Source organism: Kocuria sp. HSID16901, from assembly GCF_003989425.1.
In the GTDB taxonomy this organism is placed as follows: Bacteria; Actinomycetota; Actinomycetes; order Actinomycetales; family Micrococcaceae; genus Rothia; species Rothia massiliensis.
In genome coordinates, this window is record NZ_RBLM01000003.1 from 285641 (window position 1) to 332879 (window position 47239).

The following is a 47239-nucleotide window of genomic DNA, read 5'->3' on the forward strand; positions in this document are numbered from 1 at the left end:
TGCTCATCGGTGAGCCGGGCGTCGGTAAGACCGCCGTCGTCGAAGGTTTGGCTCAGGCGATTGTGCGCGGCGATGTTCCGGAAACGCTCAAGGACAAGCACCTCTACACGCTGGACCTCGGATCCCTCGTCGCAGGGTCCCGGTACCGCGGTGATTTTGAGGAACGCCTCAAGAAAGTCCTCAAGGAGATCCGCACCCGCGGTGACATCATTCTGTTCATCGACGAGATCCACACGCTCGTCGGCGCGGGTGCCGCGGAAGGCGCCATCGACGCCGCCTCGATCCTCAAGCCCATGCTGGCTCGTGGTGAATTGCAGACCATCGGCGCCACCACGCTCGATGAGTACCGCAAGCACATTGAGAAGGACGCCGCGCTGGAACGTCGTTTCCAGCCCATCCAGGTGGACGAACCCTCTCAAGCGCACTCCGTCCAGATCCTCAAGGGATTGCGCGACAAGTACGAGGCGCATCACCGCGTGACCATTTCGGACGAAGCTCTGGAAGCCGCCGTGAGCCTTTCCGCTCGGTACATTTCGGATCGTTTCTTGCCGGATAAGGCCATCGACATGATCGACGAGGCGGGCGCTCGACTGCGCATCAAGCGCCTCACCGCCCCGCCCGAGATCCGCGATCTCGAGGAACGCATTGCCAAATTGCGTTCCCAAAAGGAGGCCGCGATCGACGGGCAGGACTTCGAAAAGGCCGCCTCCCTGCGTGACAAGGAGCAGAAGCTCATCGCGGAGAAGGACGAGCAGGAAGAGAAGTGGAAGGAGAGCGACTCCGCCATGGGCGAGGTCACTCCCGACGTCATTTCCGAGGTGCTCGCCGCGGCCACAGGTGTTCCGGTGTACAAGCTCACGGACGAAGAATCCGGCCGCCTCCTCAACATGGAGTCGGAGCTTCACCGCCGCGTCATCGGCCAGGACAACGCCATCAAGGCTCTGTCCCGCTCGATCCGCCGTACCCGAGCCGGGCTCAAGGATCCCCGCCGTCCCGGTGGTTCGTTCATCTTTGCCGGCCCCACCGGCGTCGGCAAGACCGAGCTCGCCAAGGCCCTCGCGGAATTCTTGTTCGGTGACGACGACGCCCTGATCACCTTGGACATGTCCGAGTACCAGGAGAAGCACACGGTGTCGCGACTCTTCGGTGCTCCTCCCGGATACGTGGGTTACGAAGAGGGCGGCCAGCTCACCGAGAAGGTGCGTCGCAAGCCGTTCTCCGTGGTTCTGTTCGACGAGGTCGAGAAAGCCCACGCGGACCTGTTCAACTCGCTGTTGCAGATCCTCGAGGACGGTCGCCTGACCGACTCTCAGGGCCGCGTCGTGGACTTCAAGAACACCGTCATCATCATGACGACCAACCTCGGCACCAAGGACATCTCCCGCCGCGTCCCCGTGGGATTCCAGTCCCATGAGGATCCGACGACCAACTACGAGCGCATGCAGGCCAAGGTGCAGGAAGAGCTCAAGGAGCACTTCCGCCCCGAGTTCCTGAACCGCGTGGATGACATCATCGTCTTCCCGCAGCTCTCCGAGGAAGAGATCATCCAGATCGTGGACCTGTTCGTGGCCCGTTTGGCCGAGCGGTTGCGCGAGAAGGACATGTCCATCGAGCTGACCGACGCCGCCAAGAAGCTGATCGGTGAGCGCGGCTACGATCCCGCGATGGGTGCCCGCCCGTTGCGTCGGACGATGCAGCGCGAGATCGAGGACCAGCTCTCGGAGAAGATTCTCTACAGCGAGATCACGTCCGGCGAGAAGATCACGGTGGATGTCGAGGGCGAAGGCGACGACGCGACCTTCACGCTCTCGTCGCAGAAGATGTCTGAACTCTCCGACGACGGATTCGACTACGGAGACTCGGAATCGACCGATTCGAACCCGGACACCCAGCAGGTCTCCCGCCCGTCGACCCCTACCCGTTACGACGGCGGCGGTAGCGGCGGCGCGGCAGGATCTGCGACGGCGTAACCTCAAGCGGAGGTCGCCGGTCAACCGGTGACGCCGCATCCTTCGGGGCCGGCCCTTCTCAGGGCCGGCCCCGACGTCGTTAACAACCTGTGCGTACAGGGCGACGACGTTCACCCGCCACTAGGGGAGGCGTAAACTCGACGCCCATGACGACCCTGACGCTGCGCCCCGCCCGAACCACCGATGTGACCGAGATTCGCCGGCTGGTGCAGCCGTACGTGGATTCCGGAGCCCTCATCGCCAAGGAGGCCGTGGACTATTTCGAGGCCATCCAAGAATTCCTGGTGGTCGAGGAGACCGACGAATCGGGCGGCAATCGCAGACTCTTGGGTTGCGGGGCCCTCCACATCTTGTGGGAAGACCTTGGAGAGGTTCGCACCCTCGCTGCGTCGTCGGAAGCCCGTGGGCGGGGCGTGGGGCGCATGCTGGTCGAGGCGCTCCTTGAGCGGGCTCAGACGATCGGGGTGACCCGCGTCTTTTGCCTCACCTTCGAGGTCGAATTCTTCCGCCGGATGGGCTTTGAGGTCATGACCCATCAGGAGACGATCGACCCTGACGTGTTCGCCGAACTGTTGCGCTCTCATGACCAAGGTGTCGCCGAATTCCTCGATCTCGCACGGGTTAAGCCCAATACTTTGGGGAACACCCGCATGATTCGGTTTCTTACGGCGTAGCGAGGCCGAGAACCGCTATCGAGGAAGCGACAACGCGCCGTCGGAGTCGCGGTGTGCGAGGCCGTCCTTCACGAGGCCATCGATGCAACGCTCGAGTTGTTCACGACTCGACCCAAGGTCCCGGAGGGCCGCCAGAGGCTTCTCGGGTACGTTCGGGGCGGCGTCCGTGGGGCTGAGCAGGGATTCTTGCGGGACGGGGCGCTCCGCCTGTCGCAACACGGCCATCACCGCTCCGCGCGCCTGCCGGTCCGTTCCTTTCCAGGACTGACCTCGGGGAACGTACTCCGGTTCGGGACGTCCCGCGGCCACCCACGCGCAATCGTGGAGAATGGGGCATTCATCGCACCGGGGCGCTCGAGCCGTGCACACCAACGCTCCCAGCTCCATGACGGCGGAATTCCACGCGACCGCGGCGTCGTCGTCCTCCGGCATGAGCGCATCCGCGAGGCGAGATTCCGCGGCCGTCAAAGACTTCGACGGCAACGCCTTACCGGTGACGGCCCGGGCATGGACCCTGCGGATATTGGTATCGATCACCGTTTGGCGGTGACCGAAAGCGAAGACCGAAATGGCGGCGGCGGTGTACGAGCCGACGCCGGGAAGGGCCAGCAGGTCGTCGTAGCTTTCCGGAACCTGCCCGTCATGTTTCTCCGTAATGGCCACGGCCGCGGCGTGCAATCGCAGGGCACGGCGTGGGTACCCGAGGCGACCCCACTGACGGACCGCTTCGCCGGTCGAGGCGCGGGCAAGGTCGGCGGGCTCTGGCCACAGGCGCATCCACTCGTGCCACCGGGGGAGCACACGGATCACCGGGGTTTGCTGGAGCATGAACTCGCTGACCATGACCTGCCATGGCGTGCGGTCCGGACTCCGCCACGGCAGCTCCCGCGCGTGTTCGGAATACCAGCGTACGACGTCGTGATGGAGTCGCTGGAGCCGCTCCGGAGAGGGGAGCGAGGGCTCTGAAACCGGTTGCCTGAGGCCGCGGGAAGGCGTGGTGCTCGCTGGAGTCGAATAATTCATGACGTGACCACTGTAGTGGCTCGTTTCGTGCGCTGAGTTGGGAAATTGTTTTAGTAGCCTTAGACACATGGCAGAGTATGAAGACCCCATGCAGGATGGGGAATACGAGGAGAGCGGCTACCAGCGCGAGGCACCCGAGGTATATCGCCGTCGCCGAATCATTGCGGTGATCCTGGCCCTTTTGGTCATCATCCTGGTGGTGTGGGCCGTCGTCTTTGCCATCGGCAAAGTTGCCGCGAGTCTCGGTGGTGGCGGGGCCTCGAGCTCGTCCTCGTCGGCGACCGATAATTTTGCGAGCTTCAGCGCACGGCCTACCTCGTCGGCCTCCGCGAGCGGATCTGCCTCTGCCTCTGCTTCTGCCTCGCCCAGTGGGTCGCCCAGCGGCTCGAACCAACCCTCTGCTTCCGGTTCCGCCTCACCGTCTGACACGGCTTCGCCATCACCGAGCGAGTCATCCGCCGAAGCCGCGCCGGCACCGAAGCCCAGCGAACCCGCCAAGGTTGAGGCCTGCGGTTCGAACATTCAGGTTCAGGCCGCCGTGGATAAGAAAACCTTTGGTCCGGGGGAGAACCCGGTGATGACGGCGACCATCAAGAACACCGCGCAGAACCCGTGCACGATGGACCTCAGCTCAGCCAAGGTCACCTACGACATCACTTCCGGCCCTGCCGACGTTTACTCGACCAATAATTGCGGGCCAGCCACCGCACCGAAGGAAGCCACCATCCAGCCGGGTGCCAGTGAGACGACCTCTCAGTCCTGGGACCGCACCATTAACAGTGTCGGTTGTGGAGCCGCATCCCAGTCCGTTCAGCCGGGCTACTACTGGCTGACGGTTTCCGTGAATGGGGTTCCGAGCGAACGCCAACCGATCGTCATTCAGTAGGCGTTAGTCGCCCCGAGCAGGAACCGCTGACCGCAGAGCCCCCGGAAGGATCACCTTCCGGGGGCTCTGTGCGAATTGTGCCGACGACCTCAGTGTTCTGGCGGAGAGCTCAGGGCGCCGACGGTTACATGAACCGGTCTAACAGGCTGGATTCGGCCATGCGGGCGAGGGATTCGCGAATGCTGCGCGCCCGGTATTCCCCGATGCCTTCCACGCTGCGGAGGTCTTCCAGGTTGGCGGCCATCAAGGTTTGGAGGCCGTTGAACCTCTCCACCAGACGCTCGGCGACGCTCCGCGGGATCGACTTCACGCCATTGAGGAGCCGGTACCCGCACGGGTGCAGCGTGTAGTCCAAGTCTGCTCCGCCAGGCAGCCCGACGGCGCGGGCGACGGCCACGGGGTCGGCGAGTTCCACGGGGGAGAGCTCGGCGAGGCTTTTCTGCGCGCGTCGGATCACCTTGGGGTTGGCTGAATCGGGGAGATAGTCCCGGAACACGAGTTCCGTCGTCGGCTGGTTGAGCACGAGCTCTTCCAGCTGCATCGCCACCATGCGCCCCTGATCGCCGAGTTCGACGACGCTGTCCCCGATCTCCTCCGAAATGCGACGGACGAGTTCGAGCCGTTGCAGCGTCAGAGCCACGTTCCGGACGGTCACGGCAGACTCGATTTCGAGGGCCGAGAGGTTGGAGAGTTCTTGTTCGAGGCGAACCGTGTATCGCTCCAGGGTCTGAATCGCCTGGTTGGCGCGGGCCATGATCTCCTGGGAATTTTCCAGGGGATACCTCTGGCCGTCGGCATAAATGGTGATCACGCTCATCGATTTGGAGACCGAAATGACCGGGCAGCCCGTTTGCTTCGCAACGCGTTCTGCGGTGCGATGACGGGTTCCGGATTCGGTGGTGGTGATCTCCGGGTCGGGCATCAGCTGGACGCCCGCTTGGTGGATCGTGGTCACCTCTTTGTTGCAGATGATCGCGCCGTCCATCTTGGCCAGCTCCCGCAGGCCGGTCCCCGAAAATTCGGTGTTGATCACAAATCCACCGCTGGCGATCGAGGTGACGGCCTCACCGGCGCCAAGCACGATGAGCGCTCCGGTTCGGCCCTGAAGAATCCGGTCAAGACCGTCGCGCAACTGTGTTCCTGGCGCGAGCAAAGCCAGAGTCTTCTTGAGTTGGTTTTTGCGGGAGGTAGGCACGTTCACCAGCCTAACGTGTGAAATCGACGGTGCACGGTGAGGATCACGAGCGCCCCGGGAACAGCGTGTCCACGGCCTCGACGACGGACGAGACCTCTTTGACATGCACGCCCTCGGGAATGCCGTCCACGCCAGCGGGGGAGGCCGGAACCATGACGTGGGTGAAGCCCAACCGGGCAACTTCCGCGATGCGCTGGCGGATCCCGGGGACCGCTCGAACCTCGCCCGCCAGGCCGACCTCGCCAAAGACGGCGAGCTTTCGGGGGAGTGGGCGGTCTTCCGCCGCCGAGGCGAGGGCCATGACCGTCGCGAGGTCTGCCGCCGGTTCGGTGAGTCTGACTCCACCGACCGTCGAGAGGTAGCAATCGAGTTTGCCGACGTTGAATCCGGCGCGACGCTGAAGCACCGCCAGGAGCATCGCGGTCCGCGCGGAGTCGAGCCCTGCCGTGGCACGCCTGGGCTGAGCCGTCGAGGACTCGTCGAGCAAGGCCTGAACTTCGGCGAGCAAGGGACGCCGGCCTTCCATCGTGACCGTCAAACACGTGCCCGCCACGGGGTGGGCCGTGCGGGAGACGAATAATCCTGAAGGATCCGAGACTCCGGAGATGCCGTCTTCGACCAGATCGAAGCAACCCACTTCGTCGGTCGGACCAAAGCGGTTCTTGACCGCCCGCAACATGCGGATGCGGGAGTTCTTATCCCCCTCGAACTGACACACGACATCCACCAGGTGCTCCAGGAGCCGGGGGCCGGCGATGGTGCCTTCCTTGGTTACGTGCCCCACCAACAGCGTGGTCATGTTGCGCTTCTTGGCCTCCGCGATGATCGAAGCGGAGACCTCCCGGACCTGGGTGACGCCTCCGGCTGAGCCTTCGACCTCGGCGCTTGCGAGGGTTTGCACGGAGTCCACGATCAGGAGGCGAGGGGCTACGGCCTCGATGTGGGCCAACGCGGACCCGAGATCGGTTTCCGACGCGAGGTACAAGGTATCCGAGACGGCGCCTATGCGATCGGCCCGCAGCTTGACCTGAGCGGAGGATTCCTCGCCGGTGACGTACAGGACATCGTGCCCCTGAGACGCGGTGTCGGTCCCTGCACGCTCGCCCCTCGCGAAAGTCGCCGCGACGTCGAGCAGAAGTGTGGATTTACCGACGCCGGGCTCACCGGCCATGAGAATCACGGCACCTGGCACCAACCCGCCACCGAGCACGCGATCGAATTCTTCAATTCCGGTGCTGGCAAATTGCGCGACGGAAGCATCGACCTCGGCGATGGGACGTGCCGGAGTCTCGACGGTTCGGGCGGGGGCGGTGCGCGCCACGGTCTGACCGCCCACCTCCTCGATGGTGCCCCATTGCTGACATTCCCCGCATCGACCGACCCACTTGGCCGTGGTCCAGCCGCATTCGCGGCATCGGTAGGCGTTGGTATTGCGAGAGGTTTTTCGTGCGGGGCTCATACGAGCATCGTACGGGCCGGCACTGACAACTTAAGAGTTCTTGCGGTGCGGCGTATCGTCCGGATCCACCACGTCCATCGCCTCGGTGAGCTCCTGATGAATCGTCACCAAAACCTTGCTGGCGGCCTGATTCTCCATCCCGGTGAGGACGAGCAGATCTACCGTGAGGGAACGAATCATCATGACCAAAGCCTCACCCTGATAGGTCCGGACCCCCATCGCTTGCGGGTCGAGCTTTGAGGCGGTCGAGCTGAGGTCAATCCGGGCCCTACGGCGCATGGCGTCCCGAGCATCCGCCGACTGCGCCTGGAGGGAGAGCCCCAAAACGTCCACGGCTTCGGACAGTTCGAGGAGGACGTCGTGCAGGGAGTGGATCGCTTCGTCCCGTAGGTGCACCGTGGTGATGACGTTCGCGATGCGTCGCACCAGCACCCGCGCGTTTCGGATGGAGTAGTCGAATCCTCGCAGGGCACGTTCGTAGGCCCGTACGTCGTCGAGTGCTTGACGACGGGTCAGCGCGACCCTGGCCAAGGACTTGCTGGTCGTTAGCGAGGATTCTATGGCATCGAGCAACGGTTGGGTCTTGCGGGCACGGGCCAAGGCATGCCACGCCCGAGACGCATCGTAGTGACCGATCGCTTCCGAAGCCTCTCGAAGGACTCGCGAGAATTCCCTCGTCAATTGGATCATTTCGTCCTTGGGCTGACGCCGAGGGTCCTGAGGGACCAGGGCAATGATCAGCAGCGCACACAGGCCGCCGATGACGGCGTCGAAGCTTCGCGCGAAAGGGCCGTCGATCGCGGGAGGAAGGAGCACGACGAGCACGGCTTGCAGGCCCATCTGGGTCGAAAAGATGGTCCCGTTGTCGAGAAATCGAGCCAATAACAGGGAAACGAGGAGAACGGCGATGGCCTGGAGCGGCCCTCGCCCGAGGAAATACATGAGACCGTCGCCGACGGCGATGCCGAGCGTGCAGCCGATGGCCACTTCCAGGATGCGGCGCATGTGGTTGCCGCCACGGACATACCCGAGAGAGACGATCGCGGCGGTAGCAGCGAAGAGCGGTTGGTGATGGCCGAGGAGGGCCTCCGCAATGAAGTAGGCACCCACCGCGGCCGCCGTGATCTGAACCGATTGGAAGAAACCGGCCCGAACTCGCGACATACCTAGCCGAACTCGTGATGTGAGTTCTTTGCGCGCGGACCGTGCCCGCTGAGTCAAGGTATTTCCGGCCATGGGGTCATCATAGTCGGCGGCCCAATCACCGAGAGGAGAAAAGTTCACGTCCCGTTCACCGAGAACTGCCCCCGCGGATACCTGGTCTCCTTAGCGTTGAGTGGTGTTGGGGTAGTACTCGCGAGTTCCTCCAACGGACATTAACGGTTTCTACCGGTCCACTACACATCCCGGATGATCCGCGGCCTGAATTGGCGGCCTTGGACGCCGAAACACATAGCACTCTTGAAGGGGTACCTTTCGTGAAGATCTCTCGCATCGGACGCTTCGCCGCTATCGCGGCCGTCGGCACCATCGCACTGACCGCTTGCGGTTCGGATAACGCCACTGGCAAGTCCGAGTCGGACAACAGCGCCGCTTCGGCCAACGTCTCCGGCAAGCTCTCCGGCGTCGGTTCCTCCGCCCAGCAGGCAGCCATGACCCAGTGGCAGACCGACTTCCAGAACGCCAACTCCGGCGCCGAGGTCCAGTACTCGCCGGATGGCTCCGGCGCGGGCCGCAAGGCATTCCTGTCGGGCGGTGCAAACTTCGCCGGCTCTGATGCTCACCTCAAGGACGAGGAGTACAACCAGGCCAAGGAGCAGTGCGGCCCCGACGGAGCGATGGACATCCCCGTCTACGTTTCCCCGATCGCCGTTGCCTTCAACGTCAAGGGTGTTGACGAGCTGAACCTCGACGCCCAGACCATCGCCAAGATCTTCAAGGGCGAGATCAAGACCTGGGACGACGAGGCCATCAAGAAGCTCAACCCGGACGCCAAGCTCCCGAGCACCCCGGTCACCGTGGTTCACCGTTCGGATAACTCGGGCACCACCGAGAACTTCACCGATTACCTCGAGAAGGCCTCTGACGGCGCTTGGGGCCAGAAGGCCTCCGGCGACTGGCCGAAGGATTTCGCCGGTGAAGCCAACAAGGGCACCTCCGGCGTCGTCTCCACCACCCAGAGCACCGACGGTGCGATCACTTACGCCGATGAGTCGGCCGTGGGCGATCTGAAGACCGCCAAGGTCAAGGACGGCGAGGACTTCGTCAAGGTTTCCGCCGATTCCGCTTCGAAGGCCGTCGAGAGCTCCAAGAAGGTTGAAGGCCGCGGCGAGCACGACATGTCGCTCGAGCTGAACCGCACCCCGAACGACGGTTCCTACCCGATCGTCCTGGTTTCGTACCACATCGTCTGCTCCACCTACAAGGATCAGAAGACCGTCGACCTGGTCAAGGGCTTCGAGAACTACGTCGTGAGCGAGGACGGCCAGAAGTCGGCTGCTTCCGCTGCCAAGTCGGCCGAGCTGCCGAAGAGCATGCAGGAAGACGCCAAGAAGGCGATCGACTCGATCAAGACCAAGTAACACCCAGCCGTCACCATGACGGTTGATCGAGATTCCCGTCAGAGCCCACCGGCCCTGGCGGGAATCTCTTGCAAAACTTTCACCACCGATCAGTAGAGAGTCTCGAGGATTCATGTCTCATTCTTCGTCGACGGTTCCCGAGCACGGCGTGCAGTCCACGCCCGGGGACGACCACGACAACGAGCCCCAAGGATCCCGCCGCGATACCAAGAAGTCGGGCTCCAACGTCAAGGGCGGGCCGGCTCAGGACAAGGCCTTCGCGAGCGTCACCGTGATCGCCGGTGCCATCATCCTCGTTGTCCTGGCGGCGGTCGCCTTCTTCCTGACGTGGCAGGCCTCTCCGGTTTTCGGGGCCAGCGCCTCTCAGATCACCGGTGGCAAGGGCTTCGGTGCGTACATCTGGCCGCTGGTGGTCGGCACTCTGATCGCATCCGCCATCGCCCTTCTGCTCGCGACGCCCGTGGGAATTGGCGTTGCTCTGTACATTTCCCACTACGCTCCGCCGCGACTCGCGAAAGCCGTGGGATACGTGATTGACCTCCTCGCCGCGATCCCTTCGGTGATCTTCGGCGCGTGGGGCGCATCCGTGCTGGCCCCGAAGATTGTGCCGTTCTACGACTGGTTGTCCGAGGTCTTCGGCTTCCTCCCCATCTTTGAGGGACCGGCCACGGCGACGGGCAAGACCATCCTGACCGCCGGCATCGTGCTGGCCATCATGATTTTGCCGATCATCACGGCAATGTGTCGCGAGATCTTCGCTCAAACTCCGGTCCTGCAGCAAGAAGCGGCCCTCGGCCTCGGCGCGACGAAATGGGAAATGGTCCGCATGACCGTCTTCCCGTTCGCCCGGGCAGGCATCATCTCGTCGATCATGCTGGCTCTGGGTCGCGCAATGGGCGAGACCATGGCCGTCACGCTGGTTCTCTCCGGCGGCCCGTTCAACCCGTCGCTCATTCAATCCGGTAACCAGACGGTCGCTTCGGAAATTGCGTTGAACTTCCCGGAGGCATACGGCCTGCGCCTGAACGAGCTCATCGCCGCGGGCCTGGTCTTGTTCGCCATCACCCTCGTGGTCAACCTGCTCGCCCGCCTGGTGGTCAGCCGCTACAAGAATTTCTCTGGAGCTAACTCATGACGAGCACGAGTACGCACACCCCCTCGAAATTGACGGGCGGCCAAGCTCCGAGCTGGTTGCCGTACGCCATCGGCGCCGGTGCCATCATCCTCGGTGCCGCTCTTTCGGCCCTCGTGGGATTCAGCATCGGACTCTGGGCCGTGTTCGCGGCCATCATCTTCGTGGTCGTCGGCCCGATCGTGGTCGGTTCCATCGAAGGCGGACGCAAAGGAAAAGACGCATTCGCCCGCTACCTCGTGTACGGGGCCTTCATCCTCGCACTGATCCCCTTGATCTCGGTGATCTGGGTCGTGCTGAGTCGCGGAATCCCCGGGCTGTCCGGCAACGTCCTCAGCACATCGATGAACGGCGTCAGCGGCGTCACGGATAATCAGACCAAGAGCGGCGGCCCGGCCTACGGCGGCGCCTATCACGCGATTATCGGCACGCTGATGATCACGTTGTGGGCTGCCGTGATGTCGGTTCCGATTGGCCTTCTGACCGCGGTGTTCTTGACCGAATACAGCAGCGCCAACAGGGCCTTCCGGTGGATCGGACGCATCATCACGTTCTTGGTGGACGTCATGACCGGCATCCCCTCGATCGTCGCCGGTCTGTTCGCCGTCGCCCTGTTTGTCCAGGTGCTCGGCGACCCGTCGGCCCGATTTGGATTCATCGCCTCCGTGGCGCTGTCCGTGCTCATGATCCCGACGGTCGTGCGAAACACGGAAGAGATGCTCAAGATCGTTCCCAACGAATTGCGCGAGGCGTCCTACGCCTTGGGCGTCCGGAAATGGCGCACCATCACCAAAGTCGTGATCCCGACGGCGATCTCCGGCATTTCCTCCGGCGTGACCCTGGCCATCGCTCGCGTGATTGGCGAGACGGCACCGATCCTCGTCACCGCCGGATTCGTCGCCAGCATCAACTACAACGCGTTTAGCGGATGGATGACGACGCTGCCGACGTTCATTTACTACCAGATCATGAACCCGACATCGCCGACGGCCCCCGAGGTCTCCGCGGACCGCGCCTGGGCTGCGGCCTTGATCCTGATCGTGATCGTGATGGTGTTGAACCTGATCGCACGCCTGATCTCCAAAGTCTTTGCCCCCAAGACCGGCCGCTGAGCCCGTCGAACCGAAGTAAAGGAAACACATGTCCAAACGCATCGACGTCGAGCACCTCAACGTCTACTACGGCGACTTCCTCGCGGTGGATGATATTTCTATCGCGATCGAACCGCGATCCGTCACGGCGTTCATCGGCCCCTCGGGTTGTGGCAAGTCGACGTTCCTCCGCACCCTGAACCGCATGCACGAGGTCATTCCCGGTGCCTACGTGGAGGGCAAGGTGAATCTGGATGGTGAAAACCTCTACGGCAAGAACGTCGACCCGGTTCGTGTTCGGTCGCAGATCGGCATGGTCTTCCAGCGCCCGAACCCATTCCCGACGATGTCCATTCGCGATAACGTGCTGGCCGGCGTCAAGCTGAACTCCCGTCGCATCTCCAAGAGCGATGCCGATGAACTCGTGGAGTCTTCCCTTCGGGGCGCCAACCTCTGGGAAGAGGTCAAGGACCGCCTGGAGAAGCCCGGATCCGGCCTCTCCGGCGGTCAGCAACAGCGCCTGTGCATCGCGCGAAGCATCGCGGTGCGTCCCGACGTGATTCTGATGGATGAGCCGTGCTCCGCGCTCGACCCGATCTCCACGCTCGCTGTGGAGGACCTCATCAACGAGCTCAAAGAGGAGTACACGGTCGTCATCGTCACGCACAACATGCAGCAGGCTGCTCGTGTGTCCGACAAGACCGCGTTCTTCAACATCGCCGGAACCGGTAAGCCCGGCAAACTCATCGAATACGCTCCCACGCAGGAGATCTTCAACAATCCGAAGGAAAAGGCCACGGAAGACTACGTCTCCGGACGCTTCGGCTAGGCCGCATGAGGCGTGCACGCCCGCGACGTCGCTCGGAAACGGCACGACGTCGCGGGCGTTTCGCGTTAACTCCCGCGCCTGGTGCTGGCCCGCTCGGGCGTCGTCGTGAGGAGCCGGCGGGGCCTTGGAATTACAACAATGGTGAGAGCGCGAGGAAGAAGATCGCCGAGCCAACCGCCGAAATGGGCAAGGTGACGGCCCACATCATGACCAAACGTGCGGCCATGTGGGGCCGAACCGCGTGGAATCGTTGATTCGATCCCGCACCGAGCACGGCGGAAGCCGCCAAGTGTGAGGAAGAGAAGGGGTCTTTGGCGACGGAACCCGTCAGAAAAATGAGGACCGCGGTGACCCCTTGGGCAATGGCTCCGCGGAACGGGTCGATCCGCACGAGACGGTCGGCGATGGTGTGGCTGATGCGCCAACTTCCGAGCAAGCAGCCGATCACCATCATGACGCCCAACAGAAGGCAACACCACATGGCCTGGACCTGGCTGAGGGGTTGGCCGATCGAGAGAAACATCATCGCGGCGATGATCATGACGCGATGACCGAAATATATGCCGTGACCCAGGGAAATGGCCGAGGCGCTGAGCGTGAGAACGAACCGTGACTGACGATGGATGCCGTCCGGACCCGCATGCTGGAAGAGGTTGACGAGGGGGATGACCAGAATCCAGGCAAGGGTGAAGGCGGCCAGCGGAGCGATGACCAACGGCAGAATGACGTCGATCAGCGGACGTGCGGTGATACTGGCATGGTCCCCGAGCCCAACGTGTTGGGTGGCCCAGAGCGCTCCTACGATCGCCCCGAAGAGGGCATTAGTCGACGACGAAGGAACCCGACGCCACCAGGTGATCAACTCCCACAGGATAACCGTCAGAAGAGACGACGTCAGCACCGCCAGGCCGATCGAGTCGTGAGGAATGTCGAGCCACAAAAACGTGCTCGATGAGAAGGTGAGGGCTCCGACTGCGAGGCCGAGGACGTTGAAGAACGCGTTGAGGCCGAGGGCAATCTTGGGCGTTAGGGCGCGGGCGCGAACCGGCACCGCGATGGAATTCGAGGCGTCGTGGAAGCATACGATCGCGGTGAAGCCTAGGAGGAAAACCCCGCACACGGCGAAGAGGACGTAGGCCACCCTACGACTCCTGAACGAGGATTCGCCCCACGTCGGTTGCGACCTGGCGAACGCTCAACGAGGCCGTCTGGAGCTTATCCGTGAATTGAGCCTCTTTGATGTACGACGCCGGTTTGAGCCGGTCCATCATGTCCGCTTGGTAGAGGTCGGTGGTGCGGATCGACTGTTTCGACATGCGAAGCACCTCGATCCAGTACTCGTCCAGCCCCTCGAGATCGGAGAGATGACGCATCGCTTCGGTCGTGAGTGAAGCCTGACGCTGAAGGAGGTCGAGCAAATCGGACGCGCGGGAGGAGAAGCGATCCAAGTTATGGATGCGAATGATGTGGGTTGCGGACGTCAAGGATTCCGTGGCCTGGTTGAGGCGCTGGGCCAGTTGGTAGAGGTCGGCGCGAGGTAGGGGAAGTACGAAGGCGCTACGGACCGTGGTCATCAGGGCGAAAAAGTGATCGGTCGACTTTCCTTCGATCTCGAGCGCCTGTTGGAACACGTCCTCGTGGTCAGAGGCCGGTGAGCCCATCATGCGGGAGGTGGCCGAGGTCGCGTCCACGACGAGCTGAGCCATCTCGGCTAGGAGCACAAGAGCCCTATTCTCTTGTGGAAAGAGGCGAATTGCCACGCTGAGCCTTCCAAAGTTCTGTCGTCATCGTCTTTAAGATAACCGCCCAGGGTTAACAAGTTGACCTCGGCGGCTTCATGACGCGCGGAGAGGTTACGTTCCTCCACGCGTGCGCGCGAAAAACGCCCCCGACGGCGTCGGAGGCGTTCTCGAAGGTTTATGGGGCACTGGACCGGGTGCGCCTCTCGGCGGAAGGCCGCTCGTAGCGGCTAAATGATGGAGCCCGGGGCAACCTGCGGCCCAGTGCCTTACATCCAGTGTGGCCCTCGGCTTGGGGGACTGTCAACGAGCACCAGTGGGTGCCGGCTCACGCAACAAGGGGACGGACCATATGGTCCGTCCCCTTGCCCAAGGCAACGTTGCCGTTGCCCCTTAAAGCTTTTCGTCTTAGCGAGCCTGGTGACCCTGGAGGGTCTTGAACCAGGCCGCGCCTTCGCCCTTCCAGAGGTTCACGGAGGCGATGATCAGGAGGACCACGCCGACGATGCCGCTAAAGTTGCCGCCGATCAGGGAGACGATGAAGCTGATGATCAGCAGGATCGTGATGACCAAAGTGGCAATCCGGCCCCAGTTCTTGCCCTTGCGAACGGCCACACCGGCGAAGATCAAGACGAGACCCAAGATAATGTCGACGACTCCGAGGCCGATGAGGGCTCCCGGGGGGATGCCCTGGAGGGCATCGGCTGCTTCGGTCGACGCGCTGGCGGCGAGTCCGCCGAGCATCCCGAAGAGACCGCCGAGAATTGTCAGACCACCGACGATGAAGATCAGCACGGACGCCGTCTTGACCGATTTCGGGCGGTCCAACGGGCTGCGCTGACCGAAGTCACTGCCCTGATACTGCGGCTGACCGTAACCCGGCTGGCCGGCGGGCTGATTTCCGCCCTGGTACTGCGGGGTTCCCTGCTCGGGACCGCCGTTGAACTGAGGGGGCTGGTTTCCCGTGGGGTTCGGGTGGTTCTCTGACATTGTTACCTCTCGAGGGGCGAAACTCTGGTGACTTTCCTATGTAATCACGGAATTATCCGCACCACAATGAAAGTTACTTGGGTGTAGACCAAATTTGGACTAGTCTGTTCTTTATCGATTTCCGACTAAAGGGCTGAAACTGGCGAATGAGGGAGCCATGGCGAAGATTGGTCAGTGGGGAGTCGTGGCTCTGGTGGGTGTTCTGACCCTCGGATGCGCGGCCTACATGTCCACGGATGCCCGGGTGGGCCTGGCCTCGGACGGCCCAGCGCCGGCGGCTTGGTCGAGCGTGGAAGCAACGCACATCAACCACCATCAGCCCGGTGCGCCCACGGCCGTGATGTACATCGACTATCAGAGTCGATACGCCGAGGAGGCCTACCGAACTTTCTATGAGGCGGGGCGGAGGCTCAGCGGCCGCATGAACCTCGACATCAAGAACTATCCCCTGAGTCTTCACGGATCTGCCGTCCCGGTTGCCTATGCGATGGAGGCTGCAGAGCGGCTGGATCGGTTTCCGGAGATGGCGGATCTTCTCCTGCGCCACCGGTCGGAGTGGGAAGGGGCGGGCGGCCCGTACGCGTTGTTCGAATGCCTCGTGAGATTCGCGGCCTCCCTCGGTATCGACCCAGGGCGGTTCCTGGAGGAAATGGACAGTCCCGAGGTGAAGCAGGCCGTGGAGGCGCAGCGCGACGAAGCGGAAGCGCTGGACATCGCAGGAGCCCCTGCATTCGTGGTGGATGGATTGGTGGTACGGGATTTGGATGCAAATTGCAGTCTGGACCGCATGATCCACACCTTCGAAGAGATGACAGATGATGAGTGAGTTTGTGTCTCCAGCGTGAGCAAGAATTGACGGTCCTCGCTCACATTTCGTCTCGAGAAGGTTAGTTCCGAAATGTTTCCCGCGCGTGACGTCACGTCGTCTTACCTGACGACACTCGACATTTCGCGTCAAATCCTTGAGGAACACCAAAGCCGCGGGCTTGAATAGCACCGTATCTATCCAGAGTGACTGAGAGACCTGGCTCGACGACGTCACAGCAACCACCGTGAGACGAATTACTCTCGTCGCATATTCACGGAAAGGTGCTCCCGCCAGGACCGATGGAGTGCATTGAACCTCGGTCGGCGGTAGCGGGGTCGACGATCGACCCTCTCTTCGCCGTCGGCCGCACGGTTTTCACGCTGCATCGGGCGTATCCGAAAGGAGAACCCGCCGTGAAACCACACCACCCACCGGCACTTTCCTTCGAGTTATATCCGCCGCGAGGGCGGATCAGCGAAGAGAAATTGGCCGCGACCGTCGAGAAATTAGAAGAGGTTCGGCCCGATTACGTCTCGGTGACCGCCGCCGTGGACGGACAACGACGCCGGCAAAGCCTCAGATTGCTGGACCATCTGGTTCATCGCACCGGCCTTCGCCCGTTGGCCCACGTGATCGCCACCGGACAACCCGCCCCGAAGCTCCACGAGTTGATCGGCGAGATGATTGATCTCGGGGTTCGGGGGTTCCTGGCGCTCCGTGGAGATAGGCCAGAGGGCCACCACCTGCTCTCCGAGGAACTTCCCTTCGCCCGTCATCTGGTCGAGCTCATTCGCGACGTCGAGCGGCAAAGAGTGCCCGAATTGTGCGCCGGACGGCTCGCCGTCGGAGTTGCGGCCTATCCGGTCCGTCACCCGGATTCCTCGAGCATCCACCAGGACACCGAGGTGCTGCTCGCCAAACAGCGAGCCGGTGCGGACTTTGCGATCACGCAGGTCTATACGGACCCGACGCACTACTCCGACCTTGTCACCCGCGCCTCGGCCAACGGGGTGGACCTGCCGTTGGTTCCCGGGATCCTTCCGGTGACCAGCCTGAAGAGGTACCTCCGGGTGTGTGAACTCGCGGGCCTCGCGCCGGATGCGGATTTCGCTCATCGACTCGAAACCGCCCGTACCGAAGCCGAGAGGCTGGCCGTCGGCGTGGATCACGCAGAATACTTCGCCCGCCAAGCCCTCGACGCCGGAGCACCCGGACTTCACCTTTACACCTTCAACGAACATCGAGCTGCCCTCGAGCTCGTAGACCGTCTCGGTTTGCGTGCCGGACGCACCGAATCCCCACTGACTTCTCAGGAGAACATCGTGACCCAGCGCCAGAATGAACAGACCAGCCAGCAGACTGTCCCGGAAGCAAACCCTGCCGAGGCTAGGCGGCGCGTACCTTCCGCGACCATCGTGGGGTATCCGCGAATTGGACCCGATCGAGAGATCAAACGTGCGCTCGAGAAGTACTGGAGCGGTACCCATGGACGGGACGATCTAGCGAACGCCGTGAAGGGAGTGAGGAGCGCGGCCACGGAAAGGCTCGAACGGCTGGGGCTGACCGACGCGGCGTCGATCCCGGCCTCGTGGGCCCTCTACGACCAGGTGCTCGACGTCGTGTTGGCCACCGGCGCAGTTCCTCGACGCCTCGCGGATCTGCGTGACGACGCCGGGGCTCTGGACGAAGACGCCGCCTTTGTTCTGGCCCGTGGCGATGACGCCCATTCGCCGCTCGAAATGACCAAATGGTTCGACACGAACTATCACTACCTGGTGCCGGAAATTGGTCCGGAGACCCCGTTGAGTGCGAATACGAGCGAGTTTGGCCGACAGTTGCAGGACGCGGCGTCGTCGGGATCCCCGGAGAAGCTCCGGCCCGCACTGGTTGGTCCGATCACGTTCTTGCTCCTTTCCAAGGCGGACGATGACGCCCCGGAGGGGTTCGACCCACTGAGCCGCCTTCAGGATCTGACCGAGGTCTATCGGCAGATCATTGCGGACTTGGGTGCGGCCGGAGCCGACTGGGTTCAACTCGACGAACCGGGACTGGTGGCGGACGTCGACCGTCCGGATCTCGCGGAGGCGGTGCGTGAAACGTACCGTCAGCTCACCGAATCTCGCGGTGATGGACGCCCCTCCCTCCTGGTCACCACGCCTTATGGAGATGCCGAGGGGTTGTTGGAGCCTTTGGTCGAGAGCGGCGTCGAAGCGGTTCATGTGGACCTCACTTCGGGGCCCGAGCGCGGCGTCCTCCGAGACCTTTCCCCAGAGCAGCTCGCACTGTTTACCCGTCCAGACTCCCCGACGTTGGTGGCCGGCGTCGTCAATGGGCGCAACGTGTGGCGCACGGATCTTCGTCGTGCCTTCGACCTGGTGGAACGGTTACGGGACGCAGGAGCGCGCGTTTCGGTGTGCACCTCGACCTCCCTTATTCACGTCCCTCACGACGTCGAGCGGGAAACACGTCTGTCCGAGGCGCCGAAGCGATGGTTGGCCTTCGCGGACCAAAAGGTCGAGGAAACGGTCGCCCTCGCCCGAGGCCTTGCGGAAGGCGGAGACGCGATCGAGGAGCAACTTCGGGAGTCGGACGAGGCTCTGCGCCACCGTGCTGAGACCGAGGGTGTGCGACGGATCGAAATCCGCGAACGACGCGCTCGCCTTTCAGAAGACGATGCCCGCCGCGAACCCTTCGAGGTGCGTCGGGAAGCTCAAGAGCAGCGCGGGGTTGCCGCGGACTTGCCCCAGATTCCCACCACGACCATTGGCTCCTTCCCACAGACCCCGGAATTGCGGGCCGTGCGTTCCGCCCATCGCGCCGGCCGCGTTTCCGATGCGGATTACGACTCCCGGCTTCGGCAGGAAATTCGCGAGGTCATCTCCCTGCAAGAGGACATCGGCCTGGACCTTTTGGTGCACGGCGAGCCTGAGCGCAACGACATGGTGCAGTATTTTGCCGAGCACTTTGAGGGCTTTGACACCACACAACACGGGTGGGTGCAGTCGTACGGTTCGCGCTGCACTCGGCCGTCGATCTTGTGGGGGGACGTCAAGCGGGTTGGCCCGGGAATTGGGGGAGAAGCCATCACCGTGCCGTGGGCCTCGTACGCGCAATCTCTCACCGACCGTCCGGTCAAGGGCATGCTGACCGGGCCGGTCACCATCCTGGCCTGGTCGTTCATCCGCGAGGACGTGCCGGTTTCCGAGACGGCGGAACAAGTCGCGCTGGCCCTCCGAGACGAGGTGCGCGATCTGGAAGCGGCCGGGATTCGTGCGATCCAGGTCGACGAGCCGGCCCTGAGGGAACTGCTTCCCCTACGACGTCGCGATCACGCCGACTACCTGGAGTGGTCGGTCCGTGCCTTCCGCATCGCGACGTCGGGAGTCCGACCCGAAACGCAGATCCACACCCATCTCTGCTATTCGGAATTCGGCGAGGTGCTCTCGGCGATTGACGCCTTAGATGCGGACGTGACGAGCGTCGAGGCCGCCCGGTCGCGCATGGAGCTCCTCGGACCGTTGTCCGAGATCGGCTTTGAGCGGGGCATCGGTCCCGGCGTGTGGGATATTCATTCGCCGCGCGTTCCGGCGCAGGAGGAAATTAGCGAGTTGCTGGCCACCGCTGCTTCGGTGGTTCCCCGCGGGAGGCTTTGGGCCAATCCCGACTGTGGTCTGAAAACCCGGGGCTACACCGAAACAACGGCGGCCTTGCGGCATTTGGTGGCGGGCGCCCATGGGGTCCGGGAAACGGTCGCGGTCTAGCGCATGACGACGACGGCGGGGTCTGCTGCGGCGGGCCCCGCCGTCGTGCGTCCGAGCTTAGGGAATGTCTGGCATCAAGGTCGCTACGTCGGCGGCAAGTCTTTCGAGGTTCACGTCAGGTTCCACGGAAGTGCGCAGTAAAAATCCGTGCAAAATCACCATGATGACGTTGGCAATGCGTTCGGGATCCGTCGAAGGGTCGGCGGGATCTAGGGAGTCCCCTCGTTCTTCGGCCCGAGCGGTGGTCCACGGGATGAGGTTCTCAGATAAGACCGTGCGAGCCCGTCTCAAGTTCTCTTGTGCGACGCCGGCAAGTTCCGGGTTGACCGTGGATTCCGAAATGAACTGAATCAGAAGGGGGCCGAGACCGATATTTCGGAGGGTAATGGCCAAGAGTTTGACGAGATCGGCAGGGGTGGGTCGGTAACGCTTGTCACGTTGTAACTCTCGAAGGTCGTTGATCGCGGCGCGAAAAATGCTCTCTGCGGTGCCGCGCATGATGTCGGCCTTTCCCTCGAAGTGGGAGTAGATGGACCCTGCGGACATGCCAGAGGCCTCGACGATGTCGGACATGGACGTGTTGGAGAAGCCATTGCGCCTGAAACATTCGCGCGCGGCGACGATGATCCGCTCGCGGCGTTCCGTCTTGGTGGATTCGGAAAGTTTAGGCATGGAAAAGAGAATAGTCGTTCTGTTAGGCTGATGCCAACAAAAACGAACGTTCTTTTTAGGAGGCGCCATGAGCAGCAGCCAAACGACCGCAGGCGCGGAATCCACCGCGCACCGCGGTAGCCATCTGGGGAAAGTCCTGGGGGTATCCCTCGTCGCGGCACTCGTCGTGTCGATCTTCGTACTAGCTTTCAGCTGGCCCACCAAGACGGCAGAAACCCACAACCTTCCCGTGAGCGTGGCCGGACCCCAGCAAGCCGTGGACCAGTTTGAAAACAAGGTCTCCGAGAAGAGCGGAGATACCTTCGACTTCGTACACGCCGATTCCCGCGATCAGGCCGTGGACCAAATCAAGCACCGTGAAACGTACGGCGCCATCATTCTTGCGGAACAGCCGAATATGCCCGAGGTGCTGACTGCCCCGGCGTCGAACTCCACCGCGACGCAGATCATGAAGGGCATGGGCGACCAGCTCACCACGCAGATGCGGACTCAGATCACCGCGCAGGTGGAGCAGCTTCAGAAGAAGTCCGGCGGAAACCTCTCGGGGGCGCAGGCGCAGCAGGCGTTGGCGATGCAGCAGAAGGCCGCCACGGCCGAGGTTCCTGTCACCGAAATTGTCCCGCTGTCCGAGGATGACCCCAATGGGGCTGGCCTCACCGCCGCGGCGTTCCCGCTGGTCCTGGGCGGAATGATCGGTGGCGTGCTCATCACGTTCTTGGTCAAGGGCGTGTGGCGACGCCTCATCGCCGCCGTGGCCTACGACGCGCTTGCCGGACTGAGCCTCACGCTGATTCTTCATACGTGGTTCGGGTTCGTCAGCGGCAACTTTGGCTTGCTGTGGTTGGCCTTCGGGCTTTCCGCGATGGCGACGGCGACCTTCATCCTCGGATGTACGGCCATTTTGGGCGCCCCAGGCATTGGCATCGGCGCGTTGGTGACCTTGCTGATTGGCAACCCGCTCTCCGGGGCCACGGCTCCGTGGCAGTTCCTCGCCGAGCCGTGGGGCCACATCGGCCAATTCCTCGTTCCGGGCGCATCGAACACGTTGCTTCGGTCGCTGAGCTACTTCCCGGATGCCCCGACCGCGCAGCAGTGGTGGACGCTCATCGCGTGGGTCGCGCTCGGCGTGCTCCTCACGAGCGTCGGCCACTTCCGGCACAACTCGATCAACGACGAAACCCCTGACGTGGAGGACTCTGGTGAGAACTCCACCGAGGGCTCCGACGACGTCGCCGGGCACGACCACGCACCGCGACACCGCAAGAGCACCGCTAGTGGAGATTCGTCTGGAGTCACTGCATAGGTAGTCGCGAGGACTCAGGGGGGGGCGACGCCCCCCCCCTGAACAACGAAGGGCTGGTCGCGGAGTCGAGGGTTTCTCGATTCCACGACCAGCCCTGGTCACGTCTGGGGTAGGGAGGCGACGTCGGCCGCGATCTCTCCCCAGGAAGGTCAGCTGCTAGAGCTGCTGGTTCTTCACCCGGACCGTGCGTTCGTTGGTGAACTGCTGGAGGGCCCACTGGGCGTTTTCACGGCCGTAACCCGAGCGGTTGATGCCGCCGAAGGGGAACTCCGGGCTGGAATCCATGTGGGTATTCACAAAGGTCATGCCCGCATTGATCTTTTCGGCGAACTTCTGGCCTCGTTCGGGGTCGGTGGTCCACACCGACGCCATGAGACCATACTGGGTATCGTTCGCCAGGCGCAGGGCATCCTCTTCGTCCTTCGCCTTGTAGATCATGACGGCCGGGCCGAACAGTTCGTTGCACCCCAGATCGGAGGAGGGGTCGATATCGGTCAGCAGCGCCGGGGACATGAACCATCCGTCGCGGTCGAGCTTCTCGCCGCCGGTGTGGAGCGTCGCTCCGTCCCGAACGGCCTGAGCGATGCGCTCGACGACCTCGTCACGAGCGCCCTCGGAGGAGAGCGGGCCCATGTCGGTGTTGGGGTCGTCGTAGGCCCCGACGGTCACGTTCTCCACGGCCTGCTTGGCGGCGGCCACGAATTCGTCGTAGATCTCCTCGAGAACGATGAATCGCTTGGGCGAGGTGCACACCTGACCCGCATTCGAGATGCGGAGGGTGACGGCCTTCTGGGCGAGGGCAGGGACGTCGTCGGTGTCCAAGACGACCAGCGGGTCATTGCCGCCGAGTTCCAAGACGGAACGCTTGTAGTACTTGGCGGCAATCGCGGCTACGGAAGCGCCCGCATCCTCGGAGCCCGTCAAAGAGAATCCCTTGACTCGGAAGTCCTTGAGGACCTCTTCGGCGTCGCTGCTGTTCAGGTAGATGTTGGTGTAGACGCCCTCGGGGAGGCCTGCCTCATCGAGCATGTCCTGGAAAGTCTGCGAGGACTTGGGGCAGATAGCGGCCTGCTTCATGAGGATCGTGTTGCCCACCATGAGGTTCGGCAAGACGAAACGCGCGATCTGGTTGTACGGGAAGTTCCACGGCATGATGCCGAGCAGAACGCCCAGGGGATCGTGCTTGACGTAGGTCTTGTCTGCGCCTTGGGCTTCGGGTAGTTCCGTATTTTCCAGGAACCGCGCCGAATTCTTGGCGAACCAGCGGGCCGTAAAAGCCACCTTGGTGGCCTCCGCCTTGCCCTGCTTGAGCGGCTTGCCCATTTCCCGACCGATGATGTCGGCCAATTCATCGACTCGGGAGTCGACAATATCGGCAAATTTTTCGAGGACTGCGGCCCGGTCCGAGAGCGGGGTGTCCTTCCAGGATTCGAATGCTTGGTGAGCCCGGTCGATGATGTGGGGAATCTGCTCGGGGCTGAGGGAATCGAAGGTTTCCTCGACGACTCCGGTGCTGGGATTGGTTACTGCGAAAGTACTCATATTCCCTAGCAAACCCCGTTTTATACTCGTCCGTCTAGCGAGTTTCGGTCGTGGCTGAATGTTGCCGGTCATGACGACGGCGGAGCCCGTCGCGGAGGGTCGTGACGGCCTCCTGAGGGTCTGAGGATTCCGTGATCGCTCGCACGACGACGACCCGGGTGGCGCCGCTGGCCAACACCTCGTTCAGGTTATCCGCGTTGATCCCTCCAATCGCGAAAAACGGCGTATTCCCCGGTTGTTGCGCGGCGAAGGAAGGAAGGGCCAGTCCCACGGCGGTCCGCCCGGGCTTGGTGGGGGTCTCCCAAACGGGGCCAGTGCAGTAGTAATCGACGTCGGGGTCGTCGACGGCGGCGACGACGTGGTCCTGGTGGTGGCAGGAGCGTCCGATGAGGGTCTCCGGGCCCAGAATCTGTCGGGCCTGACGGGGAGTCACGTCGGTTTGCCCGATGTGAAAGACGTCCACCGCGGCGAGTGCGGCCAGATCGGCCCGGTCGTTGGCCGCCGAGAGGCCACCTTCGGCCCGTGCCACGGAAACCAGGATGCGCAATGCGGTGAGTTCGGTCTGGGCGGACACCTTTTTGTCTCGGACCTGGATGATATCCACGCCGCCCCGGAAACACTCGCGGAAGAACTGGGTGACTCGCGGGAGGTTCAGGTGCTCGGGGTGGAATTCGTCGGGGGTTCGATCGACGAATTCTTGGAGGTCGGTGCAGAGGTAGAGGCGCGCATCGGTGAGGCGTTCGAGGCGCGCGGCATGCGTCGTCTGGCCGTGGGGTGAATCGTCAAGGTGGGTCACGCTCCACAGAGTAGTACAGGAGACTTCTCTGGAGGTTGGTCCTCGTCATAGACTAGGCAGAACGTGGGAGACCGGGATGGCCGGTCTGAGAGGGCAAAACCGCCGACCATTTGGACTCGAAGCGGATCATGCCGCCGTGAGGAGGAAGAATCACGTGCACGTCGTCGTACTGGGTGCAGGAATCGTGGGGTTGCAGTCAGCCTGGCACCTGCGTCTTAAGGGGCACCGGGTCACGGTGTGCGACCCCGACGTCGCGGGTGGCGCAACGTATGCGGCCGCGGGAATGCTGGCACCGGTCAGCGAGGTGCAATTTGGTCAAGAGCGGTTGTACCCCTTGCTGGTGGCCGCGCGCCGGGAATACCCGCGTCTCGTGGAAGAAGTGGGCCGAGCAACGGACCTCCCCACCGGATTCCTCGACAATGGAACCTTGTTGATCGGCGGCGATCGAAGCGACCTCGAGCGAGTGCGCGATCACGCCCGCGTCCACACGGAATACGGGCTGAATATTCAGCGGCTCGCGACCCAGGAGATTCAGCAGCGCGAACCTTTCCTCAACGCGCGCATCGCCGGAGGATTCGCTGCTCCCGACGACGCCCAAGTGGACCCCAGAGTCCTGTGCGTGGCACTTCGGGACGCCTTGTCTCGGGAGCTCGACCCCACGGAGTTTCCGGGGGTCGGACCGGCCGTTGAGTGGGTCGCCGAGCGAGTGGAACGGGTCACCGGTTCGGCCGACGGACCCTATGCGGTGCACACAGACGGCGGTACGGAATGGGCGGCGGACCGGGTCGTCGTCGCCTGCGGAATGGGGTGCACGTCGCTGAACGGAATACTCTCCGACCTGTCCCTCGACCTTCGGCCGGTGTACGGAGACATCCTGCGGTTGCGACCTCGAGATCCCGTAGGTGCGGATCGGAAGCCCGTGCTCTCGTCCACCATTCGCGCGACGATTCTGGGGCGACAGGTTTACCTCGTGCCGCGCGACGACGGCGAAATCGTGGTCGGAGCAACCGTGCGTGAGGACGGACTCGACGGCATCCACGCAGGGGGAGTGCACGAACTCCTGGAAGACGCCATCACGGTCCTGCCCGCGCTCCGGCACTTCGAGATCGCAGACATCACCGCGAGGGCCCGCCCGGTGTCACCGGATGACATCCCGTACGTCGGCCTGATCCCGAAGGCGCCAGGAATCCTGGTGTCGGCCGGGTATTCCCGACACGGAATATTGCTGGCTCCCCTCGGGGCGAGACTCGGCGCGGCGCTGCTTTCGGGGGAGACGCTCTCCTCCGAGGACGCCGAACTCCTTGCGGCCATGAACCCAGGGCGGATCGAACGCGAGGCCGCACCGAATCATTCTCTGACCCAGAAAGGGCCCGCCAATGGCAATCATCACCGTTAACGATCAACAGCTCACCGTGGACGACGGCGCCACCATCGTCGACGTCGTTACCCAGGCCACGGGGCGTCGTCTCGCACCGGATGGCACGCCCCAGGACGGCGGACGTCTCGGGATAGCGGTGTCGATGGACGGGGCCGTCGTGCCTCGGAGCACCTGGTCAGAACGGCGCATCGCTGCCGGAGCCACACTGGAACTCGTCACCGCCGTGCAGGGCGGATAGAAAGGCATCACCATGGACAACACCACGAAAACTCCTCCCGCGACCACGCCCGAAGTCCAAGCACCGCACATCCCGACGCTGCGCGTGGGCGACTACGAGCTGACGAGCCGACTCATCATGGGAACCGGCGGCGCCACGGACCTTTCCTCCCTGGAACGGGCGCTGATTGCGTCCGGTACCGCCCTGACCACGGTCGCGGTGCGCAAATTCAGTCCCGAGGGCCGCACCAGCGTTTTTGAGCTTTTGGAACGATTGAACATCGACGTCCTGCCCAATACGGCCGGGAGCTTCACCGCCAAAGACGCCGTGCTGACGGCCCAGCTCGCGCGGGAAGCCTTGGAGACCAACCTCGTCAAGGTTGAAGTCATTGCGGATGAGACCACTCTGCTGCCGGACGTCGTCGAATCCCTCAAAGCCACGGAGGAGCTCGCGAATCAGGGTTTCGTGCCGTTCGTGTACACCACGGACGACCCGAGCGTGGCGCTCCGGCTGGAAGATGTGGGGGCCGCCGCCGTCATGCCCTTAGGCTCGCCGATCGGCACGGGCTTAGGAATTCTGAACCCGTTCAATATCGAGCTGATTGCGGCCAGGGCCTCGGTTCCCGTGGTGGTGGATGCCGGCCTTGGGACTGCCTCGGAAGCGGCTCAAGCCATGGAACTCGGGTGCGACGCCGTGCTCGCGGCCTCCGCTGTCACGCGGGCCCGCGACCCGAAAGCGATGGCTCAGGCCATGCGATTCGGAACCGAAGCTGGATACTGGGCCAGGCATGCTGGGCGCATCCCGCGCCGCGCCGACGCGGTGGCATCCTCACCCATGAGCGGCCGGGTTCGGGCAGAGGATCGCCTGTGACACGCGTCGAAGACCTCAGCCCAAGCCAGCTCGAGCGATTTCAGCGTCACCTGGGCCTGTCAGGGTTCGGTCCCGAAGCCCAATGCGCCCTCCTCGATTCCCGCGTGGTCGTGGTGGGGGCCGGGGGACTGGGGGCTCCCATACTGCAGTACCTTGGCGCGGCAGGCGTTGGCCATCTCGAGATCATCGACGACGATCTCGTGGACCGCTCGAACCTCCACCGCCAAGTCATTCACGGGGAATCCGACATCGGGCGCCCCAAGACCTCCTCAGCGGCCGACGTCGTCCACGAGCTGCATCCGGAAGCCCACGTCGTCGAACATCGAACCCGCTTGACTAGGGAAAACGCTCTCGAGCTCCTTCGGGATGCGGACGTGGTGATCGATGGTTCGGATAATTTCCTCACCCGCTACATCGTCTCTGACGCAGCGGAAATCCTCGGGAAGCCCGTGGTCTATGGTGCGATCCTGCGTTTCGAGGGTCAGGTGAGCGTATTTTGGGGTGGGCGCGGGCCCACGTATCGCGATCTGTTTCCTGAACCTCCGGCGCCGGGAGAGGTTCCTTCCTGCGCGGAGGCGGGCGTGATCGGTGTCCTGCCCGGCGTCGTCGGAACCCTGATGGCCACCGAGGCCATCAAGCTGATCGCCGGTATTGGTGAGACCCTCTTGGGCCGCGTCATGGTTTATGACGCACTCGCCGCGACCTTCCGCGAATTGCGAGTGAGCCCAGATCCACATCGAGCTCCCGTGACGAGTGTTGCGCCGGACCTCGTCGAGGAGACCGGACCGACGCAGTGTGATATCTCGAGCGAGGCCCTGCCCGGCGAGGCGATTTCCGTGGCCGAGCTGCGGAATCTCCTCGGGGGTGACGCGGAATTGACCATCCTGGATGTCCGCGAGCCGTGGGAATTCCGGCTGGGCGCCATCTCGGGAGCCGTCAACATCCCCTTGGGGAGCATCGGCGAAGATCCCCGAGGCGTTGCGGATCGTCACATCCGGGAAGGAATCCCGACCATCGTGTATTGCAAAGCCGGGGTGCGGTCCCGCCAGGCTCAAGGCCTCCTGGAAGAGGCCCTGGGCGGTGTTTCGATTCGAAGCCTGACGGGTGGTTACGACGCGTGGGGCGAAGCGAGACCTAACTCCGGGGGCTAACCAGCAGCAATTCGGTGTTGTGATCCTGGTCTGTGCCCATGAGTTTGGAATCGGCGTGGAGATCGTTGAAGGAGTACTCGCGGTACAGCGTCGCGGCAGAATCCCCGTCGTAAGGAGCTTCGGATTCGAGGATCGTGGTCAGCAAAGAGACCGTGCCGTTGCCGTTGTCCGTCACTTCGATGGTTCGGGCGTGCTGCGGATAATCCACGTGGGAAGCGGTGTTGATCTCCCAATAGGAGCGCTCGGGGGTGCGGTGCTGCTTCAGCGTGATTTTATTGGTGTGGGTATGGCCGTTGACCCAAGCCAGCACATTAGGAAAGCGTGTCAGGAGGTTCGCGACGTCCCACCCGGCGTGCCGAATCTCGGAATTACCCGGTGCGAGCAGCAGGTTGTTCATAGTATCGGGCGTGTGATGGCTGAAGACGATGAAATAGGTGTCTTCGGCGGACTGGGTCTTCCGAACGCCCAGACCGTCGTACCAGTGACTGGAACCGGCACGTAGCGTCTGTTCCAACCAACGGTATTGGGCATCCCCGATGGATCCGCCGGTAAAGCCGGCCCTATTGGTCGAGTCCAGGGCAATCCCGACGACGCCGTCGGCAATGTCGAAGGAGTAGTACCCGATACCCTGCCCCACATGGTCCGGAGTAAAGCCGTTTCCGAGGGGGCCGACCGGCGACGGGTGGTCCAGGTGGGCCTGCATAAATTCGGATGGCGTGAATGGCTTGCGTCGGGCATCCGCGGTGACGTGAAAGTCCTGTTTGGGCGTCTTATTCGCCGTCACTCTGGGGGCACTGCTGGCTTGAGTGGTGTCGGTCGTGATCTGCCGTTCGAGCTGCCGGTTGGCCGTTGCATCGCGGAACCCGGTGAATTTAAGTGAACCGGTGTACATGTCTCGGAATGCTGCCCAGTCGGAGGGCAACGTTCCGCAGATGGAGTCGTCGTGGTTTCCGAACACGCTAAACCACGGAAATTTCAGGCCCGGGCTGCTGTGCTGGGCCATGGCGCGGGCGAAGAAATCCGAGACGACCGGGAACCCGGCCTTTTTATAACGGTCTTCGACGTCGCTTTCGGGGAGCCAATATTGGGGGTTTGAGGAGTTCTGGACGCCCTCCCATCGATCTGGTGCGCCGGTATTCGGGGTCAGCGAACCGCCATTCATGATGGTGAGGAACCAGTCCAGCTCAACGCTTTCGTGGTTATCGGTGCTGTCGCCCGTGGTGACGACGCAGTCGAGCGGACGGCCCGTTTGCGGGCCCTTGCCCAAAGAGTTAATCCGTTGAATCAGCGATACGGAACCTTGCGTCCCGAATGCTTCCTGCGGACGGAAGGCCGAACCGGTGAGGTCATGCAGGTATTCGAAGCGCATGGGGGATTGTGCGTCGACGACGTGCATATCGGTGAGTTGCACGAAGGAGGCTAACGTTTTGCGACGGTCGGTGCCTTCGGTGGTGGGCGGCGTCGGTAGGGCTTCGGGCCGGACCTTGAGGGGATAGCCGGGGCCGGCGGCGAGGCGGCGGTATCCCGTGGTGCCGATGGGGACTGCAGACGATTCAAGGGTGGTGCCCGCGGCAGAAGCGATCCTGTCTTGTGCCATCGCGGGCGTCAGGGTCGAGGGGAGGAGGCTCGAGCTTGCGGCTACGGTGCCGGCGGCCAAGAAGAAGGTTCTGCGTGAATAGCGTGCCATGGTACGGATTCGACCACGGCTACTTGGATTTAAAGTAAAAGAAAATTGGCCGGCATATGGCCTCGACGAGTCGACCGAAACAACCCTCGCAGCCGGGATTCGTCATATTTCGTCATAAAAATACCGACGAGTACAACATGTGGGCATGTGGGTTTAGTTGGGATGAAGGTTAGGCAAGCCAAACTCGCATATTCAACTATTAATTGAGTTTTTAACTCCCCGGTAAAGGTTTGCTTTCATCTGAGAATGATCTTCCGTGAAAGCTTGGCGTGAGTCCTGGCCGGTGGACATTGCGGGGTTCGATGCCGGGGCTTGGATTAAACGATTCGGGTTCGTTTGGAGTGGGTATGAAATCCCGTGGGATCTTTACCAAATCGTTGCAATTCCGGGGGCGAAAGTTCCCAAACTGAGCGTTGGTCGTTTTGTACTGACGCGTAGAAGAACATCGGGGAGTTATGTAATGTCCATTCACAGATCTCGTCGAACGGACCAGATTCGAGGTTGATGACTCGATCCTCGGACTGGTCCGCTGACTCTCGAAGGCCTCGGCCGGATAAGAGTTCCTGGGCACGGCAGATACGGATCTGGTCGACGAGATCGCTCGGAACCGGTAAATACGAGGAGCACCTATGAAGCTGACAGGAAAGCTGGTCGGAATCTTGGGCGGAAGCGCACTGATGCTCGGTGTCGCTGCCATGCCTGCTAACGCCACGACCATCGAGAATCACTACCCTGAGACTCCCAAGCTCAACCCCAACTTGCCGATCGTGAACACGTACCACGGTTCGGATCACATCAAGCCGAACGTGCTCAACCCGCACCCGGTCTGCAACGCCCTTGAGGACAAGCGCACCGTGGTTTACAAGGTCACGGACAACTTCTTGCCCGTTGGCACGATCTCCACGACCAACCACACCAACAAGGACATCCCGCTGACGCAGGAGACCTCCAAGGAGCAGACCATTAGCCTCAAGGCCAACGGTCAGCAGAGCAGCTCCACCACCATCAACGGAGGTGCTTCGAAGGACGGTGGCAACATCGGCATCGCTCAGGAGTTCTCCCGCCAGCTCGGCTTCGAGGCTTCGTACAGCCTCTCCTGGACTGCCGGCCAGACCGTGGGCCCCTACGACGTTCCCCCGGGATACACCGGTGAAGCCACCTACGGTTTCCGCACCGTGAGCATGACCGGCACGCAGCAGATCTGCGGTGCCAACGGAACCTGGACCAACCCGACCGCATGGAACGCCTTTGTTCCGGTGAAGAACGAGGTTGCCGTCAAGCTGTACAACAACCCGGCTGATTCCTAAGCCGACGCTGTATTACCGAACGGAGAACTAACACCATGAAAAAGAAGTTCATTGGACGTACGGCAGCGGCGGCCCTGGTTCTGGGCCTCGGCGCCAGCACCTTCGGCGCCGGTGCAGCCAACGCCGCTGAGGCCAAGCCTGCTCATGACCTCAGCGTCAACTACACGGTGTCCAGCGCCAAGGCGAAGGGCTACGCCGGTTTGGTCGCCATCCATGCCAAGAACGAAGGTTCGCAGCGCTACTACTCGGAGTTCCCGGCCATCAGCTTCCGTGTTGACGTGAAGACGGACAAGGGACCCGAGGGCGTCGATCGCCTCATCACCCCGGGCTGGTTCAACGGTGCATACACCCAGGACCTCGGTTTCGATGAGAAGACCTCGACCCGTTCGTTCATGGTCACCTTGGCTAACCCGGTGGAGGTGGGCGAAAACCAGCTCATCGCTAACCTCAACTTCGGCGACGGCCTGACCAAGGAAGGTCGCCTGAACAACTACATTCAGGTGACTCAGGTGGGACGTCTCGATGACGACAAGACCACCGGCAACGACCAAAATGTCGACTCGCGTCAGAACACCAAGACCGACTTCGGCAAGGCTATCAACGGCGTCTTCTAAAGAATGAGGGCGTAGTTACGCCTCCAAACCCTCTGTGGGTGCACGGCGGCCGGAAGGATTTTCCTTCCGGCCGCTTTTGTGTGGTGGCTTCCGCGGATCATGTTCTGAGTCCGGATGAGGTTGCCGGTGCTATCAAGCGCCTTGCCTGACGTTCCATCACCGTAGAGGTCTTTATGGCTTAGTAGAAAAGTTCGCCAAGGCGTATAGTCATGCTTCGTTACTGCAAGGATTGCCGATGAGGAGGTTCAGTGACGAAGCCATCGACGTCCACCGCGCCTTGGGGATCCGCCGAACGGCAACGCAACGCCGTGACTGGGCGCGGTCGCGGCAAGGGGCGATGGCTCGGGTTGCTAGGGCCGGCCTTCGTCGCAGCGATCGCCTACGTCGATCCGGGAAATGTTGCGTCAAATCTGTCGGCCGGTGCGGACTACGGCTATCTTCTGGTCTGGGTTCTCGTGGTCGCCAACCTGATGGCCGTCTTGGTCCAGTATCTTTCGGCCAAACTCGGCCTCGTGACGGGACAAAGCCTCCCGGACCTCCTGGGGTCTTCGATGAAGCGCGGCCCCCGTTTGGCGTTTTGGGTCCAAGCCGAGATTGTGGCAGCCGCGACAGACTTGGCCGAGGTCATCGGCGGCGCTTTGGCGTTGCACATACTTTTCGGCATTCCCCTTCTATGGGGTGGGGTCATCGTCGGAATCCTCTCGATGGTTCTTTTGATGACCCAAGGGCCGGGTCGCCAGCGGCGATTTGAAATGTTCGTGATCGCTCTGCTGGTGATCATCACCATCGGATTCATGGCGGGCCTCTTCGTGAGCCCGTTGGATTGGGGTGGAGTGGCTGGGGGACTCGTGCCCCGTTTCCACGATGCACAGTCGGTTTTACTCGCTGCGAGCATGCTGGGTGCCACGGTCATGCCGCACGCCATTTATTTGCACTCCGCGCTCGTGCGCGATCGCCACGGGGCGCCGGAGAACCGGGGTGAGGAAGCCACCCGACGCCTCATCGTGGCAACTCGGTGGGACGTCGTCTTGGGCCTCGTCCTCGCAGGCTCGGTGAATATCGGGATGCTTCTGCTTGCTGCCGCATCGCTTTCCGGCGTCGCTGGGACGGATAGCATCGAGGGCGCCGCGGCCGCGATTTCGGATCATGTGGGAAGCGCCGTCGGTGTGATTTTTGCTGTCGGCCTCTTGGCCTCCGGCCTAGCTTCGACCTCGGTGGGGTGTTATGCCGGTTCGGTCATCATGAGCGGTCTGCTCCACGTGAACGTCCCCTTGGTGGCGCGGCGGTTGGTCACCATGGTGCCCGCCTTGGTGATTCTCGGCTTGGGTTGGGACCCGACCTGGAGTCTTGTCATCAGCCAAGTGGTCTTGTCTCTCGGGATTCCTTTCGTTCTGATTCCGCTGGCGGTGCTGACCAGCCAAAGGGCGGTCATGGGTCGGTGGGCCAACCCCCTGTGGGTCAAAGTCGTCACCTGCGTGGTGACCTTGGCGATCGTGGCGCTCAATTTTGTGTTGGTGGTTTTGACGCTGGGGGAGCTGTAGTTTTTGGTGCCGGATCGGGTTTTGTGGGCGTCGACGTCGCCACGGTGGCAACTCTGCATCTCGCCGGGACGTCTGACATGGTGCCCAGAGCCGAGAGACACCCCGAAGCGCCGGGGCACGGTCAGCGGGAGGATCACGTAAAATCGAGGCGATGACTTGGACTGAGCTACTCCCGCCCGTGATCGTGGGCCTCGCGGCGGTACTGATCCCCGGCTTCCTTTTGGGGCTTGCCCTGCGGATGCCCCTGCGATACTGCCTGACGCTGGCCCCGATCTTCTCCGTCGGTGCTATGACGGTTGCTGCGGTGATCGCCGGGAAGCTCGGCTGGAGCTGGGGCTTTGCCCCGTACTCGGTTCTGAGCTTGGTGTTCATTGTGCTGGCCGCCGGAATGAGCTTTCTCTTGCGGAATCGCCGTTCGCCCCATCTGCGTGTCACGTCGTCCTGGACGGTTCCTGGAGTGGGTTTCGTTGGTGCGGTGTTGGCGTCCACCGTGATCATCGCGCAGCTCAAGAAGAGCATTCTGCAACCGGACGCCATCTCGCAGAGTTTCGACAACATCTTCCACCTCAATGCCATCCGGTGGATCCAGCAGTCGGGTGACGGTTCCAGCCTCGCCCTTGGCGCCATGACCACGGCCGACGGCTCCAACGCGTTCTATCCTGCGGGGTGGCACGACCTCGTCTATTTGGTGTTCTCGGTGTTTCCCGACTCCATTCCGATGGCGGTCAATGCGACGACGATCGTCGTCGGCGCGTTCGTGTGGCCGATTTCGATGCTGGCCTTGGCACTGGCGCTGAAGCCGGGCGACCGCATTTTTGCCGCGGCCGCGGGTGGGCTCTCTGGGGCCATGGTCGCGTTCCCCGGGCTCTTGCTGAAATGGGGAATCCTGTATCCGAACCTTCTGGGGTATTCGGTGCTTCCGGCATTTCTCGCCCTGCTGTTGGCGACGGTTCGCATGATCTCGCGGCGCGACGGCAAGGCATGGTGGCCGGTGGTCCCCTCGTTGCTGGTTGGAACCGCGGGGATTGTGCTGGCTCATCCCAACGCCCTGACCTCGGCCGCGCTGCTCATTCTGCCGCTGGTCGTCGCGCAGCTCATCAGCACTCTGTCCAGTCGTTCCGCGACGCCGCGTCTGCTGCCCAGTGTTCTGCTGGCGCTTGCCGCGCTCGCGTGCGTCGGCATCTGGTGGAAAGTCCGACCAGCCCCAGAAACCGCGACATGGGCACCGAAATATTCGACCATCGACGCCATCGGTCAGTTTGCCTCCAACGGCTTCAACTTGAACGTGCCGGAATGGGCCCTAAGCGCCCTGGTCCTCGCGGGTATTTTCTGGGCCCTGCGGACCAAGACTCACCGGTGGATCGTGATTTCGTGGCTGTTGCTCGGCTGGATTTGGGTCATTGTCGCCTCTCAGCCCATTGGGCCGTTCCGTCTCCTGATGGTGGGCCCCTGGTACGCCGACGATATTCGTCTCGCGGCGCTGACCGGAATTCCGGTGATCGTGCTCGCGTCCTTCGGGGTCTCGTACCTGGTGCGCATCGCCGTATTTTCGCTTCGGCATCTTGGGGTGCCCCAGCGTGGGCTCATTCGGTCCATGACGGCCGCGGGACTCATCGTCGCTTTGGCGGTAGCCTTCTCCCTCGGCAAGGCTGAACCCATGGCGAAGGCTGCAGACTCGACGGCGCATGAGTTCAAGGTCAGCGATGGGTCGATCCTCATCACCAGTGACGAGCAGAAGGTGCTCGATCGGCTAGATTCGTATGTTCCCCAGGACGAGACCATCATCGTGAATCCGTGGGAGGGCTCGGCCGTGGCCTATGCTCTCGAAGATCGAAATGTCACGAGCAAACACTCTCTGAGTGCGCCGCCCGAGCAATACGACGACATCCTCCAGCACCTGAACGATGCGCAGAGTCATCCGAAGGCCTGCCAAGAAGTTCGCGATCACAAGGCGTTGTGGTACTTGAAGTTCGACGACACCCTGCATCTCGGAGAGGGAAGTAAAGGTGTCTATAAGGGCCTTGATGGGCTTGAGTCCACGGGCATGGTGACTCCGGTATACACCTCGGGTGACGTTGGGCTCTACAAGGTCACGGGCTGTTCGTAAACGTTCCGCCGGTGGAGTCTAGAACTTTTGTCGGGCGTGACGCCCGAGGTTAGTTTCGAGCCCGTCGTTGAATCCGGTCGAGGAGTTCGCGCGCGGATTGGTGCACACGTTCCGCAAGTGTTTCGGTCACGGAGAGATCATTCGGGGTCGCGTAGATGGCGGTCGGTACGACGTCGGCGTGGAGGAACGTGAAGAGCGGGCGCATCGCGTAATCCAGCACCATCGATTGGCGAGGCGATCCTCCGGTGGCTCCCAAAATCGTGGGGGTACCGGCGACGTCGTCCATCGAGAGGAGATCCCAAAAGGACTTGAAGAGGCCCGAATAAGACGCCTGAAAAGTGGGACTTACCGTAATGATCCCGTCGGTGTCTTGAACCTCCGCGATCAGAGCCTCGAGTTCCCCTTCGGGATAGCCGTTCGAGATGAAATCGGCGATCTCGTAACAGTACTGACTGAGGTGGTGCGTGCGAATCGAGGGCTGGAGGTCTCGGTTCGTGGCCTCGGCTTTGACCGCGTCCTTGAAACGATCCGCCAACTGGGCTGAGGACGAGTGGAGGGCCAGGCCGCCGGTGATGATCGAAATATTCACGGTGCTCATTTAACTCTCCTGGTCGGGGCGTGACGGGCGAGGGCGACGCCGCCTCACACACTATCCCCAGCAGATGCAGAACGGGTGACCCTCAGGGTCCGCGAAGACGTGAAATCCGTGGCCCACAGTTGTATCTGGTGCCTCCCTTAAGAGAGTGGCGCCGAGCCCCAAGGCCTCCTCTTTGGCAGCCTCCACCGCATCCCGTTCCACGATGAGGTCGTAATGAGCCTGCTGGCGTTGGTCGGCGTCGTCTCGTGGCGGCCAGTTGGGTGCCTGGTGGTCGGGAGCATGTTGTACGGCAAGGGCGACCTGATCGTCGACGATCACGTCGCGCCACGATCCGGGGTCGAAGTTCTCGACGTTGCCCACGGTGCCGCCCAGTATGGAGGCCCAGAAAGTGGCTTCACGGTCGATATCCGCGGCATCGAAGACGACGTATTTCTTGAGGATGTGCATGGGGGACCTCCTGGTGGGGGACGGGCAGCGATTGTTCATGAAGTACAAATTCGTGGTTTAATCGGCCCTTTGAATTGTAGGTCACACAGGTGTGTGACGTGTTCTACACTCGCACAACCATAGAAGGGGCTCTCGTCATGAGCAGTCGATCCGTCGAGGCTGAGACCGAATCGCCACAACTCAAGCAGGTCATCGGTCCAAAACTTCTTCTGTTGCTGATTGTCGGCGACATCATCGGCGCCGGAATCTTCGCGATTACGGGACCAGTGTCCACGGAGGTGGGAGGCGTTGCCTGGTTGCCGTTCCTGATCGCCTTCATCGTCGCAACCTTCACCGCGTTCTCGTATTTGGAGCTGGTGACGAAGTACCCGCAGGCGGCGGGCGCGGCGCTGTATATCCACAAGGCCTTCGGCATTCACTTCGTCACCTTCATCGTTGCCTTTGCGGTCGCCTGTTCGGGCATCACGAGTGCGGCCACATCCTCGACCTTGGTGGGGAAGAACCTGTTGATCGGTTTTGGGGAGTTCATCCCTGGCATCCCGACGGGACCGACGGCGTCAATGCTCATGGCGATCGCGATCATCGTGATCTTGGGTTTGATCAACCTGCGAGGCATTGGCGAGAGCGTTAAGTTCAACGTTCTCTTGACCCTGGTGACCATGCTGGTCATGGGCATCATTATTGCTATCGGGTTCGGTGCCATTCTCAGCGGCCACGGGGACTTGGGCCGCATCGTGATCTTTGAGAATCACAGTGACCGAAACCTGTTTGCGGCCGTGACCATGGCGACGTCGGTCGCGTTCTTCGCGATGGTGGGTTTCGAAGACTCCGTCAACTTGGTGGAGGAATGTAAGAACCCCAAGCGGGACATGCCACGCATCATGTTGACCGGTCTCGGTATCTGTGTGCTCATTTACATCTTGGTGGCCGTGACGGTGACCGTGGTGATTCCACCCGGAGACATCGCCAATCCGAAGAACCCGGACGCCGGCATCTTGTTGGACGTGGTGCGCGTGGGCGCCCCCGGCATCCCGATTGACCTGATCTTCCCCTTCCTGACCGTTTTTGCGGTGGTGAATACGGCCCTCATTAATATGCTCATGGCGAGCCGCCTGATGTATGGCCTGGCCAAACAGCACGTGTTGCCGAAGCCGTTGGCCGCCGTCTTGCCGCGCCGTCGAACCCCGTGGGTCGCGGTCGTCTTCAGTACCCTGATCGCCATCGGCCTGATCATGTTCGTGAACCTGAGCGGCGCCAAGTCGATCGTGGGGGCTTTGGGTGGTACGACGGCGCTCCTGCTTCTGTGTGTGTTTGCGGTCGTCAACGTCGCCGTTCTGATCCTGCGCCGCGAAAAGACTCCGAAGGGAGCATTCCGCGCGCCGACGCTCATTCCGGTGCTAGGAGCGGTGACCTGCCTCTTCTTGGCCGGCCCGTGGGCGCGTTCGGTCGAAAATTACATTCAGTACCAGATTGCCGGTGCGCTGTTAATCATCGGAATCCTGCTGGGCGTGGTGAATTGGTTCTTCGTGCACCGCGGTGGTCAAAAGGTGGAGGCCTTTGACGATATCGAGCATCTCGAGGACTAAGGGCAGAACCCCGGTCGGTGAGGCCGAGATTCGCCCGTGACGAGGCGCGTTCCCCATGGGGACGCGCCTCGTCTTCTCTGTGGTCACTCATCCGCCTGGGTGTGTAGTGGCATGCATGAGCTCCGCCCCCACCACGAGGTTGCCTCGGTACTGGAAGAGTCCCGGCATGACTCCTGGTGCTTCGGGACCCGCGCACGTGACGAGATACAACATCGGAGGTCCATCGCGACGCAGGAACTCTCGATGCTCAGAGAGTTCGGTGTGTGCAACGACGTAAAGGTCCGTGACGCGATATTCATGGGTGCGGCCTGTGCCGTCTGTGGCGGTGATGGGTGAACATTCCTGAAGGTGGTGGAGCTTTCCCCAGGGCGATAGGTGGCCGTCGTCGTGGTTGACGTGGCCCGCGAGTAACGTAGCGCCGGTCGTCGCGCCGATATCGGCGGTCTGGTTATCCCATACGCCATCGGGCGCCGAGACGAGAGGAATGGAGCCGTCTGAGCCCACGGACGTGGGGACGAGATGGGAACCGACACCCACGGAGGGAGCCGTCCAGGTACGTTGGCCAGATGTGCTCGTGGGTTCCTCCGGATGAGTGGCAGCCGATGAGACCGGACCGCACGCCGCGTGGCGGAACTGCCGGCCGGGTCGTGGGGCGTACTGCCCGCCGGTCATGAGATCCAACGACGTCATCTCTGGGCCTCGGTCGATGAGGCGGTGGCCTTCCTCGGAGCGATGGTGCGGCCGGAGAGCCAGAGTGGGATCGTGCAGATAGGAACGCCAAGCTCCGCGGTCGTCCACATGCCACGGGGAAGCTGCGAGGAACGAGAGAGATAACAGTGCAAGACCGGCTACGACCGAGCTGAGGCCCATGGCACGGCGAATCTCAAAGCGTCGAATGAGCTTCATGACCGGTCCCGTCGCCGATGACGGCCCCTATAGGCCCCGGCCCCCGCGATGACTGCCGTCGCCCCGAGCGCCCCAGCCGCCCAGGGGGTTTGGCCGTCGATCCCTGTGGCTCCCGTATGTGCCGTGCGGCCAGGTGGCTGCTGCTGCGGGGAGGGAGGAGCCCAGCTCACCGGAGTCGGTACGGGTGAGGGAGCTTCTTGAGGCTTTTCCTGGGGGCGAGGTTCGGGCGGTGTCGGATTCTGCTCATCGGGCGTCCGGGTCGTGACCGTGTTCGAGGTCAGCCAATGGCCGTTGAAGGATTCTCGGAACACGTTGGTCACGGTTCCTGAGGCGATTCGCCGCATCGGCACGTGTGCCGTCCAACCGTGTTCCATTTCTCGTTGTTCGGGTGCATTGAGGAGGTCCAAGAATTCTCGGCGTGCCGAGATCGAGACGGTGCCTTCCGCTTCGTCCGTGACGATGGTGAAAAACCGGGTGATGTCGGCGCCTACCGGTAGCGATGAACCGTCAGGAAGAGTCAAAGGATAGCGCGTGGAAACGGTGATCCGGCCGTCCAAGGAATCGTGGGTTTGATCGTAGTCGTCGAAGATCGACCATTCGGTGGTTTCCCTGGCGTTGTGGGCCGGTCGGGTTGAGGATTCCAGGTCGTAAACGAATGGAGAATGGAGGGCGATGACGCCGTCGTCCAGCCGTTCCTTGTTTCCGGAGGGTGACGTCGCGTGTTTATTCGGGGAGATGTGGCGGAGATTGCTGACCACGGACTCGGTGGGGGTGTGGGTGTGGTTGACGATCTGCCACGCCTTATTCACGATGTCACCATCGGAATTCTTGGTGACGTCATAGGGAACCGTGATGAGATACCGCTGGCCCAATGCAGGGACCAGATGACCCTCCTGTGTCCGGGCCATGATCGACAGGCCTTCCGCTCCGTGGTCCTTCACGACGAATTGTCCGGTGACATCTTCGGCCTGGGTAGTGAGGGCCGCCCATTTCTCCGGAGAGTCGGCCTGCGCAGTGGAGGGAATGGCCAGCACCTTCACCTCGTCCACGGGAACCTGTCCATGGACCTCGTCGTAGTCGTCGAACATGCCTAGTTGGGTAATCGAGCCAACCGTTCGGTCCAGGTTCGATGCGTCCAACACCAAAAGGTAGGTCAGTCGCTCGCCGACCGTGACCGTTTTTCCATCCACAGATGAACCCTTGGCCCCGACCACGCCGTATTTATGGGGGCTGGGGACCGACTCCGGATAGGAATGCGTACGGGTGTATTCCGTCTTCCCATTGATGATCGCGAAGCCGACATCTTTCTCGACGTCGGGTGTACCGTCGTCGAGCGCCGTCAGAGTGATGTGCAAGGTCAGGTCAGTATCGAGGGGCAACGAAGCAGGATCTTTGGCTTCGGCACGGATCTGAAGAACCTTACGTCCCTCGACCTGGGCCTCGGCGACGTGAACGCGGAAGCGATTCGTAAAGTCTTCTGCGGGAGCGGTAACTCTTACGGTGGCCGGGTCTACCGTCACGGGGATGCGGCCGTCGTCCGTTGCGAGGATGTTGTCACCCAGCACAAATTCTCGCAGCGGGTGAAAACCGGTGTTGCGGTGGATGGTTTGGCGAGTGGACTGCCCGGGGAGCACAAATTTTCCTTCATCGACCGCGATCTTTTCCGTAGGTCTGAAGTCTGTGTGTAGGGCGTGATAACGGGCCGTGACGGGGGAAGGCTCTGGTCGAGGGACCTCGCGCACTGTGGGTTTCTGGGGAGGACTCGGAGCGACAGGGGCTTGAGCCGTGGGAGCCACGGTGTCGGACGAGAGCATCACGTGGTTGTAGGTCGCCGTGACGGGCCCGACGTCTTGAGGGTCCCGGCCGGAAGAGCCGCCCGAGGTGCCGACCCAGAACGACGACCCGTTATGGGCCAAGAACGTCACGCCGAGACGTCGCATGATGTCCGGCTCGGTGTCTCGGATGGATCTCGACTGCCCCTTTCCTTGAGGCAACATGAAGGCCCGGGCGGGGCCGCCTGCCGCCGAGCCATGCACCGTCTGTGATTGTGGCGCGATTTCGGAATCGGGATTGAGGAAGGTTGCGACGACTCCATGGTGTGCATCGACGTACTGCCCCTGGGCAAATTCGTACCGAGAGGCCCCCGAAGCATTCTGGCCGTTCAAGGAACCAAAGGATACGTAATAGCGATTGTTATAGGGGGAACCATCATCCGCGAAGGTATAGGTCAGGGTCTGCTTGGCCGCCGTGACGTTGTAGAGGGCGATGTTGTCGGAGAAGTTGGAGAACACCTCGATGATCGGCCGACCAGGATTGACGGTGGACACCACGACGTCGGAAACCTGCAGGGTCGCGTTGAGCTTTCGTCCGGTGGCCTTGTCCACGGCGACGTTGCGGTAGGTGGCCGTGAAGGACGACCCGGCGACTGGGTGAACGTGGGTCACGGATGCCGAGTTGTAGTTGTTGTGACCGTCGAAGGTGTTGTTCTGCCCAGGCTGATGGGGAATGCCCGTTACCCCGACCAAACTGTTTCGGTCAGCGGAGATCGTGAAGGGCTGTTCGTAGATGAGCTGTTGGGGCCGAAGCGCACTTTCGGGGTCGGCATGGGTGATCTGTTGCTCGACCAGGCGTTCGTAGTTCGCCTGCTGACGTCGAAATTCCCCCATCTGCTGCTGGAAGGTTTCGTGGTCGCGGCGATATGTCTGCATCGCGCTGTCGTATTCTTCCTGCGCGGCGCGTTTCAGGGACTCCCATTGGGAGAGTTGGGAAACCCATCGATCCGTGGCGCCGTCAATGTCTGTGGCTTGGCGCGCGATCGACGCGGCAAGTCTTTCCCGCGCGGCGCCGACGGCGTCTCGCCCGACCGACTCGGTGGCTTCCTGGACGAGGTTCACCGGAACACCGGCTTTCTTGGCCCGTTGGACGGCACGATCTAGCGCGGAATGATCGAGGGGAACCTCTTCGCTCGTGCTCGCCAGCTCCTGAGCAGGAGGAATAGGAGGGGTATTGCTCCCATCTGCGACGGCCGCCGTGCTCCCGAGAACTGACGAGGCCAGCAAACCGCCGAGAGCCGCGAGTGTTACGGGCCGGACGGACATTCGGAGATCAGAGATGGTCCGATTACAACTCAGTGGGGCACAAGGTGACATCGCGAAGGTTCCTTTCCGAAAGGGGTTGGCGCCTCGTGGCGGGCGTCCGATTCCGTCAAGGTAGGCCGAAGCAGCCGCTTCCCACCGGGAGTGGGCCGATTGTGGATGATGGTTCGCTCACCAATCTCGGGAGCGAATGACTTCCTGGGAACGTCGGCGAGGACCCCTGCATGCCCTAACCTTCGTGAATTTCAAGCCTGGCGAGGACTCTTTGTGCACGGTATGTTGAGTCCGTACCGAGCAATGTGATCGTCACGGCGTGATTCGACGGGGCGAGTCCGAAACACAACATCAGGCCTCCAGCGAAGGGTGCGGTCGTCGACATGCTGAGTTCCCGCTTCGAGAAGTCGTGGACACATCGATTGACCAAGCCAGCCCTGGCTGTGGTGTCCCTCCTGCTCTTGGCATCGTGCTCAGCAAACGGCTCTCACTCCGGGGCCGAGGCCGGACCGAGTTCGTCCGCGTCGTCATCCCCTTCGAGCGCGAACACGTCATCCTCCGAAGCGGCACCCACCCCGTCCCCCGGTTCCGAGGACCATGAACCCGGGCCTGGGGTTGATCGCGACGCACCGTTCGTGCAGCGGATCCAATACCCGGTGGCTGATGGTGGAGATCCGCAACAAAACTGGGGCGACCTGTACCTTCCTGCCGGCAAACACCAGCCGAAAACCGTTCCCCTCGTGGTCCTGATCCATGGTGGAGCATGGCGCGGCGGCATCGGTGCCGAGGACTTTAGCGACTATGCCCGTGCTCTCGTGGACCGAGGCATGGCCGTCTACAACATCGAATACCGGCGCGTGGGAACCGGAGGTGGCTGGCCCACCACGTTCACCGACGTGGCGGCCGCGATGGACCACGTGCCCGAGATCAGCAAGAAACACCCGGAATTCACCACGGACGACGAAACCGTGGTCGGCCACAGCGCCGGTGCACAACTGGCCATGTGGGCGGGTACTCGAGATTCGAAGAACGAGCATCAATTGGGTGCGCACCCGAAATTCATGCCGACCCGAGTCGTCTCGCTCGCCGGGCCTCTGGACATGACCTACGCTGCGGATCATGGGGACTCAGCGATCGTCGGAGCCCTGGGCGGCTCACCGGCCCAACGGCCGGACCGTTACAGCAACGTCGATCCCATTCAAAACATCGACACCTCCATCCCGGTCGTGGCGGTACATGGCACCGCCGACGAGGTGGTTTCCCCGGTGAATTCCCAGCGCTATATCGACGCGGTCCAGCGCGCGGGAGGCAAGGGAAGTCTTTACCTCATGGACGGGGACACCCACGGGTCGCTCATCCGCGACGAGGCACCCCACTTCGGACGAATCCTGGACATCATCACTCGCGTGACCACCAAACCTAAGAATCAGGTCGGTCAGGGCGCTTCCGCCTAAGAGGCCGCAGCCCAACGCACAACCGGTGCTCTGAACCGCCTCGCGCGGTTTCCCTGATAGTCCGCGCCCCGAGAGGAACGCTCAATTTCTGGCATGAAACCTGCCACAAAAGCAAACATCAGGTGAACGCATGATGTACCGTGGGGGCACTAAACACATGCGGTAGAGCAACATCAGGAAACTTCGGGCAGGTGCGATCGGGCACGGAAGGCTCGGATTCGAGAGGTATAGCCATGTCCGGTCGGACCCCACGGGCGCTGAAGCGCGCCTGCGTCATCCTAGGCACCGTCCTGGTTTATGTCCTGATCTGGGCCGGCCTCACCACCCTGATTGCCGCCATTGGCATTCGCCATTTCTGGGGAAGAATCTCCGTCTCGCAGATGCTGACCAACCTCGTCTCGGTGCAGACCGACGGCGGTGGCGGTTCACTCGTTTGGATGGGCCTGTTCTTCGTGGGTATTTTGCCCATCGTCATCACGCTCGGAATCGCCGTATTTCGGTACTACCGCCATCGACGCCGAAAGCGACTGGGCATCGCTCCCAGTCAACAGCGTGCCCCCTGGATCGGACGCAGCGTCTCCGTCGTGATGGTGATGGCTCTGACCATTGGTGGTACCTCGGCATTTGCCACGACCGTCGGTGTCGGCGACTTTATCCGCTCGGCCAGCTCCCCGTATAACGTGGCCGATTACTACAAGAATCCCCAGGTCATCGACAACGCGAACAAGCGCAACCTCGTGACCATCTACCTGGAGTCCGGGGAACAAACCCTCGCGGACGACCAGTTGTTTGAGAAGGATGCCTTCAAGTCCTTGGAGGACGCCACCCCGGAATCTGAAGGGTGGCAAAGCGTCGATTCGTTGCAGCAGTACAACGGCGGCGGATGGACCATGGCCGGCCTGACCTCAACTCAATGCGGCGTTCCGCTGAAGGGGGCCAGCTCGGCCATCGGCAGCGCCGGATCCTCCAGCGATGACGGATCGAGCGGCAACTACCTGGGTGGCCTCAATTGCGTGGGCGACGTCTTAGGCAAGCAGGGGTACAAGAACGCCTTCCTCGGCGGGGCCAATGGGTCCTTCGCGGGCAAGGATAAGTTCCTCGGCGGCCACGGTTACACCGAGGAGAAAGACCTCGACGACTGGCGTGCCATGGGAGAGCCGGAAAAGAATTTCCGAAGCGACTGGGGCCTGAGCGACCAACGGCTCATGAGCCACGCCAAAGATGAGATCGATCAGTTGCATGCCGACGCCGAAAAGACGGGTCAGCCCTTCAACCTCTCCATGCTGACGCTGGATACCCACGAACCCGTGCACATCTACGACTACTGCAACGTCGACACGAAGTCCGACGTCACCTCGGTATTTGCCTGCTCGATGGAGCAGGTTGCCGGGTACGTGAATTACATGAAGGAGAAGGGCTACCTCGACGACACCGCCGTGGTCATCATGGGTGATCACCTCAAGCACATGAGCGCCGGTGACGCTTTCCACGAGGAGCTCGACAATAATCCGAATCGCTCCATTTTCAACCGGGTTTGGGTCCCGGGTGACAAAAAGAGCACCTCGCTGCGCCCCCGCATCGATCAGCTCAATATGTTCCCGACCCTTCTCGAGGCCGCTGGCTTGGAGTTGAAGGATCATGAAGCGGGCCTCGGCGTCTCTGCCTTCGAGGAAACGGTTCCTGAAGGCTCGGCGCAGAGCCTCCCGCCGGACCAGTACGCGACCCTTCTGGACTCGTTGTCGAGTTCGTTTTACAACCGGGCATGGACGGGAACCAAACCCGAGAACTGATCGGCAGCTTCCGATCCTGTGAACTCGCAGATCAGACCCTGAAACATTGACCTTAAAATTCCTTCAAGAGTTTCAGTAAAAAACCATGTGTGGCAGAGTGTAGGCCGATCTTCACGGTTTCGAGTCCGTGAAAGCAGTCTGCCCGAAAGGTCTCGTTCATGGTGAGCCGTCCGCAACGTCTCCGCTCTAAGGCTTCAGGTTTGGCCCTCGGCCTCACCGCCGGAGCGTTGCTGTTGAACTCCTGCGGCATGGGCCAGAAGCCTCAGGAGAGCAAACCCCTCTCCGCCGACGACTCGTCGATCGCTACCGTTGAAAAGACCGTGGCGAAACGCGCGGCCCCGTCGGTTCAGCGGGTTTCCTATCCCGTTCAGGGAACCGGTGACCCCTGGCAGAACTGGGGAGATCTCTATCTTCCCTCCGGTATTCATAAGGCGAAGTCCGTACCCATGGTGGTCTTGATTCATGGCGGTGGGTGGCGCAGCACCAGCGGAGCCGGAGACTTTTCCTATTACGCGAGTGCGCTCGCCGACCGCGGCTTGGCGGTATACAACATCGAGTACCGTCGGGTCGGTTCTGGCGGCGGCTGGCCGACGACCTTCACCGACGTCGCGTCCGCCTTGGACCACGTTCCAGATCTCGTGAAGGAGCACCCGGAGTTGAAGCCTGATGCCCAGGTCGTCGGGCACAGTGCGGGCGCTCAGCTGGCGTTGTGGGCCGGGACGCGGGCCGATCGACCCTCCGATGCCATTGCCCCGAATCCGCGGTTCAAACCCTCGAGGATCGTGGCCCTCGCGGGACCCTTAGATATGTCTTTCGCATCGAAAACCGGCGATCAGGGGATGGTCGATGCGATCGGCGGGTCGCCGTCCTCCCTGGCCAGGCGCTATGCAGCGGTAGACCCCATCCAGAACATCGACCCGAACATTCCCGTGGTTGCGGTGCACGGAACTGCGGACCAGACGGTTTCGTATCTCAATTCCCAGCGCTATATCGATGCGGTGCATCGTGCGGGAGGTTCCGGAACATTGAGGTTGCTCGACGGTGACAACCACGGGACCTTGATTTGCCCCGGAACCCCCAATTACCAGGGAGTGCTGGACCTCATCTCGAGCGGTTCCGCGCCTAGTCGGTGAGTTCCTGCAGCAATCGGCTGACGTGCCCCTGGGCATCCACGCGGTATTCGGCGTGCCGGAGCGTTCCGTCGGAGTTGACCACAAAGGTCGATCGAAGCGGCCCCACCGAGGTCTCGCCGTTGATGGTGCGTTCGCCCCAGGCTCCCCAGGTCCGGGCGGCGTCGTGACCCGGGTCGGACAGCAACGTGTACGGCAGGTTGTATTCTTCCGCGAACCGAGCGAGTTCTTGGGGCGAGTCACCCGAGACGCCGTAGACGTCGTACCCCTGGCCAGTCAGCGCGGCGAGGTTGTCCCGAAAGTCGCAGGCTTCGCTGGTGCATCCGGGAGTGAAGGCTCGGGGAAAGAAGTATACGACGACGCCGCTCTCGTGACCTTCAGAGAGCTTGACGGTGTGCCCGTTGTGGTCGGTCAGCGTGAGGGAGGGCGCGGTGCTTCCGACGGTGAGTTCCTGGGTCATGATGTCTCCTAACGATCGTTCGGATGGGTGTGCCAACGGGGTGGGGCGGGTTCAGGCGGTGCCCCGGCGGAGAAGTCTGCCCGTGGGGCGTTGATAATCTACGAGCTGCCCGCCGACGAAGGTCTTCCGAACCTTCCCCGAGAGCACCTTGCCTTGATAAGGCGTGATGGGGTTCTTGTGATGGAGGTTGGCGGCGTCCACCACGAACCCCTCGTTGGCGGCGAAAACGGAGAAGTCGGCGTCGTACCCCAAGGACAGCCGTCCTTTGGATCGTAGGCCCACGCGTTCGGCGGGACGCCTGGCCATCCAATCGAGGACCTTCGCTAGTTGTAATGTCCAGGGACGTTGTTTCGGCGACACGGCCGTGAACAGCTGAGAGGTGAGGGCCTCCGGTTGTGAAGTGGAGCTGTTGAGTTCAACCGCTTCACGTACCAGGAGGCCCTCGTGTCCCACGC

The 47239-nt window shown here is 62.2% G+C and carries 39 protein-coding genes and 1 riboswitch (1 of these 40 only partly in view); of the genes, 22 read left to right on the forward strand and 17 right to left on the reverse strand.

Features of this window, described 5'->3' with window-relative positions; genetic code table 11:
- On the forward strand, positions 1-1970 hold the 3' portion of the coding sequence (locus D8M21_RS06405) for an ATP-dependent Clp protease ATP-binding subunit (protein ID WP_126855729.1). 643 nt of this gene lie to the left of the window's left edge; the window shows 1970 of its 2613 coding nt (coding positions 644-2613); its start codon lies off the left edge, out of view; it ends in the stop codon at positions 1968-1970.
- Positions 1971-2116: 146 nt separating this feature from the next.
- Positions 2117-2644, forward strand: a complete 528-nt coding sequence (locus D8M21_RS06410) for an amino-acid N-acetyltransferase (protein ID WP_048681818.1) — start codon at positions 2117-2119, stop codon at positions 2642-2644.
- A gap of 15 nt (positions 2645-2659) precedes the next feature.
- On the opposite strand, the gene D8M21_RS06415 is transcribed toward D8M21_RS06410, so the two are convergent.
- Entirely contained in the window at positions 2660-3667 is a 1008-nt protein-coding gene (locus D8M21_RS06415; RefSeq protein WP_048681815.1) for an A/G-specific adenine glycosylase, read from the reverse strand.
- A gap of 67 nt (positions 3668-3734) precedes the next feature.
- Here D8M21_RS06415 and D8M21_RS06420 point away from each other — a divergent pair, with 67 nt between their 5' ends.
- A complete protein-coding gene (locus tag D8M21_RS06420) occupies positions 3735-4553 on the forward strand; it encodes a hypothetical protein (RefSeq protein WP_126855730.1) in 819 nt (272 codons plus the stop codon).
- Between the two features lie 124 nt (positions 4554-4677).
- Here the strand turns inward: D8M21_RS06420 and disA are convergent, their stop codons facing one another.
- Genes disA through D8M21_RS06435 form a run of 3 tightly spaced genes read right to left on the reverse strand, consistent with a single transcriptional unit; the run spans position 4678 to position 8443 of the window.
- On the reverse strand, positions 4678-5748 hold the full coding sequence (gene disA, locus D8M21_RS06425) for a DNA integrity scanning diadenylate cyclase DisA (protein WP_048681808.1): 1071 nt from the start codon (positions 5746-5748) through the stop codon (positions 4678-4680).
- A gap of 43 nt (positions 5749-5791) precedes the next feature.
- Positions 5792-7207, reverse strand: coding sequence for a DNA repair protein RadA (gene radA / locus D8M21_RS06430; protein ID WP_048681805.1), 1416 nt, complete (start codon positions 7205-7207; stop codon positions 5792-5794).
- A gap of 30 nt (positions 7208-7237) precedes the next feature.
- Positions 7238-8443, reverse strand: a complete 1206-nt coding sequence (locus D8M21_RS06435) for an FUSC family protein (protein WP_082156837.1) — start codon at positions 8441-8443, stop codon at positions 7238-7240.
- A gap of 242 nt (positions 8444-8685) precedes the next feature.
- Here D8M21_RS06435 and pstS point away from each other — a divergent pair, with 242 nt between their 5' ends.
- From pstS to pstB, 4 genes are all read left to right on the forward strand, one after another.
- Positions 8686-9789: a phosphate ABC transporter substrate-binding protein PstS gene (gene pstS / locus D8M21_RS06440; protein ID WP_048681802.1), complete on the forward strand. Its 1104-nt coding sequence runs from the start codon at positions 8686-8688 to the stop codon at positions 9787-9789.
- A gap of 112 nt (positions 9790-9901) precedes the next feature.
- On the forward strand, positions 9902-10924 hold the full coding sequence (gene pstC / locus D8M21_RS06445; protein WP_082156814.1) for a phosphate ABC transporter permease subunit PstC: 1023 nt from the start codon (positions 9902-9904) through the stop codon (positions 10922-10924).
- Complete coding sequence (gene pstA / locus D8M21_RS06450; protein WP_048681799.1) at positions 10921-12033, forward strand: phosphate ABC transporter permease PstA; 1113 nt, start codon at positions 10921-10923, stop codon at positions 12031-12033. Before pstC ends, pstA begins: the two co-directional genes overlap by 4 nt.
- A 28-nt stretch (positions 12034-12061) precedes the next feature.
- Entirely contained in the window at positions 12062-12841 is a 780-nt protein-coding gene (gene pstB / locus D8M21_RS06455; protein ID WP_048681794.1) for a phosphate ABC transporter ATP-binding protein PstB, read from the forward strand.
- 130 nt (positions 12842-12971) lie between these two features.
- Here the strand turns inward: pstB and D8M21_RS06460 are convergent, their stop codons facing one another.
- The 3 genes from D8M21_RS06460 to D8M21_RS06470 form a co-directional block, all read right to left on the reverse strand.
- Positions 12972-13982 (reverse strand): inorganic phosphate transporter, encoded by a 1011-nt coding sequence (locus tag D8M21_RS06460; RefSeq protein WP_048681792.1) that lies wholly within the window; start codon positions 13980-13982, stop codon positions 12972-12974.
- A 1-nt stretch (position 13983) separates the two neighbouring features.
- Entirely contained in the window at positions 13984-14601 is a 618-nt protein-coding gene (locus D8M21_RS06465; protein ID WP_048681791.1) for a DUF47 domain-containing protein, read from the reverse strand.
- A gap of 387 nt (positions 14602-14988) precedes the next feature.
- A complete protein-coding gene (locus tag D8M21_RS06470) occupies positions 14989-15570 on the reverse strand; it encodes a hypothetical protein (RefSeq protein ID WP_048681788.1) in 582 nt (193 codons plus the stop codon).
- A gap of 157 nt (positions 15571-15727) precedes the next feature.
- Between D8M21_RS06470 and D8M21_RS06475 the strand changes: the two genes are divergently transcribed.
- Positions 15728-16396: a DsbA family protein gene (locus tag D8M21_RS06475; RefSeq protein WP_126855731.1), complete on the forward strand. Its 669-nt coding sequence runs from the start codon at positions 15728-15730 to the stop codon at positions 16394-16396.
- Positions 16397-16569: 173 nt separating this feature from the next.
- Positions 16570-16684, forward strand: a riboswitch (SAM riboswitch).
- Positions 16685-16791: 107 nt separating this feature from the next.
- On the forward strand, positions 16792-20139 hold the full coding sequence (metE, locus tag D8M21_RS06480; protein WP_161800284.1) for a 5-methyltetrahydropteroyltriglutamate--homocysteine S-methyltransferase: 3348 nt from the start codon (positions 16792-16794) through the stop codon (positions 20137-20139).
- Between the two features lie 57 nt (positions 20140-20196).
- On the opposite strand, the gene D8M21_RS06485 is transcribed toward metE, so the two are convergent.
- Complete coding sequence (locus D8M21_RS06485) at positions 20197-20811, reverse strand: TetR/AcrR family transcriptional regulator (RefSeq protein WP_161970373.1); 615 nt, start codon at positions 20809-20811, stop codon at positions 20197-20199.
- Positions 20812-20878: 67 nt separating this feature from the next.
- Between D8M21_RS06485 and D8M21_RS06490 the strand changes: the two genes are divergently transcribed.
- A complete protein-coding gene (locus D8M21_RS06490; RefSeq protein WP_126855733.1) occupies positions 20879-22114 on the forward strand; it encodes an ABC transporter permease in 1236 nt (411 codons plus the stop codon).
- A 156-nt stretch (positions 22115-22270) separates the two neighbouring features.
- Here the strand turns inward: D8M21_RS06490 and D8M21_RS06495 are convergent, their stop codons facing one another.
- Entirely contained in the window at positions 22271-23656 is a 1386-nt protein-coding gene (locus D8M21_RS06495) for an NAD-dependent succinate-semialdehyde dehydrogenase (protein ID WP_048681703.1), read from the reverse strand.
- A gap of 34 nt (positions 23657-23690) precedes the next feature.
- A complete protein-coding gene (gene thiE, locus D8M21_RS06500; protein ID WP_053089993.1) occupies positions 23691-24452 on the reverse strand; it encodes a thiamine phosphate synthase in 762 nt (253 codons plus the stop codon).
- A gap of 154 nt (positions 24453-24606) precedes the next feature.
- On the opposite strand from thiE, the gene thiO reads away from it, so the two are divergent.
- From thiO to D8M21_RS06520, 4 genes are read left to right on the forward strand one after another with little or no spacing between them, the layout of a single operon-like run.
- Positions 24607-25848 (forward strand): glycine oxidase ThiO, encoded by a 1242-nt coding sequence (thiO, locus tag D8M21_RS06505; protein ID WP_048681708.1) that lies wholly within the window; start codon positions 24607-24609, stop codon positions 25846-25848.
- On the forward strand, positions 25829-26068 hold the full coding sequence (gene thiS / locus D8M21_RS06510; RefSeq protein WP_048681711.1) for a sulfur carrier protein ThiS: 240 nt from the start codon (positions 25829-25831) through the stop codon (positions 26066-26068). The genes thiO and thiS overlap by 20 nt, the downstream gene beginning before the upstream one ends.
- Positions 26069-26080: 12 nt before the next feature.
- Positions 26081-26917, forward strand: coding sequence for a thiazole synthase (locus D8M21_RS06515; protein ID WP_048681714.1), 837 nt, complete (start codon positions 26081-26083; stop codon positions 26915-26917).
- Positions 26914-28068, forward strand: a complete 1155-nt coding sequence (locus D8M21_RS06520) for a ThiF family adenylyltransferase (protein WP_048681717.1) — start codon at positions 26914-26916, stop codon at positions 28066-28068. The genes D8M21_RS06515 and D8M21_RS06520 overlap by 4 nt, the downstream gene beginning before the upstream one ends.
- On the opposite strand, the gene D8M21_RS06525 is transcribed toward D8M21_RS06520, so the two are convergent.
- Positions 28052-29755, reverse strand: a complete 1704-nt coding sequence (locus D8M21_RS06525; RefSeq protein WP_048681720.1) for a TIGR03767 family metallophosphoesterase — start codon at positions 29753-29755, stop codon at positions 28052-28054. The two genes, D8M21_RS06520 and D8M21_RS06525, sit on opposite strands and share 17 nt — an antisense overlap.
- Positions 29756-30384: 629 nt before the next feature.
- Between D8M21_RS06525 and D8M21_RS06530 the strand changes: the two genes are divergently transcribed.
- The 4 genes from D8M21_RS06530 (at position 30385) to D8M21_RS06545 (ending at position 35324) form a co-directional block, all read left to right on the forward strand.
- Positions 30385-31062 (forward strand): hypothetical protein, encoded by a 678-nt coding sequence (locus D8M21_RS06530; RefSeq protein WP_048681728.1) that lies wholly within the window; start codon positions 30385-30387, stop codon positions 31060-31062.
- A 35-nt stretch (positions 31063-31097) separates the two neighbouring features.
- The gene (locus tag D8M21_RS06535) at positions 31098-31676 is read left to right on the forward strand and encodes a hypothetical protein (protein ID WP_048681730.1); all 579 of its coding nucleotides are present in this window, start codon (positions 31098-31100) and stop codon (positions 31674-31676) included.
- Positions 31677-31924: 248 nt separating this feature from the next.
- A complete protein-coding gene (locus tag D8M21_RS06540; protein ID WP_274542917.1) occupies positions 31925-33217 on the forward strand; it encodes an Nramp family divalent metal transporter in 1293 nt (430 codons plus the stop codon).
- A gap of 151 nt (positions 33218-33368) precedes the next feature.
- On the forward strand, positions 33369-35324 hold the full coding sequence (locus D8M21_RS06545) for a DUF6541 family protein (protein ID WP_126855735.1): 1956 nt from the start codon (positions 33369-33371) through the stop codon (positions 35322-35324).
- Between the two features lie 49 nt (positions 35325-35373).
- Here D8M21_RS06545 and D8M21_RS06550 read toward each other — a convergent pair whose 3' ends face one another.
- Both D8M21_RS06550 and D8M21_RS06555 read right to left on the reverse strand, forming a co-directional pair.
- On the reverse strand, positions 35374-35922 hold the full coding sequence (locus D8M21_RS06550; RefSeq protein ID WP_048681733.1) for a CE1759 family FMN reductase: 549 nt from the start codon (positions 35920-35922) through the stop codon (positions 35374-35376).
- A gap of 51 nt (positions 35923-35973) precedes the next feature.
- Entirely contained in the window at positions 35974-36369 is a 396-nt protein-coding gene (locus D8M21_RS06555) for a VOC family protein (RefSeq protein ID WP_048681735.1), read from the reverse strand.
- Positions 36370-36506: 137 nt separating this feature from the next.
- Between D8M21_RS06555 and D8M21_RS06560 the strand changes: the two genes are divergently transcribed.
- A complete protein-coding gene (locus D8M21_RS06560; protein ID WP_048681774.1) occupies positions 36507-37955 on the forward strand; it encodes an APC family permease in 1449 nt (482 codons plus the stop codon).
- Positions 37956-38042: 87 nt separating this feature from the next.
- Here the strand turns inward: D8M21_RS06560 and D8M21_RS06565 are convergent, their stop codons facing one another.
- Positions 38043-38861, reverse strand: a complete 819-nt coding sequence (locus tag D8M21_RS06565) for a class F sortase (RefSeq protein ID WP_048681737.1) — start codon at positions 38859-38861, stop codon at positions 38043-38045.
- A complete protein-coding gene (locus D8M21_RS06570) occupies positions 38858-41959 on the reverse strand; it encodes an adhesin isopeptide-forming adherence domain-containing protein (RefSeq protein ID WP_048681740.1) in 3102 nt (1033 codons plus the stop codon). Before D8M21_RS06570 ends, D8M21_RS06565 begins: the two co-directional genes overlap by 4 nt.
- 374 nt (positions 41960-42333) lie before the next feature.
- Between D8M21_RS06570 and D8M21_RS06575 the strand changes: the two genes are divergently transcribed.
- The 3 genes from D8M21_RS06575 (at position 42334) to D8M21_RS06585 (ending at position 46327) form a co-directional block, all read left to right on the forward strand.
- The gene (locus D8M21_RS06575) at positions 42334-43404 is read left to right on the forward strand and encodes an alpha/beta hydrolase family protein (RefSeq protein WP_082156809.1); all 1071 of its coding nucleotides are present in this window, start codon (positions 42334-42336) and stop codon (positions 43402-43404) included.
- A 233-nt stretch (positions 43405-43637) separates the two neighbouring features.
- The gene (locus D8M21_RS06580) at positions 43638-45194 is read left to right on the forward strand and encodes an LTA synthase family protein (protein ID WP_048681742.1); all 1557 of its coding nucleotides are present in this window, start codon (positions 43638-43640) and stop codon (positions 45192-45194) included.
- A gap of 158 nt (positions 45195-45352) precedes the next feature.
- Positions 45353-46327 carry an alpha/beta hydrolase family protein gene (locus D8M21_RS06585; RefSeq protein WP_065424292.1) on the forward strand — a complete coding sequence of 325 codons (975 nt, stop codon included), beginning with the start codon at positions 45353-45355 and terminating at the stop codon, positions 46325-46327.
- Here D8M21_RS06585 and D8M21_RS06590 read toward each other — a convergent pair.
- Complete coding sequence (locus tag D8M21_RS06590; RefSeq protein ID WP_048681745.1) at positions 46317-46784, reverse strand: peroxiredoxin; 468 nt, start codon at positions 46782-46784, stop codon at positions 46317-46319. The two genes, D8M21_RS06585 and D8M21_RS06590, sit on opposite strands and share 11 nt — an antisense overlap.
- Positions 46785-46835: 51 nt before the next feature.
- A partial coding sequence (locus D8M21_RS06595; RefSeq protein ID WP_148110447.1) for an amidohydrolase family protein occupies positions 46836-47239 on the reverse strand: 404 nt, incomplete at its 5' end.

Coding starts and splice junctions, on each gene's coding strand:
- D8M21_RS06410 (WP_048681818.1), top strand. CDS start 2,117: ATGACGACCCTGACGCTGCGCCCCGCCCGAACCACCGATGTGACCGAG.
- D8M21_RS06415 (WP_048681815.1), bottom strand. CDS start 3,667: ATGAATTATTCGACTCCAGCGAGCACCACGCCTTCCCGCGGCCTCAGG.
- D8M21_RS06420 (WP_126855730.1), top strand. CDS start 3,735: ATGGCAGAGTATGAAGACCCCATGCAGGATGGGGAATACGAGGAGAGC.
- radA (WP_048681805.1), bottom strand. CDS start 7,207: ATGAGCCCCGCACGAAAAACCTCTCGCAATACCAACGCCTACCGATGC.
- D8M21_RS06435 (WP_082156837.1), bottom strand. CDS start 8,443: ATGGCCGGAAATACCTTGACTCAGCGGGCACGGTCCGCGCGCAAAGAA.
- pstC (WP_082156814.1), top strand. CDS start 9,902: ATGTCTCATTCTTCGTCGACGGTTCCCGAGCACGGCGTGCAGTCCACG.
- pstA (WP_048681799.1), top strand. CDS start 10,921: ATGACGAGCACGAGTACGCACACCCCCTCGAAATTGACGGGCGGCCAA.
- pstB (WP_048681794.1), top strand. CDS start 12,062: ATGTCCAAACGCATCGACGTCGAGCACCTCAACGTCTACTACGGCGAC.
- D8M21_RS06470 (WP_048681788.1), bottom strand. CDS start 15,570: ATGTCAGAGAACCACCCGAACCCCACGGGAAACCAGCCCCCTCAGTTC.
- D8M21_RS06475 (WP_126855731.1), top strand. CDS start 15,728: ATGGCGAAGATTGGTCAGTGGGGAGTCGTGGCTCTGGTGGGTGTTCTG.
- D8M21_RS06485 (WP_161970373.1), bottom strand. CDS start 20,811: ATGCCTAAACTTTCCGAATCCACCAAGACGGAACGCCGCGAGCGGATC.
- D8M21_RS06490 (WP_126855733.1), top strand. CDS start 20,879: ATGAGCAGCAGCCAAACGACCGCAGGCGCGGAATCCACCGCGCACCGC.
- D8M21_RS06495 (WP_048681703.1), bottom strand. CDS start 23,656: ATGAGTACTTTCGCAGTAACCAATCCCAGCACCGGAGTCGTCGAGGAA.
- thiS (WP_048681711.1), top strand. CDS start 25,829: ATGGCAATCATCACCGTTAACGATCAACAGCTCACCGTGGACGACGGC.
- D8M21_RS06515 (WP_048681714.1), top strand. CDS start 26,081: ATGGACAACACCACGAAAACTCCTCCCGCGACCACGCCCGAAGTCCAA.
- D8M21_RS06525 (WP_048681720.1), bottom strand. CDS start 29,755: ATGGCACGCTATTCACGCAGAACCTTCTTCTTGGCCGCCGGCACCGTA.
- D8M21_RS06530 (WP_048681728.1), top strand. CDS start 30,385: ATGAAGCTGACAGGAAAGCTGGTCGGAATCTTGGGCGGAAGCGCACTG.
- D8M21_RS06535 (WP_048681730.1), top strand. CDS start 31,098: ATGAAAAAGAAGTTCATTGGACGTACGGCAGCGGCGGCCCTGGTTCTG.
- D8M21_RS06545 (WP_126855735.1), top strand. CDS start 33,369: ATGACTTGGACTGAGCTACTCCCGCCCGTGATCGTGGGCCTCGCGGCG.
- D8M21_RS06550 (WP_048681733.1), bottom strand. CDS start 35,922: ATGAGCACCGTGAATATTTCGATCATCACCGGCGGCCTGGCCCTCCAC.
- D8M21_RS06555 (WP_048681735.1), bottom strand. CDS start 36,369: ATGCACATCCTCAAGAAATACGTCGTCTTCGATGCCGCGGATATCGAC.
- D8M21_RS06560 (WP_048681774.1), top strand. CDS start 36,507: ATGAGCAGTCGATCCGTCGAGGCTGAGACCGAATCGCCACAACTCAAG.
- D8M21_RS06565 (WP_048681737.1), bottom strand. CDS start 38,861: ATGAAGCTCATTCGACGCTTTGAGATTCGCCGTGCCATGGGCCTCAGC.
- D8M21_RS06570 (WP_048681740.1), bottom strand. CDS start 41,959: ATGTCCGTCCGGCCCGTAACACTCGCGGCTCTCGGCGGTTTGCTGGCC.
- D8M21_RS06575 (WP_082156809.1), top strand. CDS start 42,334: ATGCTGAGTTCCCGCTTCGAGAAGTCGTGGACACATCGATTGACCAAG.
- D8M21_RS06580 (WP_048681742.1), top strand. CDS start 43,638: ATGTCCGGTCGGACCCCACGGGCGCTGAAGCGCGCCTGCGTCATCCTA.
- D8M21_RS06585 (WP_065424292.1), top strand. CDS start 45,353: ATGGTGAGCCGTCCGCAACGTCTCCGCTCTAAGGCTTCAGGTTTGGCC.
- D8M21_RS06590 (WP_048681745.1), bottom strand. CDS start 46,784: ATGACCCAGGAACTCACCGTCGGAAGCACCGCGCCCTCCCTCACGCTG.